The 57,671-nt window shown below is 39.9% G+C and carries 59 protein-coding genes, 1 other RNA gene and 1 pseudogene (1 of these 61 running past the window's edge); 25 read left to right on the top strand and 36 right to left on the bottom strand.

The window, feature by feature from the left end:
* Positions 1-311 precede the first annotated feature (311 nt).
* Positions 312-1,418, bottom strand: coding sequence for a signal recognition particle-docking protein FtsY (gene ftsY / locus FTV43_RS10485; protein WP_004976589.1), 1,107 nt, complete (start codon positions 1,416-1,418; stop codon positions 312-314).
* Between the two features lie 186 nt (positions 1,419-1,604).
* On the opposite strand from ftsY, the gene FTV43_RS10490 reads away from it, so the two are divergent.
* Positions 1,605-2,939, top strand: coding sequence for a pitrilysin family protein (locus tag FTV43_RS10490; protein WP_225530234.1), 1,335 nt, complete (start codon positions 1,605-1,607; stop codon positions 2,937-2,939).
* A 12-nt stretch (positions 2,940-2,951) separates the two neighbouring features.
* Positions 2,952-4,592, top strand: coding sequence for a pitrilysin family protein (locus FTV43_RS10495; RefSeq protein WP_179995436.1), 1,641 nt, complete (start codon positions 2,952-2,954; stop codon positions 4,590-4,592).
* On the opposite strand, the gene FTV43_RS10500 is transcribed toward FTV43_RS10495, so the two are convergent.
* Both FTV43_RS10500 and FTV43_RS10505 read right to left on the bottom strand, forming a co-directional pair.
* Positions 4,489-4,806 (bottom strand): hypothetical protein, encoded by a 318-nt coding sequence (locus FTV43_RS10500; RefSeq protein WP_179995437.1) that lies wholly within the window; start codon positions 4,804-4,806, stop codon positions 4,489-4,491. The genes FTV43_RS10495 and FTV43_RS10500 overlap by 104 nt on opposite strands.
* Positions 4,807-4,932: 126 nt before the next feature.
* Entirely contained in the window at positions 4,933-5,292 is a 360-nt protein-coding gene (locus tag FTV43_RS10505) for a hypothetical protein (RefSeq protein WP_004976597.1), read from the bottom strand.
* 219 nt (positions 5,293-5,511) lie between these two features.
* Between FTV43_RS10505 and FTV43_RS10510 the strand changes: the two genes are divergently transcribed.
* The 3 genes from FTV43_RS10510 to FTV43_RS10520 all read left to right on the top strand — a co-directional run bounded on the left by FTV43_RS10510 (position 5,512) and on the right by FTV43_RS10520 (position 6,824).
* On the top strand, positions 5,512-5,745 hold the full coding sequence (locus FTV43_RS10510; RefSeq protein ID WP_004976599.1) for a hypothetical protein: 234 nt from the start codon (positions 5,512-5,514) through the stop codon (positions 5,743-5,745).
* 150 nt (positions 5,746-5,895) lie between these two features.
* On the top strand, positions 5,896-6,270 hold the full coding sequence (locus FTV43_RS10515; RefSeq protein WP_004976601.1) for a DUF2750 domain-containing protein: 375 nt from the start codon (positions 5,896-5,898) through the stop codon (positions 6,268-6,270).
* 119 nt (positions 6,271-6,389) lie between these two features.
* The gene (locus FTV43_RS10520; protein WP_004976604.1) at positions 6,390-6,824 is read left to right on the top strand and encodes a CBS domain-containing protein; all 435 of its coding nucleotides are present in this window, start codon (positions 6,390-6,392) and stop codon (positions 6,822-6,824) included.
* Positions 6,825-6,916: 92 nt separating this feature from the next.
* Here FTV43_RS10520 and trpB read toward each other — a convergent pair whose 3' ends face one another.
* The 9 genes from trpB to FTV43_RS10565 form a co-directional block, all read right to left on the bottom strand.
* Positions 6,917-8,125 carry a tryptophan synthase subunit beta gene (gene trpB, locus FTV43_RS10525; RefSeq protein ID WP_179995438.1) on the bottom strand — a complete coding sequence of 403 codons (1,209 nt, stop codon included), beginning with the start codon at positions 8,123-8,125 and terminating at the stop codon, positions 6,917-6,919.
* 104 nt (positions 8,126-8,229) lie between these two features.
* The gene (locus FTV43_RS10530) at positions 8,230-9,417 is read right to left on the bottom strand and encodes a VWA domain-containing protein (protein ID WP_179995439.1); all 1,188 of its coding nucleotides are present in this window, start codon (positions 9,415-9,417) and stop codon (positions 8,230-8,232) included.
* A 14-nt stretch (positions 9,418-9,431) separates the two neighbouring features.
* On the bottom strand, positions 9,432-10,283 hold the full coding sequence (locus FTV43_RS10535) for a MoxR family ATPase (protein ID WP_179995440.1): 852 nt from the start codon (positions 10,281-10,283) through the stop codon (positions 9,432-9,434).
* 22 nt (positions 10,284-10,305) lie between these two features.
* Entirely contained in the window at positions 10,306-10,689 is a 384-nt protein-coding gene (locus FTV43_RS10540; protein ID WP_096901448.1) for a hypothetical protein, read from the bottom strand.
* A gap of 21 nt (positions 10,690-10,710) precedes the next feature.
* Entirely contained in the window at positions 10,711-11,019 is a 309-nt protein-coding gene (locus FTV43_RS10545) for a YcgL domain-containing protein (protein ID WP_004976615.1), read from the bottom strand.
* Between the two features lie 169 nt (positions 11,020-11,188).
* The gene (locus tag FTV43_RS10550; RefSeq protein WP_096901447.1) at positions 11,189-12,331 is read right to left on the bottom strand and encodes an HRDC domain-containing protein; all 1,143 of its coding nucleotides are present in this window, start codon (positions 12,329-12,331) and stop codon (positions 11,189-11,191) included.
* 273 nt (positions 12,332-12,604) lie between these two features.
* Complete coding sequence (gene recR / locus FTV43_RS10555) at positions 12,605-13,201, bottom strand: recombination mediator RecR (protein ID WP_019837914.1); 597 nt, start codon at positions 13,199-13,201, stop codon at positions 12,605-12,607.
* A 10-nt stretch (positions 13,202-13,211) separates the two neighbouring features.
* The gene (locus FTV43_RS10560; protein ID WP_004976621.1) at positions 13,212-13,541 is read right to left on the bottom strand and encodes a YbaB/EbfC family nucleoid-associated protein; all 330 of its coding nucleotides are present in this window, start codon (positions 13,539-13,541) and stop codon (positions 13,212-13,214) included.
* Between the two features lie 29 nt (positions 13,542-13,570).
* Positions 13,571-14,758 (bottom strand): O-succinylhomoserine sulfhydrylase, encoded by a 1,188-nt coding sequence (locus FTV43_RS10565; RefSeq protein ID WP_179995441.1) that lies wholly within the window; start codon positions 14,756-14,758, stop codon positions 13,571-13,573.
* 151 nt (positions 14,759-14,909) lie between these two features.
* On the opposite strand from FTV43_RS10565, the gene FTV43_RS10570 reads away from it, so the two are divergent.
* The 5 genes from FTV43_RS10570 to FTV43_RS10590 all read left to right on the top strand — a co-directional run bounded on the left by FTV43_RS10570 (position 14,910) and on the right by FTV43_RS10590 (position 19,178).
* Complete coding sequence (locus tag FTV43_RS10570) at positions 14,910-16,004, top strand: alpha/beta fold hydrolase (protein WP_131261453.1); 1,095 nt, start codon at positions 14,910-14,912, stop codon at positions 16,002-16,004.
* Positions 16,005-16,017: 13 nt separating this feature from the next.
* Positions 16,018-16,890: an NAD(P)-dependent oxidoreductase gene (locus tag FTV43_RS10575; RefSeq protein WP_096901444.1), complete on the top strand. Its 873-nt coding sequence runs from the start codon at positions 16,018-16,020 to the stop codon at positions 16,888-16,890.
* A gap of 85 nt (positions 16,891-16,975) precedes the next feature.
* Positions 16,976-17,245, top strand: coding sequence for a YARHG domain-containing protein (locus FTV43_RS10580; protein WP_179995442.1), 270 nt, complete (start codon positions 16,976-16,978; stop codon positions 17,243-17,245).
* A 38-nt stretch (positions 17,246-17,283) separates the two neighbouring features.
* Complete coding sequence (locus tag FTV43_RS10585; RefSeq protein WP_096901443.1) at positions 17,284-17,697, top strand: HIT family protein; 414 nt, start codon at positions 17,284-17,286, stop codon at positions 17,695-17,697.
* 350 nt (positions 17,698-18,047) lie between these two features.
* Positions 18,048-19,178 (top strand): porin, encoded by a 1,131-nt coding sequence (locus FTV43_RS10590; protein ID WP_179995443.1) that lies wholly within the window; start codon positions 18,048-18,050, stop codon positions 19,176-19,178.
* 152 nt (positions 19,179-19,330) lie between these two features.
* Here FTV43_RS10590 and FTV43_RS10595 read toward each other — a convergent pair whose 3' ends face one another.
* Positions 19,331-19,933, bottom strand: a complete 603-nt coding sequence (locus tag FTV43_RS10595; RefSeq protein WP_104851928.1) for a YidB family protein — start codon at positions 19,931-19,933, stop codon at positions 19,331-19,333.
* Between the two features lie 140 nt (positions 19,934-20,073).
* Positions 20,074-20,565, bottom strand: a complete 492-nt coding sequence (locus FTV43_RS10600) for a DUF6231 family protein (protein ID WP_179995444.1) — start codon at positions 20,563-20,565, stop codon at positions 20,074-20,076.
* Between the two features lie 34 nt (positions 20,566-20,599).
* Between FTV43_RS10600 and FTV43_RS10605 the strand changes: the two genes are divergently transcribed.
* Positions 20,600-21,472: a DUF2797 domain-containing protein gene (locus FTV43_RS10605; RefSeq protein WP_131261455.1), complete on the top strand. Its 873-nt coding sequence runs from the start codon at positions 20,600-20,602 to the stop codon at positions 21,470-21,472.
* An 81-nt stretch (positions 21,473-21,553) separates the two neighbouring features.
* On the opposite strand, the gene FTV43_RS10610 is transcribed toward FTV43_RS10605, so the two are convergent.
* From FTV43_RS10610 to FTV43_RS10620, 3 genes are all read right to left on the bottom strand, one after another.
* On the bottom strand, positions 21,554-23,425 hold the full coding sequence (locus FTV43_RS10610; RefSeq protein WP_131261456.1) for a SurA N-terminal domain-containing protein: 1,872 nt from the start codon (positions 23,423-23,425) through the stop codon (positions 21,554-21,556).
* 131 nt (positions 23,426-23,556) lie between these two features.
* Positions 23,557-23,829 carry an HU family DNA-binding protein gene (locus tag FTV43_RS10615; protein WP_004976639.1) on the bottom strand — a complete coding sequence of 91 codons (273 nt, stop codon included), beginning with the start codon at positions 23,827-23,829 and terminating at the stop codon, positions 23,557-23,559.
* 223 nt (positions 23,830-24,052) lie between these two features.
* Complete coding sequence (locus FTV43_RS10620; protein WP_004976642.1) at positions 24,053-24,520, bottom strand: phasin family protein; 468 nt, start codon at positions 24,518-24,520, stop codon at positions 24,053-24,055.
* A 195-nt stretch (positions 24,521-24,715) separates the two neighbouring features.
* On the opposite strand from FTV43_RS10620, the gene FTV43_RS10625 reads away from it, so the two are divergent.
* The 8 genes from FTV43_RS10625 to fdx all read left to right on the top strand — a co-directional run bounded on the left by FTV43_RS10625 (position 24,716) and on the right by fdx (position 30,901).
* Entirely contained in the window at positions 24,716-25,363 is a 648-nt protein-coding gene (locus tag FTV43_RS10625) for a hypothetical protein (RefSeq protein WP_104851923.1), read from the top strand.
* A 123-nt stretch (positions 25,364-25,486) separates the two neighbouring features.
* Complete coding sequence (locus tag FTV43_RS10630; RefSeq protein ID WP_004976645.1) at positions 25,487-25,960, top strand: Rrf2 family transcriptional regulator; 474 nt, start codon at positions 25,487-25,489, stop codon at positions 25,958-25,960.
* Between the two features lies 1 nt (position 25,961).
* Positions 25,962-27,179, top strand: coding sequence for an IscS subfamily cysteine desulfurase (locus FTV43_RS10635; protein ID WP_004976647.1), 1,218 nt, complete (start codon positions 25,962-25,964; stop codon positions 27,177-27,179).
* 104 nt (positions 27,180-27,283) lie between these two features.
* Complete coding sequence (gene iscU, locus FTV43_RS10640; RefSeq protein ID WP_004976649.1) at positions 27,284-27,670, top strand: Fe-S cluster assembly scaffold IscU; 387 nt, start codon at positions 27,284-27,286, stop codon at positions 27,668-27,670.
* Positions 27,671-27,706: 36 nt separating this feature from the next.
* Positions 27,707-28,027, top strand: coding sequence for an iron-sulfur cluster assembly protein IscA (gene iscA / locus FTV43_RS10645; RefSeq protein WP_004976650.1), 321 nt, complete (start codon positions 27,707-27,709; stop codon positions 28,025-28,027).
* Between the two features lie 99 nt (positions 28,028-28,126).
* A complete protein-coding gene (gene hscB, locus FTV43_RS10650) occupies positions 28,127-28,642 on the top strand; it encodes a Fe-S protein assembly co-chaperone HscB (protein WP_004976652.1) in 516 nt (171 codons plus the stop codon).
* A 45-nt stretch (positions 28,643-28,687) separates the two neighbouring features.
* Positions 28,688-30,547, top strand: a complete 1,860-nt coding sequence (gene hscA, locus FTV43_RS10655) for a Fe-S protein assembly chaperone HscA (protein ID WP_179995445.1) — start codon at positions 28,688-28,690, stop codon at positions 30,545-30,547.
* Positions 30,548-30,562: 15 nt separating this feature from the next.
* Entirely contained in the window at positions 30,563-30,901 is a 339-nt protein-coding gene (fdx, locus tag FTV43_RS10660; RefSeq protein WP_004976656.1) for an ISC system 2Fe-2S type ferredoxin, read from the top strand.
* A gap of 121 nt (positions 30,902-31,022) precedes the next feature.
* Here the strand turns inward: fdx and FTV43_RS10665 are convergent, their stop codons facing one another.
* From FTV43_RS10665 to FTV43_RS10695, 7 genes are all read right to left on the bottom strand, one after another.
* Positions 31,023-32,510, bottom strand: a complete 1,488-nt coding sequence (locus FTV43_RS10665) for an adenylate/guanylate cyclase domain-containing protein (protein ID WP_026438389.1) — start codon at positions 32,508-32,510, stop codon at positions 31,023-31,025.
* 60 nt (positions 32,511-32,570) lie between these two features.
* On the bottom strand, positions 32,571-33,005 hold the full coding sequence (locus FTV43_RS10670; RefSeq protein WP_004976660.1) for an HIT domain-containing protein: 435 nt from the start codon (positions 33,003-33,005) through the stop codon (positions 32,571-32,573).
* A gap of 208 nt (positions 33,006-33,213) precedes the next feature.
* Positions 33,214-36,675: a transcription-repair coupling factor gene (mfd, locus tag FTV43_RS10675; RefSeq protein ID WP_154320768.1), complete on the bottom strand. Its 3,462-nt coding sequence runs from the start codon at positions 36,673-36,675 to the stop codon at positions 33,214-33,216.
* Positions 36,676-36,825: 150 nt separating this feature from the next.
* Positions 36,826-37,185: a hypothetical protein gene (locus FTV43_RS10680; protein WP_179995446.1), complete on the bottom strand. Its 360-nt coding sequence runs from the start codon at positions 37,183-37,185 to the stop codon at positions 36,826-36,828.
* A gap of 226 nt (positions 37,186-37,411) precedes the next feature.
* Complete coding sequence (locus FTV43_RS10685; protein WP_179995447.1) at positions 37,412-38,191, bottom strand: glutathione S-transferase N-terminal domain-containing protein; 780 nt, start codon at positions 38,189-38,191, stop codon at positions 37,412-37,414.
* Between the two features lie 53 nt (positions 38,192-38,244).
* Positions 38,245-38,757 (bottom strand): ribonuclease E activity regulator RraA, encoded by a 513-nt coding sequence (gene rraA / locus FTV43_RS10690; RefSeq protein WP_004976667.1) that lies wholly within the window; start codon positions 38,755-38,757, stop codon positions 38,245-38,247.
* A gap of 12 nt (positions 38,758-38,769) precedes the next feature.
* Positions 38,770-39,435 carry an NAD(P)H-binding protein gene (locus tag FTV43_RS10695; protein ID WP_004976668.1) on the bottom strand — a complete coding sequence of 222 codons (666 nt, stop codon included), beginning with the start codon at positions 39,433-39,435 and terminating at the stop codon, positions 38,770-38,772.
* Positions 39,436-39,650: 215 nt separating this feature from the next.
* Here FTV43_RS10695 and rpsT point away from each other — a divergent pair, with 215 nt between their 5' ends.
* Positions 39,651-39,920, top strand: a complete 270-nt coding sequence (gene rpsT, locus FTV43_RS10700) for a 30S ribosomal protein S20 (protein WP_004976669.1) — start codon at positions 39,651-39,653, stop codon at positions 39,918-39,920.
* Between the two features lie 196 nt (positions 39,921-40,116).
* Here the strand turns inward: rpsT and FTV43_RS10705 are convergent, their stop codons facing one another.
* The 4 genes from FTV43_RS10705 to FTV43_RS10720 form a co-directional block, all read right to left on the bottom strand.
* Positions 40,117-42,816 carry a M66 family metalloprotease gene (locus tag FTV43_RS10705; RefSeq protein WP_179995448.1) on the bottom strand — a complete coding sequence of 900 codons (2,700 nt, stop codon included), beginning with the start codon at positions 42,814-42,816 and terminating at the stop codon, positions 40,117-40,119.
* Positions 42,817-43,165: 349 nt separating this feature from the next.
* Complete coding sequence (locus FTV43_RS10710) at positions 43,166-43,900, bottom strand: histidine phosphatase family protein (RefSeq protein WP_004976677.1); 735 nt, start codon at positions 43,898-43,900, stop codon at positions 43,166-43,168.
* 57 nt (positions 43,901-43,957) lie between these two features.
* Entirely contained in the window at positions 43,958-44,815 is an 858-nt protein-coding gene (locus tag FTV43_RS10715; protein ID WP_179995449.1) for a 3'(2'),5'-bisphosphate nucleotidase CysQ, read from the bottom strand.
* A 908-nt stretch (positions 44,816-45,723) separates the two neighbouring features.
* Positions 45,724-45,969 carry a hypothetical protein gene (locus FTV43_RS10720; protein ID WP_004976684.1) on the bottom strand — a complete coding sequence of 82 codons (246 nt, stop codon included), beginning with the start codon at positions 45,967-45,969 and terminating at the stop codon, positions 45,724-45,726.
* Between the two features lie 285 nt (positions 45,970-46,254).
* On the opposite strand from FTV43_RS10720, the gene FTV43_RS10725 reads away from it, so the two are divergent.
* From FTV43_RS10725 to FTV43_RS10740, 4 genes are all read left to right on the top strand, one after another.
* On the top strand, positions 46,255-46,929 hold the full coding sequence (locus FTV43_RS10725) for an HAD-IA family hydrolase (protein WP_179995450.1): 675 nt from the start codon (positions 46,255-46,257) through the stop codon (positions 46,927-46,929).
* A complete protein-coding gene (locus tag FTV43_RS10730; protein ID WP_019836488.1) occupies positions 46,922-47,362 on the top strand; it encodes an RNA-binding S4 domain-containing protein in 441 nt (146 codons plus the stop codon). The genes FTV43_RS10725 and FTV43_RS10730 overlap by 8 nt, the downstream gene beginning before the upstream one ends.
* Positions 47,363-47,506: 144 nt before the next feature.
* Complete coding sequence (recA, locus tag FTV43_RS10735) at positions 47,507-48,553, top strand: recombinase RecA (RefSeq protein ID WP_004976691.1); 1,047 nt, start codon at positions 47,507-47,509, stop codon at positions 48,551-48,553.
* A gap of 81 nt (positions 48,554-48,634) precedes the next feature.
* Positions 48,635-49,324: a regulatory protein RecX gene (locus FTV43_RS10740; RefSeq protein WP_167845975.1), complete on the top strand. Its 690-nt coding sequence runs from the start codon at positions 48,635-48,637 to the stop codon at positions 49,322-49,324.
* A 66-nt stretch (positions 49,325-49,390) separates the two neighbouring features.
* On the opposite strand, the gene ffs is transcribed toward FTV43_RS10740, so the two are convergent.
* An RNA gene (gene ffs, locus FTV43_RS10745) (signal recognition particle sRNA small type) lies at positions 49,391-49,487 on the bottom strand.
* Positions 49,488-49,828: 341 nt separating this feature from the next.
* Here ffs and FTV43_RS10750 point away from each other — a divergent pair.
* Positions 49,829-50,675: pseudogene (locus FTV43_RS10750) on the top strand (YbgF trimerization domain-containing protein).
* A 70-nt stretch (positions 50,676-50,745) separates the two neighbouring features.
* Here the strand turns inward: FTV43_RS10750 and lpxA are convergent.
* The 7 genes in view from lpxA to ispC are tightly spaced (at most 42 nt apart) and all read right to left on the bottom strand, a layout consistent with a single transcriptional unit that may run on beyond the window.
* Positions 50,746-51,534, bottom strand: a complete 789-nt coding sequence (gene lpxA / locus FTV43_RS10755) for an acyl-ACP--UDP-N-acetylglucosamine O-acyltransferase (protein ID WP_004976696.1) — start codon at positions 51,532-51,534, stop codon at positions 50,746-50,748.
* The gene (gene fabZ / locus FTV43_RS10760) at positions 51,531-52,016 is read right to left on the bottom strand and encodes a 3-hydroxyacyl-ACP dehydratase FabZ (protein WP_026438029.1); all 486 of its coding nucleotides are present in this window, start codon (positions 52,014-52,016) and stop codon (positions 51,531-51,533) included. Before fabZ ends, lpxA begins: the two co-directional genes overlap by 4 nt.
* A gap of 5 nt (positions 52,017-52,021) precedes the next feature.
* Positions 52,022-53,092 (bottom strand): UDP-3-O-(3-hydroxymyristoyl)glucosamine N-acyltransferase, encoded by a 1,071-nt coding sequence (lpxD, locus tag FTV43_RS10765; RefSeq protein ID WP_179995451.1) that lies wholly within the window; start codon positions 53,090-53,092, stop codon positions 52,022-52,024.
* Between the two features lie 3 nt (positions 53,093-53,095).
* Entirely contained in the window at positions 53,096-53,596 is a 501-nt protein-coding gene (locus tag FTV43_RS10770; RefSeq protein WP_104851908.1) for an OmpH family outer membrane protein, read from the bottom strand.
* Positions 53,597-53,637: 41 nt separating this feature from the next.
* Entirely contained in the window at positions 53,638-56,082 is a 2,445-nt protein-coding gene (gene bamA, locus FTV43_RS10775) for an outer membrane protein assembly factor BamA (RefSeq protein WP_179995452.1), read from the bottom strand.
* Positions 56,083-56,124: 42 nt separating this feature from the next.
* Positions 56,125-57,480 carry an RIP metalloprotease RseP gene (gene rseP / locus FTV43_RS10780; RefSeq protein WP_179995453.1) on the bottom strand — a complete coding sequence of 452 codons (1,356 nt, stop codon included), beginning with the start codon at positions 57,478-57,480 and terminating at the stop codon, positions 56,125-56,127.
* Between the two features lie 3 nt (positions 57,481-57,483).
* On the bottom strand, positions 57,484-57,671 hold the 3' end of the coding sequence (gene ispC, locus FTV43_RS10785) for a 1-deoxy-D-xylulose-5-phosphate reductoisomerase (protein WP_096901423.1). The gene runs 1,009 nt beyond the window's last position; only the last 188 of its 1,197 coding nucleotides appear in the window; the start codon falls outside the window, past its right edge; its stop codon occupies positions 57,484-57,486.

The raw sequence follows: 57,671 nt of genomic DNA on the forward strand, positions 1-57,671 counted from the left end.
CAATAGATGGGTTCAAATTTTTTGAAAAAATCATCAACAATACAAAAAATTTCTGTAAAATCGTACATGGTAGTTAGAGCCTTTGGGTTGTGTCGTAACTTTCTAAATGGCTCTAACTACCTTTTTTTCAAGGGCTTTTCTTATCCGTAATTCGGGTTATATAGACGAATGTGCTTTTATTCACATTCGTATTTTTAGCTGCTGCTTTTTACAACACTCAAACCCGCTAAAAACCACAAACTCCGCATTTTGCGGAGTTTGTGTGAAACTTACAGCATTTTTACATTTTAGCTTTAAACTTATTTTAAAACTTATTTTTCAGTTTCAAACAGTGCTGCAACAAATGCTTTGGCTGAGAATGGACGTAAATCGTCAATTTTTTCACCCACACCAATAAAGCGAATTGGCACATGGCTACGGCTTGCAATGTTAAATAACACGCCACCTTTTGCCGTACCATCCAGTTTAGTGATGGTGATGCCTGTTAAGCCCACAGCCTCATCAAACATTTCCACTTGGTTAATGGCATTTTGACCTGTGCCTGCATCTACGACCAACATCACTTCATGCGGAGCAGTCGCATCAATTTTTTGCATCACACGCTTAACTTTAGTCAATTCTTGCATCAGGTTGCTTTTGTTATGCAAACGTCCAGCAGTATCTGCAATTAACACATCAATGCCTTTGGCACGCGCACTTTCAAACGCATCGAAAATAACAGAAGCACTGTCTGCACCGTGACCTTGTGCAACAACGGCAACATCGTTACGCTCACCCCAAATCTGCAATTGTTCTGTCGCTGCAGCACGGAAAGTATCCCCTGCGGCCAACATGACTTTTTTACCTTCGCCTTGTAAGCGTTTCGCTAACTTGCCAATGGTTGTGGTTTTACCTACACCATTCACACCCACGACTAAAATCACATAAGGGGTTTTATTGGCATCAATATGTAAAGGTTTTACCCGTGGCGCAAGCAAAGCCACTAATTCTTCTTGCAAAGCCTTATATAAAGAATGTGAATAAATTAAGTCGCCACGCGCAGTACGCTCGGTCAAATTGGCAATAATGGTTTTCGTTGCATCTACACCAATATCTGCAACCAACAGTTGTTCTTCGACTTCTTCTAATAATTCATCATCAATTTCTTTACCGCCAATCAGAATATTCACCATGCCATCGGCAAAGTTTTTACGGGTTTTGGTTAACCCTTCTTTCATGCGACTAAAGAAACCACCTTTCGCAGGCGCATCCGTGTCTGATGATGTTTCTGCAGCATGTTCAGAGGTTTCTGCTTGTTGTAGAGGTGTTGTTTCAACAATCGGAATATTTACCGCTGGTAAATTCGGTAATGTGACATCATCATCTCCGATATCAGCATCAATCAAAAATTTATTTTGCCCATTAGATTGCTGTTGCATGCCGAATCCTTGAAAAGCATTGCGTTAAAAAATCGGATTCTAACATAAACCAATTGCTTTTACCTCGTATTCCAACCACATAGCCGCATACAAAAAATACCTACAGCAATCCTTGCCTTTCCGCTTTAATTTCTGAAAGATAAGCCGATAACGATTGATCTCCACTTGCTTATGTTCCAATTTTCGATGAAGTCTGTTTGTGCGTTGCTTTGGGGTTTAACAGCTTCGATTAGCCATGCTGAAGTTTTAGCTGCGAATAACACTTTTGAAACCACACTCAACAATGGTTTAAAAGTCATTATCCGTGAAGACCATCGTTCTCCCATGGTGATGACTCAAATTTGGTACAAAGTGGGCAGTAGCGATGAGTCGGGAAATACACTTGGGATTTCGCACGTACTTGAACACATGATGTTTAAAGGTACAGCCAAGGTGCCGAATGATGAATTTACCCGTTTAAGTCGTATTTATGGTGGCAGTGTCAATGCAGCAACCTTTACCAATTACACGAATTATTATCAGCTCTATCCCAAAACTTATTTCCCACTGGCTTTAGAGTTGGAAGCCGACAGAATGAGTAATTTGTTACTTCGCCAACAAGACTTTGAGCCTGAAATTAAGGTGGTAATGGAAGAACGGCGGCAACGTACCGATGATAATCCACGGGCTTTGGCTTTTGAACGCTTTAAATGGATTGCCTACCCAACCAGTCATTATCGCCAACCCATTATTGGGCACATGAAAAACTTGCAAAGCATTCAGCTGCAAGATGTACAGGCGTGGTACAAAAAATGGTATCGCCCCAATAATGCTATTCTAGTGATTGTGGGCGATGTAGATCATCAAGCCGCATTGTTGCAAGTCCAAAAGTATTTTGGAGATATTCCGAAAGCACCTACGCCACCGCGCAATGATGTGTTGGAGTTTGAACAATTAGGTTATCGGCACATGGAATTGTCTGCGACTGTGCAAGTTCCTAATTTATATATGGCTTGGAATGTCGGTTCATTGGCAACAGCTAAAAATCCTCAAGATGCCTTCGCGCTCACTATCATCAAACAACTGTTAGACAGTGGAATTACTTCACGTTTAGAACAGCGCTTGGTCAGAAACAATAAGATTCTTAGCTCAGTCAGTGTCAGTTATGACCCGTATCAACGTGGGGATAGTTTGTTTAGTATTTCAGCATTGCCTGCAGCAGGTGTAACGTTAAGCGAAGCACAGGTCGCGATTCAAAACGAAGTGGATACGCTAAAACAGGATTTGGTCAATTCAAGTGAAATTGAGCGCGTGGTGACTCAATTTGTGGCCAATTGGATTTATAGTCAGGATGATTTGGCAGGACAAGCCCGAACCATTGGCAATTTGGAAGTCAATGGATTCAGTCACCGTTTAATCGATGTTTTACCACAACACTTCCAAGCGATTACTGCCCAGGATCTGCAACGTGTTGCGCAAAGTTACTTTAACAAAGACAGACTTAGCACCTTGTATTTATTACCTCAAAGCACAACACCTTAAACTGTGATTTTCATGAAAAAACATCTATTCAGCACGCTTATTTTAAGCACTAGTTTTAGCCTATGTTCTGCTGGCTTTGCGATGGAAACTGCCACCACAGCAGCGCATGATTTTGCTGAAACAGATGTAAGTACGCCTTTACAATCTTTGAGCTTGCTGCACAGTTTAAATGCCGTAAATGAATTGGTCGATGTTCGCGCTCCACAGGTATATGAATTAAAAAATCATCGACACGTACGCACTTTATTTGTCGAAAATCCTGCTTTGCCAATGGTTGATATCCAACTGACTTTTAATGCAGGTTCTGCCCGCGATGCAGAAATTGAAAAAGGTTTATTTGGCGTTGCCAATATGGCAGCCCAACTGATTGATGAAGGCACCAAGCGTTATAAGGCAGAGGAAATTGCCGCAGCCTTTGAAACCACAGGCGCACGTTTTAGTACCACGGCGTACCGCGATATGTTTGTGGTACGGCTAAGAACACTGTCTGATCCGCAGAAAATGCAAACTGCCGTCAAAATGATGCTGGAAATACTGAAACATGCAACTTTTGAGCGTTCTAATATCCAGCGTGTGCAAAGCAATACACAAATTGGGCAAAAACAACTGCAAGAAAATCCAAGCCGTTTAATGAATATTCGCTTATATCGCGCAATTTACGGACAACATGCCTATTCAGAACCCATTACAGGCACCAATGGCAGCATCAAACGGATTCAACCAAAGCACTTACAACAATTTAGAGATCAGTTTCTGGTCGCGCAAAATATGAACATTGCCATTACAGGCAAATTAACCTTAAAAGAAGCAGAAAAACTTGCCAATACCATCAGCGCACATATTGCCCAAGGTGTTGCAGCAACAGCTTTGCCACAGCCTACACCTGCAACACGTTTCAACATCCAGCATATTCCCTACCGGTCACAACAGGCGCATGTCAGTATTGCACAACTTGCGACTACACGGGATGATCCTGACTATTTGGCTTTAGAAATTGCCAATAAAATGCTGGGCGGCAGCAGTTTCAATTCAATTTTGATGAAAGAATTACGAGTAAAACGTGGCTACACTTACGGTGTTAGCAGTTCGTTTCGTTTTACCCAAGCAGCGGGTTTGTTTAGCTTAGGCTATTCTACGCGCCAAGATCAGTTACTCGATAGTATTCAAGTCGCTCACCAGAGCTTAATTCAGTTTGTACAACAACCTATGAATTTAGAACAATTAAAAGAAACCAAAGCAGGTTTAATTCGTGCATTTCCGAATCAATACAGCAGCAATGCCAGTATTAATGCCCAGCTTGGGCACATCGGTTTTTATCGACTTCCTGCAAATTATTTAAGTGATTATGCAGAACGAGTGGAAAAAGTTACCGCTGAAGATGTGCAACGTGCAATTCGCAAACATTTGCATCCTGATCGTTTAACTTTGGTGATTGTAAGTGAACATTTAGATAAAGCCGTATTGGGAAAAATGCTGCAGGACAATTTAGTCGCACCAACATCTTTAACACCGACACAGTACAAGATAAATACGATGCCAACAGAAAAAATTACTCTTGCACCAAGGCAGGAAGTTGTTGAGCCCGATCTTGCTCCATTTGATGTGCCTGCATCAACTTTAAATAATGCACATAACGAATCGGACGTTGATTGAGTAAATGAACTGCTATGTCTTGGGTATTGGCATACATAGATTGTTGTGACAAACGCTCAACATTTTGAAATTGTTGCACCCCAACTGGGCGATAAAGCGCAACACTTGCTAAAGTTAAAATAATAAAAATGATACTCAGCACAACAATATTATAAATTTGCTCGAGTTTCAGTTGAGAAATAAATTGAATCGTTTTTTGAATTGCGTTGTGCATGACCTACCTCTAATCGCCTTAGTGTAGGATGCCCTTGTGAGATGTACAAGTTAAACAGCTCAATTTTACTGTATCGTCACAGTAAAAATTGAGCCTTTTTCTACAAATTCTACAAAGGATTTAGCTTTAGCCAATCGTGCCACGAATTACCGCAAAGTATAAAACCAATGCAATGACTGCAAGCACCAAGAAAATAGCAAATACACTGACACCGCCCTCTGCTTCGGCAGGATGCAGTTCATCTTCATCGGCAATACGGAGTAATTCACCATCATAATTACGATAAAACTCTATACGATCGCTTCGCTCTAAAGTTTTAGCAAAGTCAGCCACACGTTTACGTTGCGCCAAGCAGTATTCACCTAAATGAACATCTCGACGGAAAATTACCTCATCTAGTTTTTTACGGTGATGATGTGCCAACTCAATAATTTGAGAAGTCAATGGAGGTACATCAAAAGCACATCCGTCTACGGATCTTGTCATGTTGTTCTCCTTTTTTATCATGCTTAGAGCTTTAGTTTAATCAAAATTAAACTTGTTCAATGTTTAATCATGTAAACTTGAAATATGCTCATTAACCCCGATAATTATTTGACAATTCAATCAAATTGTAATATTAGTTTAACAATAAAGCGTTAAATTGATATGAAGCCTAAAAGGTAGGCTTAAATAAGTAATCATAATTACAATAAGGAGTTTAATATGATTCAAACGATCTCTCACCATGACTTAGAGCATGTTTATGCAAATGCAGTAAACACGATTCATTCACAAATGAACTTCCAAGACGCGGTAAAACAACTCGAAGAAGCTGCACGTGCAGGACATGGTAAAGCGGCAATGTTCTTAGCAGAACTGTATTATCAAGGTTTCCGCGTAGAACGTGATTCATTGAAAGCGCAATACTGGCAAAACATGGCCACCATGCAAGCATAATAAAACGTCACTTAGGTGGCGTTTTTTTTGACCTTTTTTTAGATGCTCCAACCATAAATACATATTTGTTTACGATTTTAAGCAAAGCTTAAACGGTATATTCATCAATTCTTTTTACAATATAGCCAAATTTTACAACCTTGCTTGATTATGAATCAGATTAACCAACTCCACCCTTTACCAAAGGATTTTCTGCTTAAAGTTACACTATTAAAATCAATGATGTACTGTGGTGTACTTTGGGGTTTATTCCATCAAGGTTGGGCAATGAGTTCAGATCACGATGATTATATTTTCCCTTTTTGGTTAAATGCGGTACAAGCGCATAAATATGCTGCCAAACACTGGCCACAATATAGTCCTCGTAAAATTTCCGCGCAGGATTTTGAGACTTTTTTATTACCAACGCTCACCCGTTTAAATGTCACGCCAACCTTGTTTGGTTCGTCAAGTCAAAAAATTAAACTGACCACTTCACAAATGAAGCATTTCTTTTTTAATGAACCTGCGTTAAATATTGCTTAAATAAAAACTGAATAGAATTGACGTAAAAATCAACAATCGTGACTCTAAAGTATTTGCAATTTTTACAATTCACGTTACTTTAAAAGTCAAACAATAAACAACAAATCAGGACACAGAATATGACCAAGGTAACTCACGTTTTACAAGATAAAGCACATCACGAAATTTACACAATTCGCCCAGAAGCAACGGTTTTAGAAGCAATTAGTTTAATGGCTGAAAAAGGCATTGGTGCGTTGGTGGTTACCGATCAAAACAATCATGTGGTTGGTATTCTGTCTGAGCGTGATTACACCCGTAAAGTTATTTTGATGGAACGAACTTCTAAAAGCACAACGGTTAGTGAAATTATGACTGCTAAAGTACTGACCGTGACCAAAAACACCAGTGTGAAAGAATGCTTAAACTTAATTACTGACCATCATTTACGTCACTTACCTGTACTTGAAGGTGAGCAGTTGGTAGGTTTAGTGTCGATTGGTGACTTGGTGAAAGCGACTATGGATGATCAGCGCAAACTGATCGAGCAGTTACAACAATATATTGCAAGCTAAGACACTGTTTTATAAAACCTGCCAAATATAAAGTAAAGATAAAAAAACCGCCTAAACTTACACATTTAGGCGGTTTTTCATATTCAGTAGAATTAATTCAAACCTAATTTTTCTGCTACATAGTCTGAATCTTTATCACCACGACCTGAAAGATTAACCACAATTTTCACGTTTTTTGCCATTTTTGGTGCTTCACGTAATGCCCACGCCACCGCATGTGAGCTTTCCAAAGCAGGTACAATACCCTCTACACGTGACAACGTCATAAAGGCATCTAAACATTCTTGGTCAGTTGCCGTTGAATACTCCACGCGACCAATGTCTTTTAAGAAGCTATGTTGCGGCCCCACACCTGGATAATCCAAACCAGAGGCAATAGAGTGCACTGGCAATGGCTCACCATGTTCATCTTCAAGCACATAACACGCCATACCGTGTAATTGACCCGGTTTACCCAAAGTTAAGGTTGCAGAGTGCTGATCTGTATCTAAACCATGACCTGCAGGTTCTACACCCACAAGCTTAACTTCTGGGTCATTTAAGAATGCGGTAAATGCACCCACTGCGTTTGAACCACCGCCCACACATGCCACGATATAATCTGGATTTACTCCAAAGCGTTCTTGGCTTTGCATTTTAATTTCATCGCCAATAATTGCTTGGAAATCACGTACCATTTTTGGAAATGGGTGTGGGCCAACCACCGAACCAATTGCATAAATATAATTTTTCGGGTCTTTTAAGTATTCTTCAAAAGCACTGTCTACAGCATCTTTTAAAGTCGCTGTACCACGTGTGACTGAAATCAGGTTAGCACCTAAAATTTTCATTTTCACGACGTTTGGATGTTCTTTTTCAATATCAACTTGTCCCATGTGAATTTCACATGGAATGCCCACAAGCGCACATGCTGTTGCCAACGCGACACCATGCTGTCCCGCACCTGTTTCTGCAATCACTTTGGTTTTACCCATATATTTGGCTAGCAATGCTTCACCTAAACAGTGATTGATTTTATGTGCACCTGTATGATTTAAATCTTCACGTTTCAAATAAATTTGCGCACCACCCAACTGTTCAGATAAACGCTTTGCATGAAACAAAGGACTCGGGCGCCCTACATAATTTGTAAATAAATCTTTTAATTCATTTTGAAATTCTGCTGTATGACGAATTTCTTCATAAGCAAGGTTAATTTCATCCATGGCTTCTTTTAAATGCGGTGGAATAAACTGCCCGCCATATTGTCCGAAAAAACCTTCTTCATTCGGTAATGCGATGCCATTAATTTGATGTTCCATCTCGATCCCCTCAAATTGAAATTCACGTTGCTTATCGTATTGCTATTTCATCAATATGCATGCAATAACTGATATTGATAAAAAATTAATGGAAAAAATGGCGCTTATCGCGCCAAATATTTCGTCATATCTTCAATGCCTTTTAAAGTCATTGGATACATATGATGTTCAAAAATTTGTTTAATTAAACCAATGGTATGTGTGTAATGCCAAAAGCCTTCCTGTTCAGGATTCAGCCATGCGGTTTTTTCAAAATGCTGACGCAGACGTTGTAACCAAACTTGCCCTGCCTCATCATTCATATATTCTACCGAACCACCAATCGAATTCAGCTCATAAGGTGCCATACTCGCATCACCGACCACAATTACCCGATAGTCGCGTCCATAGGTATTAAATAAATCCCACGTATTCATACGGGTACTGCTACGGCGTAAATTGTCTTTCCAAACATAGTCGTATAAACAGTTGTGGAAATAAAAATATTCGAGGGTTTTAAACTCAGTTTTGGCCGCACTAAACAGTTTTTCACATTGGGCGATGTGTGCATCCATCGAGCCACCCACATCAAACAACATCAACACTTTGACGCGATTACGACGTTCTGGCACCAATTGCACATCTAAAATGCCCTGTTTGGCAGTTTCTCGGATAGTGCCATCAATATCCAATTCTTCAGCTGCACCTTGACGGGCAAATTTACGCAAACGACGCAGTGCCAATTGCATTTGTCGTGTACCTAAAATCTGTTCATCGTCTAAATTTCGATACTGACGCTGCTCCCAGACTTTAACAGCTGAACGCTTACGTCCAGGCCCACCAATGCGTACACCTTCAGGATGATCACCAAAAGCACCAAACGGTGATGTACCGCCCGTACCAATCATACGGTTGCCACCCTGATGCTTTTTATGCTGCTCGCGTAAACGCTCTTCCAGCATTTTCATCAATTCTTCTAAAGAACCTGCTTTTTTCAGCTCTTCGCGTTGTTCTGGCGTGAGATGTTTTTCTAATAGTTCTAAGTCGAACCAGTCTTTAGGCAATTGATGAACTTGCTGCAGTAAATCATCTAAATCAAAAGTGGAAATGCCATCAAAATAATCTTTCATGGCACGGTCAAACTTGTCAAAAAAACGCTCATCTTTGACCATGACGGTTTTAACAAGTTGATAGAATTCATCTTGATCTGCAAAAACCAGACCCGATGCCACCGCCTGATTTAAGTCAATCAATTCACGTGTGGTGACAGGTACACCGTAACGTCGCAAGGTATAAAACAAGCGCACGAACATGGCGTTGTCCTCCCTTAACGGCGCGACATAAAGGCTAAACGCTCAAGCAATTGCACATCTTGTTCATTTTTGATTAATGCACCGTATAAAGGCGGAATGGCTTTGCTTTTATCGCTATTACGCAAAATATCTTCCGGCATGTCATCTGCCATCAATAGGCTTAACCAATCAATTAATTCAGACGTAGATGGTGGTTTTTTTAAGCCCGGAACTTGGCGCAATTTAAAGAAAACTTGTAAAGCTTCTGAAACCAATGTGCTTGAAATATTCGGGAAATGCACATCGATAATATCGCGCATGGTCGCTTCATCTGGGAAATCAATATAATGGAAGAAACAACGACGTAAAAAAGCGTCTGGCAGCTCTTTTTCATTATTTGATGTGATGATCACGATTGGACGTTGTGTTGCCGTAATGGTTTCGCCTGTTTCATAAACATAAAACGACATTTTATCGAGTTCATGTAGCAGGTCATTTGGGAATTCAATATCTGCCTTGTCAATTTCATCAATCAACAACACACAGCGTTCTTCGCTGGTAAATGCTTCCCACAATTTCCCGGGTTTAATATAGTTTTTAATGTCATACACACGGTCATCGCCCAATTGGCTGTCACGCAAACGCGACACTGCATCATATTCGTATAAACCTTGCTGCGCTTTGGTGGTCGATTTAATGTGCCATGTAATCAGTTTCAAACCTAAACTTTGAGCCACCTGCTCAGCCAATAAGGTTTTACCAGTACCCGGCTCACCTTTCACCAAAAGTGGTTTTTGCAAAGCACGTGCGGCTTTCACCGCAAGTTTTAAACTATCAGTCGCAATGTACTGATCTGTACCCGAAAATTGTTGCGCATCAACAGACATGATTTTACCTTAATTGTTTTAGTTACAGTGGTGAGGTATTTTTCTTGGCTTTATAAGTCGTTTGTTTAAGACAGTATCTTGACCAGAAATAACCGATCAATAAGCCAAGACCGATCACAAATAAAATGGCAGATAAATTAGACCAAACCAATGGGGTTTCTTTGGTTAAAACACCAAAAAGAAGTCCAAAGATGGCTGGGGCAAGTGCTGCATTGCTGCCTTCTGATACTGTTGGGGTAAGTAAAATTGCAAACAGCACAATCCAAGTGATACCACCTAACGGATTGGGCAAGCGTTTGGCAATTTCGTACCAGCACCATAAAATAATGGCACTCCCCAACAAATAAACAGAAACAGCAATTGCAGTTTCAGGAATTGAATCCAATCCAGTCATCACACTATTCATTTCTCAACTCCTGAATAAAGCTTAAGCACCACGTAAACCTTCTGGTTCAACGGCATTTGGGTTAATTAAGCCTTCTGGTGGCACTTGAATAAAGAAGCCACGTGTTTGAATAGAATCCATGACATGCAAAACATTCACACGTGCCAACTTACGGCTTTCAGACAGTTGCAAATCCATTACAAATGTCGCACGACCAAATGCAACTCGCATTGGCTCAGGTAAAACCTCTAGCGGGTTAAACGCTTCTGCTTGATCTTCAGTTTGCTCAGGACGGGCGATGTATAAATACATCTCATCTTTTTTGCTCGATTTATAAATTGAACAGTGCATAAACAACAAAACTCTAAAAACTCAGGCAAAGGATACAACAAAAAAAACCGAGATACATTAACCATTATTAACGCATTGGTCTATGTTTACACTCAAACAAAGAATGGCGTGAAAATTCATCCATTTTCAGGTGAAAAACGGCTTTATTTAAAATGTGGATCGGTTTGATTTATTCAGCAACTTTCATCTGACCAGACAAATAACGCTCGTCGGCATGTAAAACTTCAATTAAAGGCTTGGTGAGTAATTCATAACGCCAACCTAACAAATAGTTAGGCAAATCTTGCTCATCGTTATGAAATACCACATGCTGATAAAGCGCATTGAGCCATTTTTTACGCAGCAAAACTTCTTTTGGAATTTGAGTTTCCTGTACGGCACGTTGAATCACCTGTTCTACATTTTCGCCCACTTCTTTTGAAGAATGACGAATTGGTCGCGCCATACGTAATGGCCATTGTGATTGATCAGGCAAATATTTAATTAAATCTAAAATAGTTTTGCCATGTTCACGCACAATATGCGCACGTAAATCTTTAATAGTACTGAGCTGGAACTGATTTTTAGGATTTTTCTCGACCAAGTCCAGCATAGTAGAATTACGCAAAATAAAACTACGTGGTTGGTTTAAGGCTTTTACCATTTGCTCACGCCAAACGGCCAATTGTTGCAATTGCATGAGTTGACGGCGTGAATGACGATAGTTGCCCACATCCTGATACAACAACTCTAAAGGTGTTTCTTCACCAATTTCCTGAGTTAAATTGCGGCAATCTTCTTGTGCAAAATCCAGTAAATAATTTTGTTTTAAGTCAGTTTGTACCTTATCTGCCAATTGCATTAGATACAACACATCATTGGCAGCATAATTTAACTGCTCATCGGACAACGGACGTGCAAGCCAGTCTGAGCGAGTTTGCCCTTTATCAATATCGACATTGAGCATGGTTTTTAAAGCGTTTTGATAACTGACTTGTAAACCATGCCCTAAAAATGACATGCCAACTTGGGTATCAAACACGTTATCTAAGTTTTTTTGCTGTGCATAATGATAAATTAAATCAATATCTTCACCGCAGGCATGAAAAATATTTTGCTGCGCTTGAAACAGTTTTTCCCAAAACGCACTTAAATTTAAAGAAGTCCCATCTAACAAATAGACCTGATCATTAACATTAATTTGGAATACACCCAATTTTGGCCATAAAGTATCAACCTTAATAAATTCGGTGTCTAAACCATAAATGCTGTTTTGGCTCATTAATGCCAAAACATTTTCAAAGTCTTTTTGTTGATGAATAAATTGGAACATAGCGAGCAGGTAAAACAGGATTCTCTAGGGGTTCATTTTAAACATTAAATAGCATTTAGCTATAAAAATATGCCCAGTATTTTCAATTTTTATCTTATTTCTAAATCGATACAGTGAAAATTTAAATTTTTTATCGTTTTTTTATCTTAATTTGATTTTTTATTGGCTTTAAAGGCAAGTAGTCCTTTTCATGGATGATTTATCAATTGATTATTCATATAAAATAGCCACACATGCGAAATAAACATCCACATGAAATAAGCACCTAAATGCTTATTTCATTCGCATCCGATTATGCACCGCCTGACTTAAAGTATGGCTATCGACATATTCAAGTTCGCCACCTTGCGGCACACCTTGCGCAATACGGGTCATCTGCACAGGCAAATGTTTGGTCGCTTCTACCAAATAGTGCGCTGTCGCCTGACCTTCTACGGTTGCATTGGTCGCCAAAATGACTTCGGTAATGTTGCCATCACTTAAACGCTGAACCAAATACGGAATACCAATTTCGTCAGGCCCAATACCATCTAATGGCGATAAATGCCCACCTAAAACATGGTATTTGCCACGAAAACTGCCACTTTGCTCAATCGCCATGACATCGGCCGGAGATTCCACCACGCAAAGTAAGTGTGCATCACGATCATGTGAGGCGCAAATATTGCAGACTTCATCTTCCGTTAATGAATGACAAATCGAGCATTCATGAATATAGCTAGTGGCTTCGTTCAAAGCATGAGCCAAACCAACGGCACCTTCTCTATTTTTCATAATCAGGTGTAATGCCATGCGTTGAGCCGATTTAGGCCCAACACTTGGCAAAATGCGTAGCGCTTGTACCAGTTGATCAAAACGATCACTAAACATACGCCGTTCCTTAGAATAAACCTGCCAAGCCTGGTGGCAAGCCCATACCAGAGTTTGCAGACTTCATTTTCTCTTCAGAAATTGCTTCAGCCTGACGTGCAGCATCATTCATTGCAGCTGCAATCAAATCTTCAATCATGTCTGCATCGTCTTGCAACAATTCTGGATTAATTTCGATACGTTTCACTACATTACGGCAAGTCATAGTCACTTTCACTAAACCACCACCCGCTTCTGCATGCACTTCAGTTTGCGCAAGTTCTTCTTTGGCTTTTTTAATGTTGTTTTCCACTTCTTTCTGCATGCGCTGAGCTTGCTGCATCAACATATTAATGTTCATAAAAATCTCCGAACAAATGATCTATCGTTTTAAATGAGGTCTAAACCGCGCTCGATGTCGCGAATAATATCATCAATATCTTCCAAGCCAACAGAAACACGAATTAAACCTTCGCTGATGCCTGCTGCTTGTTTGGCTTCTGGGGTCATTCTGCCATGCGATGTTGTTGCAGGATGGGTAATGGTTGATTTTACATCGCCCAAATTACTGGTGATAGATAGGAAGCGTGTGTTGTCAATCACAGTCCACGCGCCTTCACGCTCGCCTTTCACCACAAAAGATACAACACCACCAAAGCCAGACTGTTGTTTTTTCGCCAACTCATGCCCCGCATGATGCGGCAGACCTGCATAATACACTTTTTCAACTTTTGGATGTGCATCTAGCCACTCGGCAAGTTTTTGTGCGCTAACGCAATGTGCTTTCATCCGCAGGCTTAAAGTTTCTAAACCTTTTAAGAAAATCCATGCGTTAAATGGACTTAATGAGTTACCCAAAGTACGAATCACACCGTTGATTTCTTCAACCAGTTTATCTTTGCCCACCACAGCGCCGCCTAAAGCACGTCCCTGCCCATCAATATATTTGGTCGATGAGTAGATAATTAGGTCAGCACCAAATTTAATTGGTTGTTGTAAAACTGGGGTACAGAAGGTGTTATCAACTGCAAATAAAGCATTATTTGCATGTGCAATATCGGCAATGGCTTGTAAATCGCCTACTTGTGCCAATGGATTCGATGGCGTTTCAATAAATAAAAGACGTGTGTTTGGACGAATGGCTTGTTTCCAGCTGTCTAAATCTTCTAAATCAACAAAAGTGACATCGACACCAAACTTCATCACGTATTTTTCAAATAGTGAAATGATCGAGCCAAAGACAGCACGTGAACAGACTACATGATCACCCGCTTTAAGATAAGCCAAAGTGATCGCATGAACGGCCGCCATACCCGAACTTGTCGCAACCGCACGTTCTGCACCATCTAATACTGCCAAGCGTTTTTCAAAAGCCTGTACAGTTGGATTGGTATAACGTGAATAGGTATTGCCTTCAATTTCACCTGAGAATTTTGCAGCTGCATCGGCAGCATTTTCACAAACAAATGATGAAGTCAGGAAAATTGGCTCACTGTGTTCACTTTCAAATGTACGGTTATGCCCTGTACGAATCGCTAAAGTATCTAATTGATATTCAATGTCGTCGTGTTGACTCATCTTTACTGCTCAGCCCTAAACTTAGTCCTAAGACCTGTTTGTTAAATAATTGCCAACATTTTGAGCGCCAAGCGCATTTAAGGTCAAGGTAAAATGTATAAATATCGCTTAGACTTCATTCAAATCGGCGCCACGTGTGATGGAACACCTCATGAATCAGCTACAAAGAAAATTTAATCCGCACCGAAAAAAGCTTAAAAACCTCAGCACTCGCTTATTTAAAAGCCGTGATTTGATCTTATCTCAGACCACGCCATACGACATCGTGGCACGTTATAAGTATGCGCAGATTCGCTATTACGCTTCGCCAGATAAGCAATATAAAGAGCCGCTGGTTTTTGTTGCGCCTTTAGCAATTACCATGTCGATTTATGACTTATATCCTTATCGCTCTTTAGTGAAACATTTTCAGCATAGCGGTTTTGATGTGTATTTGGTTGATTGGGGACAATTGACCTATCAACATTGTCATTTAAATTTTATGGCTTTTATTCAGGATGCAATCCCTAATTGTATTCAACTCATTTTACAACACGCCAAAGTCGAACAAATTTCACTACATGGTTGGAGTATGGCGGGTATTTTTGCCATGCTTTATACCGCCGACCAACAAACAACTCATATTAAAAACTTGATGGTTTTGGGTAGCCCTGTAGATAGCTATGCTTCGGGGCGGGTTGGTAAACTCTTTCAACTGACCAATCAACTGATTTCTAAATATCCCAAATTGCAACATGCCTTTTATTCAGGAAAAATTCCAAAGCATTTAATTCATACACCGGGTTTAATCAATGCGATTGGTTTTAAGATTTTAGACCCTAGAGCATGGCTGGAAAGCAATAAACAGATGCTGTCGAATCTGCACGACTTACAAACCTTGCATGAAAACGCAACTTTAGCCAATTTTTTAAATAATATGATTGATTATCCGGGTGGGATTAATCAGGACATGGTATTGAATGTATGGCTGCAAAACCCACTCAAACAAGGTCATATTCAACTCAAACAACATCAGATAGACCTTAAAAATATTCATTGTTCACTTTTGGTCGGTGCGGGTGATAGCGATCAAATTGTCACTGCTGAAGCTGCTCAACCTTTATGTGAATTGACAAGTAGTACCGATGTCACGTTTACTCTTATTCCAGGTGGACATTTGGGTTTAATGTCCAGTCAAAAAAGTGCCAATGAATTCTGGCCTAAACTGACCACTTGGTTAGAACAACGATCTAGCAAAATTGCATAAAGAGAGCAAAAACATGATTCAATCTGTTGCATTTATTGGCTTAGGCGCAATGGGCTACCGCATGGCAGCCCATTTACCTAAACATTTTGATACGGTCTATGTCTGGAATCGTAACTTTGCCAAAGCCGAGCAACATGCTGCTGAATATGGCACACAAGCGGTTGAATTGGCTCAAGCGGTGCAAGCAGATATTATTTTTTCTTGCTTGCCCACCAGTACCGAAGTTGAAAACCTGATTGCACAAGTTCAACTTAAAGCAGGTTCAGTCTGGGTCGATTGCACCAGTGGCGTACCCGAAAGTGCTAAAAAATTGGTACAACAACTTGAAGCACAACAGATCGACTTTTTAGATGCACCTGTAAGCGGACAAACCATTGGTGCAGAAAATGCCACATTAACAGTCATGATTGGCGGTAAAGCTGCTGCTTTTGAAAAAGCCCTACCTGCAATTCAGGCTTTTGGTAAAGTGATTCAGCATGTGGGTGAACCTGGTGCTGGCTTTGCCGTAAAAGCAGTGAATAATATGTTAATGGCAGTGAGTTTGTGTGCTGCAGCTGAAGGTTTTACCACCTTAAAAGCACATGGCGTAAACTTAAATCAGGCCTTGCAATGCATAAATGCTTCAAGTGGTAAAAGCGCAGTAACGGAAATGATTTTGCCGCAGCGAGTACTGAATCGCGCTTTTCCAAATACTTTTGCCCTGCCTTTACTGGCTAAAGACACAGGTATCGCATTAGATTTAGTCCATGAAGCAGCTTTGCCTGCACCTGTATTGGCTTTAACCCAAAGCCTGATTCAAGCAGCGAATTTAACCGCAGAAAAAGACAGTGATTTTTCCACTGCTGTGAAAATGTATGAATTATGGAGTAATATTACCCTAGAGTAAGAACTCGCCATTGAATATACAGCCATAAACCCAATAATGTGTATTAAGTGGCTAGTCACACCATCATTAAATAGAGGAAACTCTTATGAACAAGTTTAGCATTGCCTTATTTGCAAGCCTTGCAACTTTAATTGGGGCAAGTTCAACTACTTTTGCATCTGAACAAGAATGTCAGAAACTGAAAAATGACCACGATGTTATTTATGCATCTAAAGGGTTCTGCTTCAAAGACCCAGAAGCTAAAGCACGTTTTGGTAATGACAACTGCTATACAACCAAACCTAAGTTTTCTGAAAAAGAACAACAACGTCTTGACGCAATCAAAGAACGTCAAAAAGAACTGAACTGTAAATAACCGTTCTGAAATATCAAAGCTGAATTTAAGGAATCATAATGGCTTACGATGATCAAAATATTTTTGCAAGAATTCTACGTGGCGAACTTCCTGCAATTAAAGTGTATGAAGATGACCAAGTGCTTGCTTTTATGGACATCATGCCGCAAGCCGATGGTCACACTCTCGTGATTCCTAAAACGCCTGCAGTGACTTTATTGGATTTACCCGCAGATGCAGCAGCCTATACTATTCAAATTGTGCAAAAAATTGCGAAAGCAATGGAGCAAGCTTTAGGTGTAGATGGTATCGTGTTAATGCAATTGTCAGGTACAAGCGCAGGTCAAACTGTCCCCCACGTGCATTTTCACTTAATTCCGACTTCGGTTCATCAACTTGGGAAACATGCTGCACAAATGGGTGACCAAGAGAAAATTAAAGCTCAAGCGGAAAAAATTAAAGCAGCGCTTTAAATATTTCAAAAATGTCATACAAAAAAATGGAGCAGCTGCTCCATTTTTTTTGCATTCAGCTTTCTTCATTCATTTATACCACCATTTATGACACTAAGATGTCTTTCCCTTTGCAATTAAGTTATTTATTTCACATATTTTTCTATAAATAGAAATATAATCATTAAAAAAATGCGAATAAAAGTAAGTTTTTGATCTAACTTGTACTTTTTAATAATTTTGAAATATTTCCTTAATATTACTGTCGCATTTGTAAGGAATACTTAGCACCAATAGAGAACAGCAGTAGATCTACCCTACTTCTGAACAATGTTTAGGACTAAAAACAATAGTCTGTATTGGAGCTACACATGAAAAAAACGCTTTGCGCATTAGCAGTTGGGGCAACCTTCTTAACACCAGCATTAGCGATGGCTGCTGATGTTAAAGTTTATGGTCGTGCACACGTATCTTTAGACTATCTTGATGATGGTAAAGACTATAACGAAGTTGGTCTTTCTTCTAACTCATCACGTTTAGGCTTCAAAGCTGAACAAAAATTAGAAAACGGCATGACTGTTTTTGGTCAAATCGAACAAGAAATTAACTTTGCTAGCGGCTCTGCAAATGATGATTTAGAGTTTGCTACTCGTGATACCTTTGTAGGTTTAAAAGGTGACTTCGGTCAAGCGCGTGTAGGTCGTTTTGACAGCCCATTTAAAGCTGCACGTGGTCCAGTCAACTTCTTTGGTGACCAAGTTGGTGACATCCGTAACGTAACTCGTGCTGGTAACTTACGTTTTGATGAGCGTAATGCTAACTCAATTGAATATAAATCACCTAAATTTGGTGGCGGTTTTAATGTTCTAGCTGCACTTTCTTTACATGAAGGTAATAGTGCTGGTTTCACATCTACAACCTCACAAAAAACTACAGTCATTAATACTGCAGACGGTCCAGTTACAGTTGTTGTTCCAGGCACTACAACAAATACTAAAGCTGATCGTGATGATAAAGCTTATGACTTAGCTTTAACTTATAAAGAAGGCAAAGTCGATTTTGCTGCTGCTTATGAGCACTATGAAGAAGATGCTGGTCGTGGTGAGCGTGATGGCTTCCGTATTGCCGCTGCATACAAAATCACACCTGAGTTAAACGTTGGTGCTTTATATCAATTGTTAACACATGATAATGAAACTGCAAACCCAGATGCACAGGTATTTGGTGTAGCGGCTGACTATAAAGTTGCGCCGAAGACTTATGTACGCGGTCAAGTATTCCACCGTGACGTAGATGCTGATGATGCAAATGCAACATTATTGGCTGTGGGTGTAGAGCACCGTTTAGACAAGGTCGTACGTGTATACGCAAACCTTGCAACTATGCTTAATGACAAAAAATCTAACTTAACACCATGGTCACAAGGTCGCTCAAACAACGTTGGTGGCGTGAATGACGAAGATGCTTTAGGTCTTTCTTTGGGTTTCCGTTACGACTTCTAAGTCTAACCAAACTTAAAAAACCAAAAAACACGCTTCGGCGTGTTTTTTTATGCTCTACTGTTTTAGCTATATTTAGAAACAGGTAAAAAAGCCAGCAAATGTGCTGGCTTAGTTTTTATGGCTCAAGTTTTAACAACAAAGCCTTTCTTTCATTAACGCTTTAAAAACCCAGACACTAAATTCATTACTTGCTGAATATCGTCATTGGCTTCTTGCTTACTCGTTTGCTCACCTTGTGGTGTCAATGAATCAATAATTTGCGGCAATACTGCAGAAATCGCATTATAAATATCTTGCTTTGGCGCCTGAGTTTGCTGTGCAACCTGCTCTACATCGGCATCATCAAATAAACTTTGTACTTGTTCAGCACCTACATGTGCATTTTCACCTGGGTCTGTAGACACCCAATCAGCCACCTGACTGGTTAAGCCCTGTCCTTTGAGTTTATCCAAAGCACCTTGCAAGCCACCCTGTTTTTGAATCCATGCCAATACCAAAGGCAAGACTGCAATCAATAAACTTTGTGCACCTGAAGCACCTGTAGCAGAACGCTGTTGTTGCCCACCTAACTGACCAAGTACTGAACCCAAAATACCACCCAAGCCCCCTTGTGCAGATTGTTGGTTATTAGCACCAAGTTGCCCCAAAACTGAGCCTAAAATACCGCCCAATCCACCTTGAGATTGATTAGATTGCTGTTTCGCGCCCAATGCCTGCTTTGCTAAAATTTCAACAATATTGCTTAAATTAGTCATTTTATGTTCCTCAATATGCCCTTATGACAGCATACGAAGTTTTGACTGAATTTCGCGCTTGAAATTGTTAAATTTTGCAATATCCTAAATTTATGTTAAACATTTAACATTATTAGGTTTTTATGAGTTTAATGCAGCACTTACCAACGGAATTTATCCCAATTTTCAGGATTTGCCCAAAACTTAGAGTTAAACCAATCAGGCACGTGCTTATAAGTCAAAATATTAAATTGCCATAAGCACAAATGATGCTGCTCAAAGCGATGTTCAATCAATTGAGTAAAACCAAGCGCTCTAAGCAATTGCTCATCTTGACGCGCAGCAATCACCACAATACGTTTTGCCAATAAATCACGTAGCTTCACCAAAATTTGCGAAGTGTGTTGTGGTGTCTGCGCAGCAAAATCTGCAGCATCTAAAAATACAACTGCCAAATCAAAACGTTGGGTAAAAGGCAGATTTAAAAATGCCAATGCGCTAAAATACTGCCATTGGATAGCTGACTGATCATCCGCTTGATTGTTATGCTTCGGGCTTGCTTCAATATTTTGCCCTATACACAATGCAGTAGAAATTGGCTGTTGTTGAGATAAATCATCAATTAATGCTTGAATTAAACGCATTTCAGCCATCACTGCATTCCTTCATTTTTGAGAGAGTATTCTTATGGAACTACAAGGCATTTGCCATAAAATGCACGCAGGTCTTAAGGACCATAGTGTAACTGATGAACAGGTACACAAGGCAAATGTTGAATATAAATTTATTCTAGACCGTGCAGAAATTGACCTGCCTTTTCAGCTTGGGCAAGAACTTGAACTGGAATGGACGGGCAATATTTATTGTGTTTCTTGTGGTGTGAAAACACCAAAATCTTATTCGCAAGGACATTGTTTCAAGTGTTTTAAAACCAAAGCATCTTGCGATATGTGCATCATGAAGCCTGAAACCTGTCACTATCATTTAGGTACCTGTCGTGAAGATAGTTTTGCTCAAGAAGTCTGCTTTCAACCGCACATCGTATATTTAGCCAATTCAAGTGCTTTAAAAGTGGGAATCACCCGTTTAGGTCAAATGCCAACACGTTGGCTAGATCAGGGCGCAACTCAAGCCTTGCCAATTATGAAAGTCGGCTCACGCCGTTTATCTGGGCAATTGGAAGTTATGTTTGGTACACAAGTCGCAGATAAAACCGACTGGCGCAAACTACTCAAAGGCGAAGCAGAGCCGCTAAACCTAATTGAAGTGCGTGAACAACTGATTGAAGAGTTTGCGCCTAAAATTCAGACCATTCGTGATGAGTTTAGTCAAAACCTTGAATTCAACGAAACGGTAGAGCTTTTAGATCAGGAACTTCCGCGTGAATTTGTGTACCCTGTAGAACAGTATCCTGAGAAAATTAAATCGCATAACTTAGATAAAACCCCAATTATTCGCGGCAAACTGCAAGGAATTAAAGGGCAATATTTAATCTTGGATACAGGTGTCATCAACATTCGTAAATACACAGGTTATGAGCTAAAAATTCGCGCTGAATAAGTCTTTCAGATGCTTGCCTAATCATTATTAGATGCACAAAAAACCAGCAAATTTGCTGGTTTTTTTGTTGATGTTCATCACTTATTTGATTTTCGCTTTCGATTTCAAATATTGCGTATAGTCATCTAGCTCTTGTTGAGCACGTAATTGTTGATACAACTGCGCTAACTCTTTCAGTTGCTCAGGCGTTAAAGCATTCGATGTAGTATCGTTTACATTTGATACAGCTACCACCACCAATTCATTTGGTATAGATGCTGTTGTTACTGACCACATACCATCTTTAGGCGCAAGCACACTAAATGCAGCACGTTCAATTTCACGCTTTAACAAACCATCTGCACGGGTGAATGTGCCTGCATTTTCAAAACGGATTTGGTTTTTCGCCAAAACGGTCGCTGCAGGTTGAGTTTTAAAGGCATCCAACGCAGCTTGAATATCTTTTTTCGCTGCATCAAAGGCTTTTTTCTCAATCAGTTTAGCTTTTACGCGGGGTGTTGCTTCTTCTAAAGTTTGCACACCTGCGGCATGGTAATTACGCACTTTCACCCATACCACATCGCCATTGGCTAAAGTAATGTTACTCGATGCGTTGCGATCGCCATTTTTCACATCATCATTAAACAATTTAACTTTGACAGATGGCTGGCTTAAAACAGGATGCTGCGCCGCCAAAGTTAAACCATTAACAGATTCGACTTTGGCCGTTTTCACTTCTTCTGCCACAACATCTAAAGCATCACTACTCACCACCAATTCATTTAAGCTGTTGATGGTATCGGTATACGCATTTTCAGTTTTGGCTTTTTGCAACTCTGCCATTAAACGTGCTTTTTGAGTTTCAAACGCAGGGACTTGAACTGTAGCACCTTCTGTTTGAATCACATGATAGCCATATTGAGTTTTAATCGGCTGTGATACTTCACCAGATTTTAAGCTACCCACGGCTTTGTCAAAGGCATCGCCAAATACGCCTGCTTCATAACCTGCAACCTCACCACCTTTGGCTTTAGACTCAGGATCATCCGAATACTTTTGTGCAGCTGCAGTAAAGCTTGTACCTTGCTTAATTTCAGCTGCGGCTTGCTCTGCAAGTTTTTTAGCTGCGGCATCATCACGCGCATCGGTGGTGATTAAAATATGTTTCACTGTCGGTACAGCAGCACCTTTTTGAGTTTCGACAAACTTTTGATAAGCCTGTTGTAACTCTGCGTCAGTGACAGCCGTATTTGCAGGTGCAATATTGGCTGGAGTCACCACAATGTAATCGACATCAACGCTAGCAACCTGTTTAAAGGCATTGGCATGCTGTTCATAATACGCAGCAATCTCTTGTGCATTTGTGGTGATGTTTTTCTTGTAGTCATCTAACTTAATGCTAGATAAATGCAAAGTACGTTGCTGGGTTTGTAAATTGGCAATTTGCTGAATATCAGACGGGCTAACTAAAGCATAATCGGTAAAGCTAGCACTCAGCATTTTTAACGCATGGTCTTGGCGTAAATTTGCCACAAGCGCCTGATTGGTCATGCCTACAGATTGCAGATAGTTCGCATACAAGCTTTCAGAAAACTTGCCATCTTGTTGGAAATTCGGTTGCTGTGCAATCATTTGTTCAATTTGTGCATCGCTCAAAGAAATCCCTAATTTCTCAGCTTGTTGTAATAACAAGGTACGTGCAACCAACGTATCTTTGGCTTTGTTTTGAATATAATTTTGATTCAATAGTGTTTCATCACCATTGGTATAGGCCAAGTATTGTTCTTTCAAGGAATTGGTCAGATTATCTAATTCTCGTTTTGAAATTTGCTGACCATTGACTGTTTGTGCAGTGTCTTCAGACTGACCTCCACTAAAATATCCTTCAATACCTACAAGTGCTAAAGGGGTCAAGAACAAGACGAGCAAAACTTTGCCCAACCAACCCTTAATAACTTTACGAAAAGATTCCATAAGTATTCCAATATTTTATTTGTGCGAGATTTTAACTGAAAACCCTCAACGAATGAATGCGTTGAAGCCGTTTATTGACATTATTAATAAAAAACGCGCCAATTGGCGCGCTTTCTTGGCATTTTAAAAGATTATGCTACTGAATCTTTTAAACCTTTACCCGCTTTAAAGCTTGGTACTTTGCTTGCTTTAATTTCAAGTGTAGCACCTGTTTGTGGGTTACGACCTGTGCGAGCAGCACGCTCTTTCACATTAAATGTACCAAAACCAACGAGGGTTACAGTATCACCCGCTTTAAGCGCTTCAGTAATAGAAGCAATTGTTGCGTCTAAGGCCTTACCTGCATCAGTCTTAGACAATCCCCCTTTCTCTGCAATTGCATCGATTAATTCTGATTTATTCATGAAAATTACGTCCTCTTAATATCGTTTATTTAAGGTCCAGAGATTTAATTTAAATTACCGTAACGCCTTTATAGCAATGCTTTGAGGGTAAAAGCAATACTCCCTGCACGCTTTTATGCAAAATAAATGGTAAAACGATGGAACTATTAGCCTCTATTCAGTTTTGCCCTAAAATACCCGATGTATAATAAAGCAACATACTTTAAGCCCCCTTTGCACAGAATTACTTTTTCGCAACATCTTCTTTTAATTGTTTATTTTCTTCAATCAACGCATCGACTTTGGCATGTAATTGCAGTACCAATTGCTCCAAATGTTGTAGGTCTTTTGCTGTCACCAAGCCAATTCTATTTAAAGAATGATTGACGCTATGGTCAATTAAACGCTCAACTTTATCTTTAGTATCAATGACCGACTCTTTGGCTTTTTCAGACACTTTTTCAACTGTTTGATCGGCAATTTCTGTAGTTTTAGATTCTAATTCCTCACCCACCTTGACCAGAGAGTCAAACAATTTATTGCCTTCTTCTTCTGCGCGTGAAAATGCACCTAAACCTGCTAGCCAAATTTGCTTGGTATATTTACGAAAATCGAGTGATGATTTACGTCCTGAGCGTAATTTATCTTTATTTTTCAATGTGGTTTCTGATTCAAGCAAATGCTCTTCTACGCTATCCGTCGTTTTTTCCATGAACCTCTCTCCTGCTTATTTTATGCGCACATAAATGTAATAAACCTACAAAATGCTTTCATAATAGCAAATTAAATACTTGATCGTTTTGCTAAACTGTTCTACAAAGCAAGATTATTCGCTGCGCTTCTTAGAATGTATTCTCAACGAAGCGCAAAACAAGGAATTCAACTTTAGATTTAGGGACTTGATTTTATGAGTGATTCGCAACAAAGACAAAGTAATCCACATTTGTTGCTGACCATGCTCATGATTGTGCTGGAAACAATTTTTAGCTTTATTCTAAAACATGATCGTGTGGTCGCTTTGCAGGCTAAAAAGTTTGTCGACCAGAAAATCACCATTAAAATTAATAGCTATATTCCTTATTTCGACATTTACGTGGAATTCAATCCAAACGGCATCTTATTTGACAGCAAAGCACCTGAACAAGCTGTCGATTTAGATGTGCGCACCACCCTCATAGATTTATTTAAAATCTTTATTTTAGGTAATCGTCGCAGTATTAAACACATGCGTATAGATGGTGACATTACCCTTAAAGATGAGTTTCGTGATCTAATTTTGCATTTTAGTGCACCCAAAGTTTTAGCTGACTGGAAACAATGGCTGAAAGAAGCACCGCAAGAACAAGAAGTGATTGGTTCTAAAAAGCGCATTGCCCCACTTTTAGACAAAATTGATGAACAACGCTCTAAGATCAATACCTTACAAGTTGAGCTTAAACAGCATAAAAACCGTATTCGTCGGATTGAACGTCGTCAAAAGCGCATTAACATCGCCTTTGGAGTAATAACAGTATTATTAATTACGTTATTAGTGTATAATTTATGGATCGTTTAAACGCATTAAAATATCAATAAAAACAGCGTAAATCCTCGCGCACGATATCATAATAAAATACTTGACTAATTTAGTCGGGATTCATACAATACCCATATCTAGTCTAATCATGTGTATCGAATCATGCGCTTAACAACTCGCGGTCGCTACGCAGTGACTGCTCTACTTGATTTAGCTTTGCAGCCAACTGAACAAACGATCACGCTTGCTGAAATTGCAGCCCGTCAAACTATTTCTGTTGCTTATCTTGAGCAGTTATTCGCAAAACTTAAGCGCCACGGCTTAGTGTCTAGTGTTCGCGGTGCTAACGGTGGTTACCATTTAGCACGTAGTGCAAATGAAATCACTGTGCTAGAAATCATTGAAGCCGTAAACGAAACTGTTGATGCAACGCGTTGCGACCATAAAGGCAACTGTCAAAATGGTGCAATGTGCTTGACTCACGACTTATGGCAGGAACTCTCCCATCATATTGCCGACTATCTCGCTAAAATCTCACTTGCTGATTTAGTTGCGCGTGACAACGTACAAACTGTTGCCATTCGCCAGAACACAGCGCCGTTTGATTCAGCTCTGTTATCGGTTACAGGTATTTGACATGAAACGTCCAATTTATCTTGACTACGCAGCAACCACTCCTGTAGATCCTCAAGTTGCAGAACGCATGATGGAGTGCCTGACTTTTGATGGGACTTTCGGTAATGCCGCTTCTCGTTCGCACGCTTATGGCTGGCAAGCAGAAGAAAAAGTTGAATATGCACGTGAACAAGTTGCGAACTTGATCAAAGCAGACCCACGTGAAATCGTGTGGACTTCTGGTGCAACAGAATCAGATAACCTTGCACTAAAAGGCGTAGCACAATTCTATTCGTCTAAAGGCAAACACATTATTACGTCTAAAATTGAACACAAAGCCATTTTAGATACCTGCCGTGAGCTTGAATCTGAAGGTTTTGAAATCACGTACTTAGAGCCACAACCACAAACAGGTTTAATTACACCTGAAATGGTTGAAGCGGCAATTCGTCCAGACACAATTTTAGTGTCGTTGATGATGGTCAATAACGAAATTGGTACGATTACCGATGTCGCTGCAATTGGCGAAATCACCCGTGCCAAAAAAATCTTCTTCCACGTTGATGCTGCGCAAGCTGCAGGTAAGGTAGAAATTGATTTATCTACCTTAAAAGTAGACTTAATGAGCTTCTCTGCACACAAAATCTATGGCCCTAAAGGTATTGGTGCGCTATTTGTACGCCGCAGTCCACGCGTACGCTTAAAAGCACAAATGCATGGTGGCGGTCATGAGCGTGGCATGCGTTCAGGCACACTTGCAACCCACCAAATTGTAGGTATGGGCGAAGCATTTGAACTTGCAGGCAAAAACTTAGCTTCTGAACAAGCCCGTTTACGCGTATTGCGCGACAAACTTTGGAATGGCTTGAACACCATGGAACAAGTTTTCCTGAATGGTCACCCAACACTAAACGTAGCCAACTATTTAAACGTCAGCTTCAACTTTGTTGAAGGTGAATCTTTAATGATGTCTCTTAAAGATGCTGCGGTATCTTCAGGTTCTGCGTGTACTTCAGCGACTTTAGAGCCATCTTATGTATTACGTGCACTAGGTCTTTCAGACGAACTTGCACACAGCTCAATTCGTTTCAGTTTTGGTAAATACACCACTGAAGAAGATATTGATCATGTCCTAACTGTGACTAAAGCTGCTGTTGAAAAGTTACGTGAACTTTCACCGCTTTGGGATATGTATAAAGAAGGGATTGACCTTTCTAAAGTAGAATGGACTGAACACTAATTCATCCCAAATCTAATGGCTTTGACAGGAAGCCATTAGATTGATAAAGGTAATTTCACCCCCATATTTATATTAAGGCTGACCCCGAGGTTTGGAGAAGCGACATGGCTTATAGCGATAAAGTAATTGATCATTACGAAAACCCTCGTAATGTTGGCGTTTTAGACAAAAATGCTGAAAACGTTGGTACAGGTATGGTGGGCGCACCTGCATGTGGCGATGTAATGCGTCTGCAAATTCAAGTGAATGACGAAGGCGTGATTGAAGAAGCACGTTTCAAAACTTATGGTTGTGGTTCTGCCATTGCTTCAAGTTCTTTGGTTACTGAGTGGCTTAAAGGTAAAACTTTAGATGAAGCACAAGCGATCAAGAACATTGATATTGCTACCGAACTTGCCCTTCCACCAGTGAAAGTACACTGCTCTGTATTGGCAGAAGATGCAATTAAAGCTGCTGTAGAAGACTATCGCAGCAAAAAGACCAAAGCTTAATTTGCTAAGTTTTGTGGAAAAACAAACGGAGTTTTCATGATCAATTTAACTGAAAATGCTGCAACTCATATCAGCAATTACTTAAAGAATCGCGGTAAGGGTCAAGGTATTCGCGTTGGTGTGAAAACTTCAGGCTGTTCTGGTTTGGCTTATGTACTCGAATTTGTAGATGAAGTCGATACGCACGACCAAATGTTTGAACAGTTTGGTGTTAAAGTTTTCGTTGATCCGAAAAGCCTAGTTTACCTAGATGGCATGGAAATGGACTATGTCAAAAATGGTTTAAACGAAGGTTTCGAGTTTAACAACCCCAATAAAAAAGGTGAATGTGGCTGCGGTGAATCGTTCACGGTATAACGCCACCTCCCTCTTTTTAGCTTAAAACAGTGTACAATACACTGTTTTAATTGCATTTATGCAGCCAATTTTGCACACTAATCGCGGATTCCATCTCCCATGAATCATTTTGAGTTGTTTAATCTTCCTGTTGCACTCGATATTGATTTCGCTACTTTAAAAGCTGAATTTTTAAAGCTACAGCAGCAATATCACCCCGACAAAGCCGAAGACAAAGATCAAGCCTTGATTAAATCTAGTAAAATTAATCAGGCGTTTAAACAACTCTCTGCGGTAGACAGTCGTGCTGCATATTTACTCTCATTGAAAAAGCAAGATTATCATCTCGATCAATCCATCCATGACTTTGAATTTTTACAAGATGCCTTGGAAATTCGTGAGCAATTGGATGATGCCAACTGTGCCGATGACTTACAGTCATTAAAGGTTGAAGTACAACAATGGGTTGATGGCTTAGTCCGTGAATTTAAAATTGACTATGCCGAAGAAGATTGGGCAGAAGCGCGTGACACTGTGCGTAAATTACGCTTTTTCATGAAAGTTATGGCTGACCTAGACAAAGCTGAAGATCGTTTCCTTGATGATGACAGTTTTGATTTAGACGATGATTTTTAATTTTAGTTTGTATTTTAATATTTAACGGGCAAAGGATTTTACATAATGGCGCTCTTGCAAATTGCAGAACCAGGTCAATCAAGTGCACCGCATGAACATCGCATTGCGATTGGCATTGACTTAGGCACCACTCATTCATTGGTTGCCACAGTTCTTTCTGGTAAAGCCAAAGTCTTGCATGATGAGCAAGGTCGCGTGCTACTGCCTTCTATCGTCCATTATGCAGAGCAAAATACACATTATGGCAATGCTGCTGCGCCATTTATTACTACAGACCCTAAAAACACGATTGTTTCAGTCAAGCGTTTTATGGGTCGTTCTAAAGCGGACATTAAATTTCAACATCCATACACGTTAGTGGGTGAAGACAATCAAATGCCTGCTTTTGAAACAGCTCAAGGCCGTAAAACACCTGTTGAAATTTCGGCAGAATTACTTAAACAACTCAAAGACCGCGCAGAAGCCAGCTTACAAAACCCTGTAAATGGTGCAGTGATTACTGTTCCTGCTTATTTTGATGAAGCTCAACGCCAAGCCACACGTGACGCTGCCGAGCTTGCAGGTTTAAAAGTATTGCGTTTATTGAATGAACCGACTGCAGCAGCGGTTGCCTACGGTTTAGATCAAGACACCAACTTGGCTCAAGACCGTAACTATGTGATTTACGACTTGGGCGGTGGTACGTTTGACGTTTCTATTTTACGTTTCTCTCAAGGTGTTTTTGAGGTTTTAGCCACAGGCGGCCACACTGCTTTAGGTGGTGATGACTTAGATCGTCTGATTGTAAAATGGGCAAAAAAACAGCTGAATATTGAAAGTTTAGATGATGCAGAATATGCACACTTTGTTGTGTCTGCACGTAAAGCCAAAGAAGCGCTCAGCAATGCAGAAAGTGTTGAATTAAAACTGTTAGAGCACACGCTGCAATTAGACCGCGCAAACTTTGAAAGTATTATTCAGGTTGCTTTAGATAAAACCATTAGTGTATGCAAACGTGTATTACGCGATGCCAAACTTGACCTAGATGACATTCAAAATGTAGTTTTAGTTGGTGGTTCAACACGTTCTTATGCCGTGCAAAAAGCTGTTCGTGAAGTATTTAATCAAGAACCATTATGCACAATTAACCCAGATGAAGTGGTTGCAATTGGTGCATCAATTACCGCCAATCAACTAATTGGTAACAGCAAAGATGGTTCGTTGCTATTAGACGTTACCCCACTGTCTTTGGGTTTAGAAACCATGGGCGGTTTGGTGGAACGCTTAATTTCACGCAATACTGCAATTCCTGTAGCACGTCGCCAAGAATTTACCACTTATCAAGATGGCCAAACTGCCATGTTGATTCATGTGGTACAAGGTGAGCGTGATTTGGTAGAACATTGTCGTAGCTTAGGTCGTTTTGTGCTATACGGTATTCCACCAATGACTGCGGGTCAGGCACGCATTGAAGTTACGTTCCAAGTCGATGCTGATGGCTTGCTCAGTGTTTCTGCTAAAGAAACCACTTCTGGTGTGACTGCAAATATCGACATCAAGCCATCTTATGGTTTATCTGAAGCAGATACCGAGCGTTTGCTGCTAGATGGTTTCAAATATGCAGAAGAAGACAAGCAATTGCGTCATTTGCATGAAACCAAAGTTGAAGCACAACGTGAACTTGAAGCTTTACAACAAGCCTTAAAAGTAGATGCACAACTATTAAGCCCAGAACAATTAGAAGCTTTAAATACTGCCAAAGCGCAGTTGGAAGCCGAATTGACTGGACAAGACATTAAAGCCATTGAACATGCTGTTGAACAGCTTAAAATACACAGTGATGCTTTTGCTGCAATTCGTATGAATCAACATATTGATGCAGCACTTAAAGGCACTAAACTCGACGACTGGTCAAACTCAAACTAATTTAAGGTAAAGATTATGCCACGTATTAAAGTACTTCCACATGCGCAATTCTGCCCAGAAGGTGCTGAGTTTGAAGTCGAACAAAATGCCAACTTATGCGAAAGCTTACTTGAAAATGGCATTAAAATTGAACATGCTTGCGATATGTCTTGTGCATGTACCACTTGCCACGTTGTTGTTCGTAAAGGCTTTGACAGCCTAGAAGAAATGGATGATGTTGAAGCTGACTTATTAGACCGTGCTTGGGGTTTAGAGCCTGATTCACGCTTATCTTGTCAGGTTAAAGTGGTCAATGAAGACTTGGAAGTCGAAATTCCAAAATACACCATTAACCATGCTTCAGAAAATCATTAATCATAAAATGATGCTAATTCTAAAAAACTGCGCTACGGCGCAGTTTTTTTATTGCACAACTTTAGATTTAAAATTTTTGAGGATTTAAAAGTTAAACGAGATCTACATTATAAGAAAAATTTTAGTGTTTTTCAGGAATATGAGTTTTGGCAATTTCTTCAACAGGTGGATGTTCAATCACTTCATCTTCAAGATTAAGTTTTACAATGCCCTGTGAGTTGGTCAGCTTTTGCTGCGTTTGAATTCTTTTAATCATTTTTTCTAATACGGTAATTAGCTCAGGATATTCAAAATTCTGCACTTCATCCAAATTAAGCAACAAATGAAAACCTTTATATTCGTAGTCAAACCAACGCTGATAATCCGACTTGCTGGCCGCATATTTTTCCATCACTTGCCAAGTTTTTACAGGACCTTGAATCCCCTTTAAAAAGATCGGTGCTTTCGGAGCACACAAATAATCATTTTTAATCAGTTTATAAGTGTCATCTGAAAGTAAAATTTCATCAACTTCGGCCGCACTTTGCAAACGCGCAGCTAAGTTAGCATCACGCCCAACAATGGTATATGCCATCCGATGTGCTGCACCGTAGTTCCCAACGTGGCAATATCCTGTACTGATACCCATACGAATATGTAAAGGCGGATAGCCCATTTTGACCCAACGTTCGCGTAACAATTTCATTTGCTGACGCATCGCAATAGCCATCTCTACACAAGTTTTAGCATCTTGTTCAACACCTTGCGTATTTGGATCACCAAAGAAAATTAAAATCGCATCACCCATAAACTTATCCACCGTCGCTTCATATTGCTTGGCAATTTCGGTCATGTGGCTTAAATAATCATTGAGCAGGAATGCTAAATCATCTGGAATTAGTGTTTCAGAAAGTTCAGTAAAGCCTTGAATATCAGAAAAGAAAATCGTCATTTTTTTACGTTTATATTCAATTTTCGCTTCCGACTCACCTTTCATAATCGATTGCCACAACTGCAAAGGTGCATAGCGACTAAGCTGATTCGCAAATTCCATATAGCGGTTCATTTGTGTGTAGTAATGGTCTTTCTTTGCCGTGGTATAGCGGATACGACGTGCCTGATAGGCACTGCCCATGCCAAAGTAAAAGATCATACATAAAAAGGCTAAAATCGTAAGTTCGGTACTGCTTTGTTCAAAATATTCGTTAAAACCAAAAATAAAAATATTACAAAAATAAAAAACTGTGACCGCCAATAAGGATGCCAATGCCACCAAAAAGAAAGAAACTTTAATATAAATGGCGGTATATAGCAGCGCAAATAAAGCGGCAAAAGTAAGTACCAAATTCAGATGTACCGCAGACAAACATACTGCGACTACCACAATATCAATAATAAACAGGATATTACGCTTGGCTTGATGACTATATTTATATTGCAGCCAACGCGAAAATTTAGGAATTATCAGTAATAAAAAAGTAAGAAAAAACGGAAGGTAAATTTGATAATTGGTATCGGCGTAGGTGTAGTGATAGACCACCATAATCAGGGATAAACTTGCATACCCGACTAAACGATGCAGAAATTCGAATTGTTTGGGATCTCTTTCCATCCAATTGTACATGAACACCGCGGCCTACTCCAATCTAGGATTAAAAAGCCACGCATCCTGCGTGGCAATTCATTTCAATTAATCCATTCGCCAGTCAAATGGCATATCGCCTTGACCACGCAGAGCAAGCATCAAGGTTTGACGCATGTGAGCCAAAACTTCATTGCTGTATGGTACAGCTGGCGTACCCCAAACTGGTTTAGGCCAAGCCACATCATTTTGATAACGCACGACGTGATGAAAATGCAATTGTGGAACCATATTACCTAAAGCCGCCACATTCATTTTATCGGCACGGAATACACGTGATAATTGGCTAGATAACCAGCTAGATTCACGTAAAAATTGTTCTTGGTCTGCCTGGCTTAATTCGTATAGTTCTGTAACCCCTGGCACACGTGGAATTAGAATTAACCAAGGGAATTGCATATCATTCATTAAACGACATGTTGACAGAGGAAAGTCGCCTACAAAAAAAGTATCTTGAGCAAGTTGTGGATGCAAACTAAACATATCTTTATAAATGACGCAAATTGTAATGATGGGTAATACTATCACATCCCTAGTGAACTGAGTATGATTCCCATCATGTTTCGATGTAAATAAAGTGCAATTTTAACCAAATTCATCATGAATAATATTCATTATAGAATCAGAGGTTTCTTAGCAAATATTCATAAATTTACCGATATGATATTTGGATCAATTTGCATTTTTAAACTCAGCTGTGCAAAGTTTTTAGCAGGCTGTTTAATAGATCGGCAATAAATTGAATCCGCTTTTCAGCTTCCTCCAACATCACCATCACTTTTAAACGCTGTCCACCATCCATACGGAAATAGGTCGGATGTTTTTGCATCATTTGAATGATGCTCATGGCTTGCACAGGTGTATCTGGTGAAAATTCGATATGACCGCCATTTGTACCAATATCAATTTTAGTGATGCCCAACTGCTCTGCTTTTAAACGCAGTTGATGTACAGCAAATAATTGTTTCACCGCTTGTGGTGGAATACCAAAACGGTCAATCAACTCCATACGGATATGATCAAGCTTTTCTTGAGTATCGGTATTACTAATGCGTTTGTAGAACAATAAGCGCTGATGCACATCGCCCAAATAATCATCTGGAATTAAAGCAGGCATGTGCAGGTTGATTTCTGCAGTTAAAGACAATGGTGCATCGAAGTTAGGGGTTTTACCTTTTTGAATGGCTTTGGTGGCTTTTTCCAGCATTTCCATATACAGGCTATAACCAATAGCTTGCATTGAACCGCTTTGTTGCTCACCCAGTAATTCGCCCGCACCACGAATTTCCAAGTCTTCGGTTGCCAGCATAAAACCTGCACCCAAAGTTGAGGCACGCTGAATCGCATCCAAGCGTTTTTCAGCATCGCCTTTTAAGCCCTTAATGGAAGGTACCAGCAAATACGCATAAGCTTGGTGATGCGAACGTCCAACACGACCACGTAGTTGGTGCAACTGCGCCAATCCGAGTTTATCTGCACGTTCAATTAAAATGGTATTGGCATTTGGAACATCAATCCCTGTTTCAATAATGGTTGAGCAAACCAACACGTTATATTCTTTATGATAAAACTGCTGCATGACTTGCTCTAATTCACGCTCGCGCATTTGCCCATGCGCAACTGCAACCCGCGCTTCTGGTACCAATTCACGAATGGTTTCAGCACTACGCTCAATGGTTTCCACTTCATTATGCAGGAAATACACCTGACCACCACGTAACAATTCACGTAAAATGGCTTCTTTCACCGTATCGCCTGTATGCTCTTGCACAAAGGTTTTGACCGCTAAACGGCGTGCAGGTGGTGTGGCAATAATGGATAAATCGCGCATACCGCTAAATGCCATATTTAAGGTACGTGGAATTGGCGTTGCGGTTAAAGTCAGCATATCCACATCGGCGCGCAGCGCTTTAATACGTTCTTTGTCACGCACCCCAAAACGATGTTCTTCATCGACAATCATTAAACCCAACTGCTTGAACTGAATATTTTCTTGCAGAATTTTGTGCGTCCCAATCACAATATCGACTTTGCCTTCAGCTAAATCTTCAATGGTTTTTTGATGAGATTTGCTTGAACCAAAACGCGATAAGACTTCAATACGCACAGGCCAGTCGGCAAAACGGTCTTTAAAAGATTCATAATGCTGTTGTGCCAACAATGTGGTCGGAACCAATACCGCGACTTGTTTATTATTCTGTACCGCGACAAATGCAGCCCGCATGGCGACTTCGGTTTTACCAAAACCAACATCACCACAGACCAAACGATCCATTGGTTTTGCCAGTTGCATGTCATGTAAAGTCGCTTCAATTGCATTGGCTTGGTCTAGGGTTTCTTCATAAGCAAAGCCACTGGCAAATTGCATATAAAGACTATGATCCAACTCAAAAGCAAAACCCGGTTTAGATTGACGACGTGCCTGAATATGCAGTAATTCTGCTGCCACATCGTGAATTTGTTCCAACGCTTTGCGTTTGGCTTTATTCCATGCATCTGTGCCTAATTTATGCAAAGGCGCAAGGTCTGGATCACCACCGCTATAACGGCTGATTAAATGCAAATTGGTAACAGGTACATACACTTTTGCAGCATCGGCATAATCAAGTTGTAAAAACTCATGCTCTTGCTCATCAATATTTAAAGTAATTAAACCTGCATAACGCCCTACGCCATAATCAATATGTACCACAGGTGCACCAATGCTTAACTCGGTCAAACTGCGAATTAAAAACTCTTCAGAAACTTCCTGCTGACGTTTACGACGGCGCTGCACCACACGATGTTCATACAACTGATTTTCTGAGATTACACTCAATTGATCTTGAATGACCAAGCCGCGATCTAAAGGTGCATTGGTAATCGCAATGGCTTGTAAAGACTGCTGAAATGCCTCAAAACTCTCCACTTGTGGAATTTCACCCAAAGCGGCACGCAACGCATCTTTTAAGGTTTCACGACGACCTGCACTTTCTGCCACCAATAAAACAGGATGATTGGCCGCATCAATATATTGCTTAACGGCATGAAAGGGTTGTTCTTGTTTAGGATCAACCGCCAAACGTGGTGGTACAAGTGTGCTTAAGTTCACTACACCTGCTTTTTGCTCAAAAGCTTCGGGCGATGCAATCACACGTCCAAATTGATTCAGTTGTTCTAATAATTGATTTGGTTGTAGGAATAATTGCTCAGGCGGCAAAATCGGCTGGTCGATGTTATGACGTCTGTCCTCATAACGATACAGCACATCTTTCCAAAATTGAGTTAAACAGTCATCCACCGCCTTATCTGTAATGACAATGCAATGCTTTGGTAAGTATGAAAGTAATGTATTTTGACCTTCAAGCTGTGCTTGAGTGAAGAATAACGGAAAATAAAACTCTAAACCAGGCGATGCAATGCCTTCTAACACATCCTGATACACAGGGTTCTTTTTCGGGTTTGCCGTTGGGAAACTTTCTGCATAGCGGTCACGGAAAATCGCACGACCTTCTTTTAATGGAAATTCTTTGGCGGGTAAAACCGTAAAATTCTGCAAACTTTGGGTGGTACGCTGCGTTTCTGGATCAAAAAACTTTAAGGTTTCAACTTCATCATCAAATAAATCAATACGGATGGGTGCTTCCTGTCCCGAAGCATAAATATCCATAATACTGCCACGCACAGCAAACTCACCATGATCATAGACTGTATCGACCAGATGATAGCCTGCTTGTACCAAACGCTGTTTTTGTTGTTCCAAAGCAAACTTTTGCCCAACACGAATATCGAAATGCTCGCCTAACACCCATGAGGTTGGTGCAACACGTTGTGCCAAAGTGGTTGCCGAAACCAACAATACACCTTGCTGCGGCATATTGGATAAAATCGCCAAACGCTCCGACACAATATCTTGATGCGGTGACAAGCGGTCATAAGGCAAAATTTCCCAATCGGGGAAAATAGTCGGTTTTACCCCGTAAAATTCTAATTCGCTTTCTAACTGCGCCAAATGTTGTTGATTGCGCGCGACAATCACAAATAAATGCTGATTCTGCTGACCAATTTCTTTAAATAATAATGCTGCGGCGGAACCTTGTAGATTACCAATCCAGCGTTTTTCGCCAGCTTTCAGTTGTGCTAAATTGAGTTGGGAAATTTCGTGTTGGAACATGTATATAGCTTTAGGGTCTAAACAACATGGGGCTTATACTAGCACGATGAATTGACGGTTTTACGTAATTTTTTTCATCCACCATTACAGCGTATTTAATTGCAAAATTTTATAAAACAGCGAGCTTTAAAGTTTGATACACACGCCTCTTTACTTTTGATCACGTAAAAACTGTCGATAATAATCATTCAATTTTTTAACAATCGCTTTAAATTCCAGTAAGTTTTCTTCGGTATTACCAAGCATTGTGTTAAAACGCTGTTGCACAATTTCCAGATCAATTTTTTCATTGATAATCATAGCTGTAGAATACAGCTGTGCCAAATCATCAAACTGCTGCATACGGCGGTTGGATAAATAATTTAAACGCTCTGCCAAAACATCGTTAAGCAAAATACCATCGACAATATAGCCTTGTTCCGCATCCCATTGAATATTCTGTGCTTCTAAATAGGCAATTTCTTCGAGATTGGCTTTATTTTTAAACAACCCTGTAAGTTTGCTGAACATTTTGAACCTATAAATTGGCGAAATCAAAGTGAATGCTGCAGAGTTTAAATGCTTCACTAAAATAGATGCAACTGATCAGGGTGATTTATATTTTCCCTGACGTGATAAGTCAGTGTTTTAACCCCACTTTGCTTAGGCTATTTATAATGATGCATATTTTGCATCCTGCCAAATGCAAAAAAGCATCTTGAAGATGCTTTTATAACAATCAAAAACCACTTAACGCTTATTTGCCATAAGTTTGCTGTAAATACTTCACCATCTTAGCTGATTCAAAAAGCTGAGTCTGGGTATTTGGATCGATTAAAAATGGGACTTGAATATTATCACCCATGACTTTTAATACCTGCTCACGCTTACCACCTGCCAGTGGCACATATTTACCCGGTTTTAAACGTAATTTTGCCAAGCCTTGATCTTGCCAACGCTCTTTGGCTACATTATGAAATTTGAATGGCAACTCCAGTTCAGTCAATACACCACGCACTACACGTGTATAAGGACTTCCCTCAAAACCCCACAGTTCAATCAGTTGTTCAGGTGCAGCGCGCTCTACAATTTGCTGATTAATCCACACACCACGTGCACCATTCAATAATGTGCCCGCAAGCGCAACATAAGGAATTTTAGGAAAATGCGCGTATTTTTTGGGCGTTTTTCCACTTTTGCCATAATGCTTGAATAAATGATAAATGATCTGCTGTGATTCATAGAGCTGATCACCTGTATTTTCATCAATTAAAAATGGAAACTGGGTTTTACCGCCTAATTGTTTCACCAAAGGTCGATATTTTGTGCCGCCTTTGGGGCATGGATAAACCTCATAATCCAAATTTAACAAGGTCATGACTTCGCGTACACGACGGCAAAATGGTGAACCTTCAAACTCATATAACTTTAAGGCTTTTTCGGGTTGCTTGGGAAATGCTGTCCCATTCACTCCACGTCCACCTTCGGTAAGCATAGATGCCACTGCCTGAATGACTTTAATTTGATGATGCACCATTTTGTTTTCCTTGTGATGTGCTCAGCAATTTGATGACTGCGCCATCAAACCGCTTATAAATCGACCAACTTTTCTTTTGCCACAATAATACCGTTGTTATCAGCATAGACATAATCGCCCGAATTAAAAGTGACTTGTCCGAAATGCAAACTCACATCCACTTCACCCACGCCTTTGCGGTTACTTTTTTGTGGAATTGAAGCCAAAGCATGTACGCCTAAATCAAGTGCTGCAATTGCATCGACATCACGTACACAGCCGTAAATGATCACGCCATTCCAGTGATTTTTCACTGCGGATTCAGCAATCAAGTCACCCATTAAGGCACAGCGCATAGATGCCCCACCATCTACCACCAAAACTTTGCCTGTACCATCGGTTGCCAATAACTCTTTTACACGTGAGTTATCTTCAAAGCATTTTACAGTCACAATTTGACCACCAAAAGTTTTACGTGCACCGTAACTTTTGAAAAATTTACCATCCAAAGATGGAATCACCACTTGAAGGTCATGTTCTGGATGGTCATCTAATAAGTCACAAGTTACGAATGGTACTGTAGACACGTTGTTCCCCTTTTACTTGGTTTTTTGTATTTGTAAATTATCATAAATTTGAAATTTATGAATTTGCGATTGCGCTGCCTCGACCATAGTATGAGCCACTTGCGTAGCACTTACTGGCTTATATGTAAAATGATCGGGAATAAATCGTGATATTTTAAGATACAGCTTTTGTCCTAAATCTTCTAAACGCCGTTGTTCGTTGCGCTCACCCAATAATAAAGATGGACGCAAAATTGATACTTTGTCTAAATCCAAACTTTCAATATATTGTTCTAGCTCACCTTTGACACGATTATAAAATACGGCTGATTTGGCTTCTGCTCCCAAAGCACTGACCAATATGTAATGCGTACCCTTCGCCTGCAATAATTCGGCAAAATGTGCATTGATGGTATAGTCCACAGCATAAAATCCCTGCTTTGAGCCTGCCTTTTTTAAGGTTGTGCCTAAACAACTGAATGCATGACTATAACCGCTCACATCTTCATCATTGAGCAATAAAAAGTCTTCGAGGAGTAACGTCTGGACTTTTTCTAAGCGATTTAATTCCGAGCAAGGTCTACGCAAAACAACGGTGATATTTTTACATTCAGGCAGCTGATTAAGCTGTTTGACCAATTGCTGCCCAACTAAACCATTCCCACCAATTACAATTGCATTTTGAATAGAATTTGTCATTTTTTAAACAATCTCTGAGGCTTAAAGCTAATCTACCTGTTTCTTTCTGATTTTTCTGCAGCTAAAATGTTGTCAAAGCATGTCAAGACTTGACTTAACTGTCTAGTTTCATCAAAATATGGCACTTGTTTACGGGCTGGTGATAATTCTTCTGATGTTGGTTTTCGGAAGTAATTGCAGCCCGCCCAGACCAATCTATTTCAAGGAGTGCACGAGTGGCAAACTCTGCTCAAGCTAGAAAACGTGCTCGTCAAAACGTTAAAGCACGTAAACACAACGCAAGCTTACGTTCTATGGTTCGTACTTATTTAAAACGCACAATCGCTGCTATTGCTGCAGGTGATTATGCGGTTGCTACTGAAGCTTACAAAAAAGCTGTTCCAGTAATTGACCGTATGGCTGATAAAGGCATCATCCATAAGAACAAAGCAGCTCGTCATAAGAGCCGTTTAAACGCTCAAGTTAAAGCTTTAGCTTCTAACTAAGTGTTAAACAAAAGAAGCCCGTTAAGGGCTTTTTTTGTGCCTGCTGTTTCGATAATTTATCAAATTAAGCAATCTTTAGTTTCTGCACGCCAATTACATCACTTCAAATACACCTGCCACCATAAAATAAAAAACACCTCCTGAACTGGTCAAAAGGTGTTTTAAATTAATGAAGATGAATAATTCAGACGAAGAATTATTTCAGCATCAGTCGTAAATTTTGTGGACTTAAATAAGCCAGTTGCAAACTGTTATTAGCCTTTAATTGCGTCCATTGCTGATTCGCACCACCTGTGCAACCATAACGAATTAAACGCGCGCGGTTTTCTTTTAGGTAGCCATGCTCTAAATCAAAACACTGACTCTCCTGACGAATCGTTCCCGAAGCTGTGTGCATTTCCCAGACCTGACTGTCTTTAGATGTACTGCAGCTTGCAAGTGAGACCACATTGCCGTTGTTGGTTAAGCACTGATCCATTTCTGCTTTGCTGTGAATACGCCCCAAACCATCATAAATCCACTGCTCAGTTGCATCGCCTGTACAGCCACTTGCTCCACTAATGTAAGCATTTTTCTGACCACTCGCCAAAGTTTCAACTTTCAAACAGTTATTTCTGTTTTTCATTAGTGTTGCTTCAGCCACAATATTTTCATTGCCTAAACCCAATCGCTCCACAAAATTGTGCAATGCTGTTTCCGCTTCAGGCTTAGTCTTTTCTAAATCGGCACGATAAACATTCATCCAGCGGTTTAAACGATAAATCGTATTTTGCTGTTGTTCATAACGCTGTAATTGTTGCTGTGCAGTTGCACTTAGCTCTTGACGATAATCTGCATAAGAATCATACAATAGTTGTGCAGCAGGTTTTAAAGCCACCACAGCTTGACTGGCTTGCGCTTCCAACTGCTTCTGAAAATCAGGCATTTCAACTTTTCTTAAAGCTTCATAGCCATGTGTACGACCAATTTTTACCGCAGGTTGAATACTATCGCTATATTGCGGAATATTCAGTGTCGATAATAACTTCTCGGCATGATTGGCTTTTTTACAGTATAAATTCACCTGTTTTGGCTGCTCAGCAAGTGCTAAATTGACATGCAGTTTATTGGCATTGCTGGTCATACGGTTAGGTGCCAATGCCACGTTCTGATTACGATTGGCATATTGAACATCTAACCAACATGCGGCATTTTCAGCAGCACGATTTACCCCAGGTAAATTATAAACATTACCCCAGTTACTGCGTGCAGCAGGATACAACACACCTTGCTGAGTTTCAGGATCATATCCGCCAATAATAGTAATTACAGGCACACCAAATAAGCGCGGTTTTAAATAGTAACCATCGGCACTGTTGTACCAAACCTGATTGGAGCTTGGTACTTTTGGATAAACCACTTCCATTTGGCGTGTGTCTTTATTCCAAATTTTATAACCACTTGGTGAGCTTTCATCCCAAACATGTCGCGCCCCAAAGTGGGGTTGAATCCGAATATGGGTACTGTAACCCGTGTAATGGGTATAACGCGAAATGCTACTGTTGGTTGCACCACCTGACATCGCATCCCAACTATAAGCATATTGTTTCAGGAAGTTAGGCACACCATTTTTGCCATCACCCAAGTTTCGAGTATGCCACGCTAAGTTACCGCGCATTTTATTACGATACGCAATATAGCCCCAACCGCTGTCTGCATGGTGTGCAGCCCAGAACATATTTTCACCTTGTGAACCCGGATAATGCCCTAGACCATAATGATGTCCAATTTCATGGCTGAACTCGTTACCCACAGAATCATACAGGGTCAACATACCATTACCGCCACTTAAACCATGCATTTGATCACCATTTGTATATTTACCTCGTGCATGATGGGCAATTACAGTTTGTGTAAGTTGTGGCTGTTGCTGACTTTGCATAGAGGCACTGGTCACACCCCAGTTGGCTAAGTTAATTCCCACACTAAAGGTCGATTTTGCAGTATTTTCCCGCATGTCCCCCGAATAGACACCACCTTCACCCGCACTTTGGGTATCATAAATCGTACCGTTGGCGACCATCACTCGATCTAGCTGAATGTCATCATATTTTGCCACGGTCATTTGTGCCGCAGGAATGGTTTGGAAATAATCGGTACCCGCTTTTTCAGGCTCTAATAACATATAATGCCCGCCCGATTTCGGTGGTGCAGTTAGTAGACCGATACGAATATTATTGAGTACCAATTCACCCGGTGCGGCAAAATCAATTTTTTCTGCTTCGAGTGCACCAGTACGGTTTTTAGAATCGACCAAACGCAGCTTTAAACCGGGACGTACTTCATCCCAATTTAATTTAGCCGACCACGCACGCTTACTATACAACACCTCAGCACGACCATCTTGATTGCTCTGGTCTGAAGCAGGAATCTGGGTTGGATCAAGTAAAGCAACACGACGTAACAAGCGTTCATTTTGATACACTTCAAGCTGCAAAGTGTCGATATTGTCCATGCCCTGATTTGGTGTAACCAATAATAATGCTTCTTTTTCTGCGGTCAAACGTGGCATTTTTTTCGCCTCGTTACCATTCGGATCAACCACATGCCCTTGAGCAAATTGAATCATTGCCTGAAAATCACCATCTAAATCATTACGCACTTCACGTGATTCAGAATTGGCGTTGTAATCATAAAACCCAAGTGCCGATTGATTGATGACATCTTGTTTAGGTTCAGGATAAGGATTAGCCACATTGCCCACAGGTGGTTGCTGAGGATTTTCCGGTGGTATTGGATTTTCTTGATTTGAATTCCCAGCGGCATCCCCATCGCCACCACCACCACATGCAGCAAGCATGGATGATAATATACATACGCTTAATAGACTAAGCGAAAACCGAGTCACACTTTTCATTATTTATTCCACCCCAATGTCAATTTATGACAAAAAATATAAAAATAAACACATATTTTTCAATGGCTTGTATTTTTATATTAAATAGATGTATAAAATTATGCAATTCTCAAGTTTCATATCGCTTTATATTTTCAACACAATTTTATTAATTTTTCTTTATAAAAATCAGCGAATTTTTAAAGCAGCACACAGATTGATAGACAATATTTGATCGAGTTTGCGCTCACAACTGCATAAAATGAAGGAAAAAAAGAGAATAAAATTTGAATTATTTTTTTTAATTTCTGACAGACGGTATTCTATCGTACTGAATGGATAGCACTAGAATATGCGTTCAATGTTCTGCTTAAACTTTCTGACGAAATTGCGAGATATCTAAAGTGTGAATCTGACCGCGCCAAATCCATTTTAGCTTGGATTCTAAAAACTCATCACCTTCAAACCAAACGAATAAACCTTCCATCATGTCTGGCCAATCGGCTTGCGTGACTTCATTACGTCCAGAAATCACCGCGATAATTGCAGCTAAAATCGTATCATGACTCACAGCCAAACTCAGTCCGTATTGGTTGGTTGGATGGGTGTTATAAATCAGCTCAAGGACATCCACGACACCATGAATCGGATGTTTCATGCCGGGCAAGGCATTATTCACAAAACTATTAATAAAGCCTAAAGCACCCTGTTTCTGAAAATATGGGCCTGCCTGTTTGATATCAAGTACAAAGCTTCCTGGTTCCACCAATAAACCTTGTTCTATAATTTCAATGTGATGGGTATTGGGTTCGAGGGTAATGCCATCTGCCCCACGAATCATTAAAGCAGCCGTATCGACACAACGCTGAATAGGACTTGAAATACAGTGTTGAATCACCCGATCTGTATTTCCAACCAAGTAGCCTCCCCATGCTTCGGCTAAATCGCGACCTTGTTCGGTCAATTGTAAATTATAGCCAGCCAAACCCTGACCAACGACAATTTCACGAATAGAATGACGGGTAAACAAAGTCACAGGCGTCTGAGCATCAGGCAATAAATCAATTGCTTTAAGCATACTTGCAGGGAGTAGTTCTAATGCCATGATCTAGCCAAAATTTTAACTTGGTTGCTTGACACTATACCATGTTCAGCACTTTGCTCAATCTGACTTCGCCATAAGTCCAAGTGCTTGTAAGGCAATCTGTTTCATCTGCGTATTTTTATAGGCGATAAAACCACCATTTAACAATGTATCGCGCTGATTATATAAAAATGCCCGCCCCTGAAAATCGACCAATCCACCACCTATTCGTTCCAATAAACATTGTCCTGCACTGGTGTCCCACTCAGAAGTCGGATGAAAACGTGGGTAAATATCGACACGATCTTCCAAAATCATGCAGAATTTATAAGCACTACCTGCTTTTAGTTCTTCAAAATTGGTCAACTGCGCCAAGCTTTTTAAATAGTCTGCATAGTGTGATTTTTTTTGACTACTGTGGCTTAATCCAATTTTTAGAACTGAAGATGTTACCGTGGGTTCAGACTGATAGAGATACCATTGCTGAGTTAAAATATGATATTTCAATGGCATACCCTGTTCAGGACAAAAATAAATAGTTTGCTCGCCTGGTACTGCAAGTACTGCAAAAGTTGTTTGCACACCACAAATTAAACTTAAATTAATGGTAAATTCAGGACGTTGATGTAAAAACTCTTTCGTGCCATCTAAAGGATCAAGCAACCAAAACTCCTGCCATTGCTGACGTTGGTCTTGCTCACCTTCTTCTGACAAGATAGGTAAATTGGAGATTTTTGCCAAAGCCTGCATTAAATAATAATTGACTCGATAATCGGCTTGCGTAACAGGAGAATCATCGGTTTTCTTTTCTACATCAAAAGCAGCACCTGAACAATAATCTTGAAATTCCTGATTTAAAATTTCACACGCCTGCTGCATGATTGGCAATAACTGTAAAATTAAAGTATGCGTTGGCGCCTTTGTTTTTATAAACATAACTATCCTTTTTAGACTGTATCTAAAGGTCTAATTTTTCATTACTTTCATAAAAACATTGTAATAAAATTTACGGCTGATGCGTAGATAAAATTTAGTGGCTAGATATGCTAAATCAAGACTTTATGTGTCAAGGCAATTCATTTTTACTTGAGTTTTTTATTTATTGAGTGCTTAGTTAATTAATCTTTAAATGGATTGGATAATCTTTTTTTAAACATCGATAAAGTGAGTGCACCACTAACCAATAATAAAATACCCACGATCACCAAATAAGTTTCACCACCAAAAAACCAATAATAATTGCAGCAATACCCAATAAACCCAAAATAGTGGTAATGGCAATTCCTAAAATAGACATCACAATTCCTTTTAAATTTATTTAATCATGAAAAATTGTCAATATTCTCAGGTATCGTTCTGTCATATTCATGCCTCTTTTGATAGTTAAAGCGTAACATTTGAGCGCACTTTGCCACATTTATATACAGAACTTATACTGAAATAGACTAAACACGACCTATTACATTTCACTGAGTTTGCTGAATAGCTTAAGTGCAGATTATGACAACTTGATGCATTTTATTTAAACAAACGAAATAACTGTACTTCCTCTGAAATAAGTTTTTTTCATACATGATTTTAAGCCTCTAATTCAGCACCCTCATCCTCTTGCGGAATATTCCTCATCTTGAGCCATACATGGCGCAAGAGAAGAAACTTTCAATACTAATTTTACTAATGATTTATGATCAAATTTTGACTTATAAAAGAATTCCAATTCATTCCAAACCATTCATAGAATTAAGGTATAAAAAAGCCCGATCTGCATCAATCGGGCTAGATTTAAAGGTACACAAATTTGTACACATAATAAAAATCAACCTAGATTTTAAATCAAAAATTAATCAATCCTTTTCCAAAAAAGTTAACTCCCCTTCATCTGAGGTAATTTTAATTTTCACTTTACGATAACTACGTTTATCTGGGTTTAATGCCGACTCTGAAACATGATGGGCGAATTTTTCATCGCCCATTAAATGCGCAAATAATTTATAGCCGATACGCATTTTCTTAATTTTTTTCTTCTTTTTCTCAAACTCATCGAGTTGTTTATCTAAGTGTTTTAAATCTAAATACTGTTGTTCAGCCATTACTAGCTCCCTAATTTAAAAAATTTACCACTCAATTTCTATGCTTATACAGACAAACAAATACAGAAATATGTCAAAAAAATTGTTTTTTGTGAACACTACAGTTACTTTTTACAACTGCCCCATCTCACCTATTTATATGCAACACCTGCACAGTGCTTATCTGTTTAGCCTAACACAATTTGGCGAATAATCAGACAGCATTTTGAGTTATGCCTCAAGCATGTTTAAATGAGCCAGTTTTATTTGCCTTTTGGCAATTGCTTTATGGTTTAGGATATCTAAATGCACAAAAATATCATCATGTTTGACATGGACGGAACGCTGTTAGATCTCGCTTATGATGATTTTATTTGGAATGAACAACTGCCTATTCGCTATGCAGAATTACACGCTTGCTCTTTAGAACGCAGCAAAGAAATTTTATACGATTTTTATCAAGCGCATAGCCATACCTTAGAGTGGTATTCCTCTCGTTTTTGGACGGCCAAAGTGGGTGTAGATATGCTTACTCTGCAACTTAAATATAAAGACCAAGTCATGCTGCGTCCACAAGCTATTGAATTACTGGAATATTTAAAAAATAATGGCTATCACATTTGGCTCACCACCAATGCCGATTGTGCAGGTTTAGACTTTAAATTAGCACATACAGGTTTAGCAAAGTATTTTGAAGTGATTGTTAGTTCTGAAAGTATTGGTTATGCCAAAGAGCGCGTTGAATTTTGGCAAACATTGCAACAACAACATGCATTTAATCCTGAAGATTGCTATTTTATAGATGACACCGAAAAGGTGCTTAATGGTGCTAAAGCCTTTGGGATTGGACACTTATATAGTATTGCCCAGCCATCCTCAGCAAAACCTGCGCGTCAGACTTGTAATTACCCTATGTTGCACCAATTAACTGATTTAATTCCTATCTTAGAACAATTTGAGGACACTCAAAAATATGCCTAAAACTTCGTCCCACGAAGCCATCGAAACGATCCGAATTGATAAATGGCTATGGGCTGCACGTTTTTTCAAGACTCGCTCTATTGCAAAAGCTGCCATTGAAGGCGGCAAAGTACACCACAATGGCGAGCGTGTTAAAGTTTCCAAAGAAATTCGTGTAGGAACTGAGCTGACCATTCAACAAGGTTTTGATAAGAAAACCGTATTGGTCAAGGCATTATCTGGCGTACGTGGCCCTGCGCCCATCGCTCAGCAACTTTATGAAGAAACTGAAGTGAGTATTGCACGCAGGGAATTGATTGCGACCCAAAGAAAGTTGCATAATCTAGCACGACCTGATCATCGACCAAGTAAAAAAGACCGTCGTGACATCAGCAAATTTAAACAAGAGAATGATCAGCAATTTGACCAATTTTGGTCATATAATGATGATTAAATAGAGCGTCACAGGCTGTCGCACAGCCCGTGATATAAATAGAACTACAGGACAAATTCTGTCACTATATTGCATGTGGAAAAGATTTAAGTAAATGCATCCACTTGAGTATATTGTTTCGTGACATCGTATTGAGGTTGTAAGATGGATGAGAATAAAAGCAAGGCGTTAAACGCTGCGTTAAGCCAGATTGAAAAACAATTTGGTAAGAACACAGTCATGCGTCTTGGTGACAACACTGTGCAAGCGGTAGAAGCCGTATCTACAGGCTCATTGACCCTAGATATTGCATTGGGTATTGGTGGCTTACCTAAAGGTCGTATCATTGAAATTTACGGCCCTGAATCATCAGGTAAAACGACTATGACCTTGCAAGCCATTGCAGAATGTCAAAAAGCTGGTGGAACTTGTGCCTTTATTGATGCCGAACACGCGCTTGATCCTCAATATGCACGTAAACTTGGTGTAGATATTGACAATCTTTTAGTATCGCAACCAGACAACGGTGAACAAGCTCTTGAAATTGCCGATATGTTGGTACGCTCTGGCGCTATCGACATGATTGTGGTCGACTCAGTAGCTGCCTTAACCCCTCGTGCCGAAATTGAAGGCGAAATGGGTGACTCACACATGGGCTTACAAGCACGCTTAATGAGCCAAGCCTTGCGTAAAATCACAGGTAATGCCAAACGCTCGAACTGTATGGTGATCTTCATTAACCAAATTCGTATGAAAATTGGTGTAATGTTTGGTAGCCCAGAAACCACAACTGGTGGTAACGCATTGAAGTTCTATGCTTCTGTTCGTTTAGATATTCGCCGTGTAGGTCAAGTGAAAGAAGGTGACGAGATTATTGGTTCTGAAACCAAAGTCAAAGTTGTGAAAAACAAAATGGCACCTCCATTTAAAGAAGCATTGTTCCAAATTCTTTACGGTAAAGGTGTTAACCATTTGGGCGAGCTGGTCGATTTAGCTGTTCAACAAAATATCGTGCAAAAAGCTGGTGCTTGGTATTCTTATCAAGGCGATAAAATTGGTCAAGGTAAAAACAACACCATTCGCCACCTTGAAGAACATCCAGAGCTTGCTAAAGGCATCGAAGCGATTATTCGTGAACAACTACTCACGACAGGTCAAGCTGCACCTGTAGAAGATAAAGACGAAGAAGAATTCGACTTACTTGATGTTTAAAGCATGCGCTAATATGAACACAACAAACTGAATTAAATAGAACGCTCTACGGAGCGTTTTATTGTATATGGAAGCATTACCATGCCTGAAGACAAATTCCCCAAACTGATTGATTACGCTGCGCTAAAACAACAATTTGGCGAAGATGAGCAATCATGTAGCCGAACTGAGCAGATATATTCCGAAACAACGTCTGCCCTGCATTTTGCCTCAAATTCTGCGCCTAACATTAATAAACAATACCCTGCTCATACGGAAGCCATTGATGATCAAGAACACAATCACAATGAAGACCAAGACGAACAGCAAAACAAACGCCCAGGACTAACAGGTTCTCGTCTACGCAGCTACGCCTTTGCTGTCTTAACGCGTAAAGAATATTCTAAAAATGACTTAATTGAAAAACTGGCTTTATATGCAGAAAACCGTGATGAAGTGATTGAGTTAGTCAATGAATTGGCACGTGAAAATTATCAGAGTGATCAACGCCTAGCAGAAATGTTACTAGCTAGCCAAAAGCGGCAAGGTAAAGGGCCAAATCGTATTAAAATGGCTCTTAAAAACAAAAAAGTGGATAGCAGTTTAATTTCAGAAGAACTTAAAGAAACTGATTGGACAGAACAAGCCTATCAACTGAAAGTGAAAAAATTCGGCACAGAAGTCGCAAACGAGCCAAAACTTAAAGCCAAACAAATTCGTTTTTTACAGTATCGGGGCTTTGATATGGATGCGATTATGAAAGCAATTCGTAGGAAAGAGCAGGATTTTTAAAATAGTGGATATAAGATCAAAATAAGTAGAAGATAAATAGAATTATTATTTCAAAACTGGTGGCAACCCTACCAGCAAGCCTTCGGCACATCATAGTTCCACTACCGCTGCTACCTTCCGGTCCTGACGGGGTTCGTAGAGTACAATTGCGAAGTAACCAGCAGGGCTACCATTGCAAAAACAGAGTATAGAGATTTTTAACAAACTTGCAAGCGTTGTTCTGTATTTCCTTTTATAATGCTATCCAATTGATTATTTTAAAAACAATTGAAGACATTTATAGAATAACGTCATTTAAAATTTAGTCTAACTAACCCATCATAAAATTATTTCGAGATTTAAATCCTAGATTTACCCATATTGCGCTGAGATTGATGATAAGTTTGTAAAAGCTTATTGCAATTCCACGCGTGGACGTTTTAAATGTGGAAAATGACCAAATCAACAGGTTGAGTCCAATATGCTTACAAGGACTCACCTACACAAGATTAAGATGGATGTTCAATTATGCTAAAAAAGCATGCACTTTGTGCTCTTGCCCTACTGTGCTCAACGCCTATATTTGCCAATATTCCAATTGAAAGCCACAATCTCAGCCAAAGCAGTGCTAGGTATGCCAATAGCCCTGCGATTGCAACGAGTAATATGGCAACTGCCAATGTACCCACCAATATCAATTGGCAGTTGATGCAAAAAAACCAGCAACTTGAAAATGACATCCGCCAGTTACGCGGCAAAATTGAAGAACAAGACAATGAAATTGCGCAGCTCAAACATGAATTGCAAAATCGCTATACCGATTTAGATCAACGTCTAGAACTGCTCCAGCAAAAAATAGACCCTGAATCTACTCCTACCGCTGAGGAGGATAACCAAAAGGATACTGCACCCAGTCACCAGCAACAACCAGTTAAATAGCAATGCCCCGCAATCTGCGCAAAATACAACGCATGTTAGCCCAACAGCTCAAGGTTTAAATACCAATATTGAGCTAGAAAAAGCAGCCTATACTGTTGCATTGGATGCCTATAAACAAGGTGGTGCTAAAAAAGCCATTGCACCCATGCAAAACTTTATTAAAAACCACCCAAACAGTGTGTATATCAGCAATGCTTATTTTTGGTTAGCTGAGTTTAATTTAGCGATTGAACCGACCAATTACAGCGAAGCCAAAAAGAATTTTGAAATTGTGGCAACCAAGTACCCTCAATCTGCAAAAGCATCAAGTGCCCTATATCGTTTATATAGTATTGCGCAAGATGTAGATCACAAACCTGCTTTGGCAGCGCAATACAAAAGTAAAATTCTGAGCCAATACCCAAAGTCTGAAGAAGCAAGATTCTTTAAATAAGCCAATAAAAAAGACATCCGAGGATGTCTTTTAATATTCTGAAGCTTGCCGCATTCGACAAACTCAAAGCTTAACGCACAATACCACGTTCAGATTGCTCTAAAGAATCAATTAAACGCTGCGCTTCTGCCACATTTGGCAAAATATCAATGCGAATTTGCTGAATGGCTTGCTCAGTGGTTAATCCAGATTTGTAAATGAGTTTAAAGGCTTCACGAAGACCTTGAATCACATCCTTCGACCAGCCTTTACGACGCATTCCTTCCACATTCATTGCAAATGCATGTGCAGGATTACCAGAAACCATGACATACGCAGGCACATCTTTAAGAATGAGCGATGCACCACCAATCATGCTATAAGAGTCAATTTTACAGAATTGGTGAATACCAGAGTTTCCACCGACAACCACATAATCCCCAACATGCACATGACCTGCCACACCCACGTTATTGGCAAAAATATTGTGATCACCCACCATACAGTCATGTGCGATATGCGTATTGACCATAAGTAAGTTGTGACTACCAATTTTGGTCAGGCTATTGTCTTGCACCGTACCACGATGCAAACTGCAGTGTTCACGAATTTTGTTGTGATCACCAATTTCTAGCCAAGTTTCCTCACCTGCATATTTTAAGTCCTGACAGACCTCACCTACGCTGGCGAACTGGAAAATTTCATTGTGCTGACCAATACGGGTGTAACCACCAATCACCACATGCGAATGAAGTTTTGTACCCTCACCAATCGTTACATTTGGGCCAATAATACAGTATGGACCAATCGTGACATCTGAAGCGATTACTGCAGATGAGTCAATAATAGCGGTTGGGTGAATGAGTGGGTTATTGCTCATGCTTGCTCTGTTTTCTGATGCGAAACCATAATTTCCGCGGTTGCTGCGACGACGCCATCAACGGTGGCGATACAATTATATTTGTAAATGCCTCGTTTTTGCATAACTAATTCAGATTTTAATACAAGTTGATCGCCTGCAACGACTTGTTTTTTAAATCGAACTTTTTCTGCGCCTGCAAAAAGGAACAAAGAACCTGCGCTCGGTTTCTCATTATTCATGATAAAACCTAAAATACCCGACACTTGTGCCATCGCTTCAACGATTAAAACACCCGGCATGATCGGATAATTCGGGAAGTGTCCTTGCAAGAATTCTTCATTGATAGATACGTTTTTATAACCCACGATACCGTTATCAGTGACTTCTACAATGCGGTCTACCAATAAAAACGGATAGCGATGGGGTAAATATTCACGAATGGTTTGAATGTGCATTGGCAATTCAGGTTTAGTGAAGGTGCTAGAATTCGACTCAGTCATCATAATTATTTACGCAATTTAAAAGTTGATTCAAGGGACTCAATTTGAGATTGCATATCATCAAGTCTTTTCACCAATTGGGTCAATGGCACATCTGCTAATTGTCTGAGGCGCACAACAGTACGTTTCCACTTTTGATTTTCAAACAAGCCTATACCTGACGAATATTTTCCTGATTCAGAAATATTATTTGTGACCATTGACATTCCTGTCAAAGTCACATTATCAGCAATATTTAAGTGCCCTGAAATTGCACTTCCACCACCAATGATACAGTTTTTGCCAATTGTCACACTTCCAGCCACGGCAGTTTTTGCTGCAATGGCCGTATGAGCACCTAATTTGACGTTATGTGCGATTTGCACAAGGTTATCAATAATGACACCATCTTCCAAAATTGTATCATTTAGTGCACCGCGATCTACGCTGCAATTCGAGCCAATACGAACGTCATTGCCAATAATCACCGAACCCAACTGTGCAATACGATGCCATTTGCCTTGATAAGGTGCAAAGCCAAAGCCTTCACTGCCAATTACAGTATTGGCGTGTATGCGCACACGATTTCCAAGCTTGGCTGCGCCTGTCAAAGTCACGTGTGAATCAATAAAACACTGTTGACCAATTTCGACAAAGTCATCAATTTTACAGTGCGATTGCACAATCGTATTGTCACCCACCACACAATTTTCACCAATTACGACGTAATGACCAATATAGGCACTATCGGCGATGATGGCTGATGGATGGATTTGGGCTGTGCTTTCTATACCACGTTGCGTATGCTTGCGCTCAAATACATGAGTCAAAATTGCAAAAGCCAGATATGGATTATCGACCACAATAAAGTTGTGATGATTGTCTAACTCGGCTTGTAGTGAAGCGGTCACAATTAAAGCTCCCGCTTGGGAGCTACGTGCTTGCGCTAAATATTTATCGCCATTCACGAATGCAAGTTGATGCGCCTGAGCAGACTCAAGGCTTGCCAAACCTTGCAAACGTAAATCGGCTTGTCCAATGTATTGACCTTGAACTAAACCAGCAATTTCTTCTAAGCGATAATGTTGGGAACTCATTGATTATTTAAGTGCGTTGACCTTTTGGATCATTTTATCAGTTAAATCATACTTCGGGTCATAGGCAAGTGCCGAGTTTTTATTCAAAACTACATCTAAACCATTTTCTTTACGCAATTGTTCAGCAACTTGCTTTAAACGAGTTTCAAAACCATCGTTAATTTTGTGCAATTCTGACTGAACACGGGTTTGTACCACTTGTTGCAAACCATTAAATTCTTTCAATTTCGCTTGAAACTGTGTATTCATTTTTTGCTTTTCAGTATCTGACAAATTCGTAGCCTGCTGCGCTCGCTGCTGCATGGCTTCCAACTCTTTTGTCAGCTGTTCAAGCTTAGTGGTTTGTGGTTTGACCGACTGCTGCAAAGCTAAATTTTGCTGTTTGAGATAACTGCTATTTTCTACAACACGCTCTAAACTTACTACACCATAGCCTGCAGCATGTGCTACTGCTGCCATTGTAGATAAACCCAACAATGCCAAACTCAATATTGTTTTTTTCATATGCTACATCCTGTGTTTAAACAATCCAACACGAGTCGTACTTAGAAAGTACGACCAATTTCGAATTGAATATTTTTAGTATCATCGCCTTGTTTATCATTCAACGGATACGCATAGCTGAGTGACAATGGACCAATCATGGTAATCCAAGTAAAGCCTACACCCACGCTATAACGCATTTCACCGAAGTCAAAGCCGTAGTTGTCTTTACAGTACTTTCTCAAATCAGCAGATGAAGAAACATCACACTGGGTATCAAAGACTTGGGCACCTTCTGCGAAAACCACTGGACGGACTTGACGTGTCCAATCTCCTTTAAATGGCACTGGTAAAGCCAATTCTGTACCAAATTGGACTAAAGCATTACCACCCACTTCTTCCAAATCGAAATTTTCCAATGAATTATGTTCCGCATAGACACTGTCATATTTAGGACCAAGCGTGCTGTTATCATAACCACGTACCGAACCATAACCACCTGCATAGAAGTTCTTATAGAATGGTAAATCATTACCAAAACCTAACTTACTATAGCCACGTAAGACAAAATCATGACCTAATGGGAAATAAGCCTGTGCATCATAAGTCACTTTTTGGAATTCCACATCACTGCCAGGCAAAGCAATTTCAGCATTAACGCGATGCGACATACCATTGGTTGGGAAAATTGGACGGTTTAAGGTATTATACGACCACCCTAAGTTCAGATTGTAAGTTAAGTAATCACCAGAGAAGCGATCAGCTTTAAGCTTTGTTCCACAAGGATCATTATTATCTATACAATAATTTGATGAACCAATTTCTTTACCGCCATTTTCCAATAAATAGTCACGAATATATGTTGAGACTCGATTACCCGTTGTAACTTCAGTCTGGTCAATGTTTAAACCTGCACTAATGCTTTGGTTTTCATCAATTGGGTAACCAAAGTTAATTCCGCCACCAAAACTGTCTGTCACATAGTTGTTTACGTTATAGTTATCATCTAGCTTGGTTTTACGGTAGTACATGTTGTAACCACGACGCACACCATCAATCGTGAAGTATGGGTCGGTCACACTCAGATTATAATAGTCTTGTGTTTCAGAACGCGACAAATCAATCGAAACCGAATTACCCGTACCTAAGAAGTTAGTTTGGCTTAAACCAGCTTGGAACGTCACACCACCGCTTTGCGAGAAACCTACCGCTAAAGTACTTGTACCTGAGTGCTGTTCTTCTACATTTACATTTAAGTCAATTTGGTCTGGCACATTTGGAATACGCACAGGCTTGACATCAACGGTTTTAAAGAAACCTGTACGCTCTAAACGGACTTTAGACAAATCAATTTTTTCATTGCTTGCCAATGCGCCTTCCATTTGACGCATTTCACGACGCAGTACTTCATCGGCGGTTTTACTGTTACCAGCGAAGTTAATACGACGCACTGTAACTTGCTGACCTGGGTTGATGTAGTAGTTTAAATCGACCAGTTTAGTTTCTTTGTCAATTTGCGGAACAATATTCACTTCGGCATAGTAATAGCCTGCATTACCATATTTACGCAGCAACAATTGTTTCACCGCATTCACTTTTTCTTGTGAATAGGTTTCACCATCTTTATAAATTTTCAGTGCCGTAAGTTCTTCTGGTTTGTATAAAGCATCGCCCAAGAACTTGCTTTCGCCAAACTTGAATTGCTCACCTTCATCCACCGAAACTTCAACAAAAATATGCTTTTTGTCTTCGCTCAAATTCAAGCTAGAGTTAGTGATATTGAAGTTGATATAACCTTTATTCAGATATAACGCACGTAATGCTTCCAAGCTTGCTGCCATTTTTTCGCGTGCATAGCGGTCATTACGGGTAACAATCGAACTCCAGCTACTTTCTTTAACTGCAAACGCCTGCTTAATGTCGCTTTCTTTAAATACCGTATTACCAATGATGTTGATATCTACCACTTTGGCAGCTTTGCCTTCAACAAACTCTACAGTTAAATCTACACGGTTATTTGGACGTGCTGTGGTAATGACACGTACATCCGCATCATAACGACCTTGCTGCATATACTGCTGTTCAAGTTCAGATTCTAAAGTTTGTAGTGCTGACTTTTTCAGTACTTCACCTTCAGCCACACCCATTTTCTTTAAACCATCTTCCAACGCTTCTTTTGGAATCAGTTTATTGCCTTTAAATTCAACCTTAGAAATGATTGGGCGCTCAACCACTTTAAACACTAAAGTGTCGGCTTCACGACTGGCCTGAATGTCATCAAACAAACTTGTGGCATAGAGTGAACGAATCGCATTGGCCAACACTGCTTCATTGACACGATCACCACTATTCACTGGAATCATTCCATAGACATTGGCTGGCGTTAAACGAACAAGACCATCTATTTTTATATCTCGCGCAATAAATTCATCTGCTGCATATACTTGTTGTGTTGCCGCCATTGCACTAACCAGTGCCAAGGGCATAAATAAATGTGTGTGCTGCATGCCAGTCTTTTCCAGTGTTAAATTTATTTCGTATCTACGTTGTTATAAACGCATAATGTCATTAAATAATGCAAGGAGCATCATACTTCCAAGCAGTACCATACCAATTTTTAAACCAACTAATTGTATTTGTTCAGAAACAGGTTTTCCACGAATCAGCTCGATAAAATAATAAACTAAATGCCCGCCATCCAACATTGGAATTGGCAATAAATTTAGAATTCCTAAGCTTACGCTCATGAGTGCCATAAAGGAAATAAAAGTTTGCCACCCCATTTCCGCACTTTGTCCTGCAACTTTAGCAATGGTAATTGGGCCAGATAAGTTATCGAAACCAATTAAACCACGTACCATTTTGACAATAGAATTCAGAATCATGCTAGACAGCTGACCTGTTTTATCTACCGCCATCAATAAAGCTTCACTCGGGCTATATTGAATCGTTTGCTTATAATCTTCTGGAATGACAATTTTTCCAGGATCACTTTGCACACCCAATACACCCGAAACATTGCCCATATTGTCACGTTTACCTTGCGGCATTACTTCCAATTTCTGTACTTGATTGTTACGCAGCACATCTACTTTCAGTAATTTTTCTGGCGATGCTTGAACAACTTGTACCACATCGTACCAGTCATTCATTTTTACGCCATCAATCGCAACAATTTGATCGCCTTCTTGCATGCCTTGACGAATGGCCGCACCATCTTCACTTAACTTGCTGACAATTGCAGGAATTTGTGGACGATATGGTGTAAAACCCAAAACATCTAAAGGCGATTGAGATTGATCATTTAAGAAATTTTGAATGGGTAAGCTAAACGTTTTGATTTCACCTGCGCGTTCAGCCTGTACCTGAATCTTGCCTGTTTCACCTACACGATCTACCAAGGCAAAGTTCAACTTTTCCCATGTCGTCACAGGCGTACCATCAATGGCAGTAATCTTATCGCCTACTTGCATTTGTGCTGCTGCCGCGGGGGTATCTGCCAGCACTTTACCCACACGGGTATTCAACTGTTCTTGAGCGGGTAAAAATAAAACCCAGAACAATAAAATGGCAAAAATTAAGTTAATCAACGGCCCTGCTGCCACAATCGCAATACGTTTCCACGGATGCTGACGATTAAAGGCATAAGGTAGGTCTGCTTCTGCAACGTTTTCTTCGCGTTCATCAAGCATTTTGACATAGCCACCCAAAGGCAGTGCCGAAAGCTGATATTGAATCCCCGATTTTTTAGACGTCCATTTTAAAATGGTTGGCCCAAAGCCTATGGAATACACCAAAACTTTGACACCTAATTTACGTGCAACAAAGTAGTGCCCAAACTCATGAATTGCAATTAAAGGTCCTAGCAAAAGAATCGCTGCAACCACAATAAATAAGGCACTCATGCTTTAGCTTCCTTTATTCAACACAAAATACTGTGCAATAGCACGAGCATTTTGGTCTGCCTGCAAAATCAGTTCAATGCTTTCTGCGGCTGAATTTTGTATTTGGTTCAAGGTATGCTCAACCACTGTCGCAATTTCAGTAAAACGAATTTTTTGCTGCAAGAATGCTGCAACTGCAATTTCATTTGCTG

It is taken from the genome of Acinetobacter sp. YH16053 (genome assembly GCF_013417035.1).
Taxonomy (GTDB): domain Bacteria; phylum Pseudomonadota; class Gammaproteobacteria; order Pseudomonadales; family Moraxellaceae; genus Acinetobacter; species Acinetobacter towneri.

Bases quoted from the DNA above. Each gene is read 5' to 3' on its own strand.
- ftsY (WP_004976589.1), bottom strand. From the start codon at position 1,418: ATGCAACAGCAATCTAATGGGCAAAATAAATTTTTGATTGATGCTGAT.
- FTV43_RS10490 (WP_225530234.1), top strand. From the start codon at position 1,605: ATGAAGTCTGTTTGTGCGTTGCTTTGGGGTTTAACAGCTTCGATTAGC.
- FTV43_RS10495 (WP_179995436.1), top strand. From the start codon at position 2,952: ATGAAAAAACATCTATTCAGCACGCTTATTTTAAGCACTAGTTTTAGC.
- FTV43_RS10500 (WP_179995437.1), bottom strand. From the start codon at position 4,806: ATGCACAACGCAATTCAAAAAACGATTCAATTTATTTCTCAACTGAAA.
- FTV43_RS10505 (WP_004976597.1), bottom strand. From the start codon at position 5,292: ATGACAAGATCCGTAGACGGATGTGCTTTTGATGTACCTCCATTGACT.
- FTV43_RS10510 (WP_004976599.1), top strand. From the start codon at position 5,512: ATGATTCAAACGATCTCTCACCATGACTTAGAGCATGTTTATGCAAAT.
- FTV43_RS10515 (WP_004976601.1), top strand. From the start codon at position 5,896: ATGAATCAGATTAACCAACTCCACCCTTTACCAAAGGATTTTCTGCTT.
- FTV43_RS10520 (WP_004976604.1), top strand. From the start codon at position 6,390: ATGACCAAGGTAACTCACGTTTTACAAGATAAAGCACATCACGAAATT.
- trpB (WP_179995438.1), bottom strand. From the start codon at position 8,125: ATGGAACATCAAATTAATGGCATCGCATTACCGAATGAAGAAGGTTTT.
- FTV43_RS10530 (WP_179995439.1), bottom strand. From the start codon at position 9,417: ATGTTCGTGCGCTTGTTTTATACCTTGCGACGTTACGGTGTACCTGTC.
- FTV43_RS10535 (WP_179995440.1), bottom strand. From the start codon at position 10,283: ATGTCTGTTGATGCGCAACAATTTTCGGGTACAGATCAGTACATTGCG.
- FTV43_RS10540 (WP_096901448.1), bottom strand. From the start codon at position 10,689: ATGAATAGTGTGATGACTGGATTGGATTCAATTCCTGAAACTGCAATT.
- FTV43_RS10545 (WP_004976615.1), bottom strand. From the start codon at position 11,019: ATGCACTGTTCAATTTATAAATCGAGCAAAAAAGATGAGATGTATTTA.
- FTV43_RS10550 (WP_096901447.1), bottom strand. From the start codon at position 12,331: ATGTTCCAATTTATTCATCAACAAAAAGACTTTGAAAATGTTTTGGCA.
- recR (WP_019837914.1), bottom strand. From the start codon at position 13,201: ATGTTTAGTGATCGTTTTGATCAACTGGTACAAGCGCTACGCATTTTG.
- FTV43_RS10560 (WP_004976621.1), bottom strand. From the start codon at position 13,541: ATGAACATTAATATGTTGATGCAGCAAGCTCAGCGCATGCAGAAAGAA.
- FTV43_RS10565 (WP_179995441.1), bottom strand. From the start codon at position 14,758: ATGAGTCAACACGACGACATTGAATATCAATTAGATACTTTAGCGATT.
- FTV43_RS10570 (WP_131261453.1), top strand. From the start codon at position 14,910: ATGAATCAGCTACAAAGAAAATTTAATCCGCACCGAAAAAAGCTTAAA.
- FTV43_RS10575 (WP_096901444.1), top strand. From the start codon at position 16,018: ATGATTCAATCTGTTGCATTTATTGGCTTAGGCGCAATGGGCTACCGC.
- FTV43_RS10580 (WP_179995442.1), top strand. From the start codon at position 16,976: ATGAACAAGTTTAGCATTGCCTTATTTGCAAGCCTTGCAACTTTAATT.
- FTV43_RS10585 (WP_096901443.1), top strand. From the start codon at position 17,284: ATGGCTTACGATGATCAAAATATTTTTGCAAGAATTCTACGTGGCGAA.
- FTV43_RS10590 (WP_179995443.1), top strand. From the start codon at position 18,048: ATGAAAAAAACGCTTTGCGCATTAGCAGTTGGGGCAACCTTCTTAACA.
- FTV43_RS10595 (WP_104851928.1), bottom strand. From the start codon at position 19,933: ATGACTAATTTAAGCAATATTGTTGAAATTTTAGCAAAGCAGGCATTG.
- FTV43_RS10600 (WP_179995444.1), bottom strand. From the start codon at position 20,565: ATGGCTGAAATGCGTTTAATTCAAGCATTAATTGATGATTTATCTCAA.
- FTV43_RS10605 (WP_131261455.1), top strand. From the start codon at position 20,600: ATGGAACTACAAGGCATTTGCCATAAAATGCACGCAGGTCTTAAGGAC.
- FTV43_RS10610 (WP_131261456.1), bottom strand. From the start codon at position 23,425: ATGGAATCTTTTCGTAAAGTTATTAAGGGTTGGTTGGGCAAAGTTTTG.
- FTV43_RS10615 (WP_004976639.1), bottom strand. From the start codon at position 23,829: ATGAATAAATCAGAATTAATCGATGCAATTGCAGAGAAAGGGGGATTG.
- FTV43_RS10620 (WP_004976642.1), bottom strand. From the start codon at position 24,520: ATGGAAAAAACGACGGATAGCGTAGAAGAGCATTTGCTTGAATCAGAA.
- FTV43_RS10625 (WP_104851923.1), top strand. From the start codon at position 24,716: ATGAGTGATTCGCAACAAAGACAAAGTAATCCACATTTGTTGCTGACC.
- FTV43_RS10630 (WP_004976645.1), top strand. From the start codon at position 25,487: ATGCGCTTAACAACTCGCGGTCGCTACGCAGTGACTGCTCTACTTGAT.
- FTV43_RS10635 (WP_004976647.1), top strand. From the start codon at position 25,962: ATGAAACGTCCAATTTATCTTGACTACGCAGCAACCACTCCTGTAGAT.
- iscU (WP_004976649.1), top strand. From the start codon at position 27,284: ATGGCTTATAGCGATAAAGTAATTGATCATTACGAAAACCCTCGTAAT.
- iscA (WP_004976650.1), top strand. From the start codon at position 27,707: ATGATCAATTTAACTGAAAATGCTGCAACTCATATCAGCAATTACTTA.
- hscB (WP_004976652.1), top strand. From the start codon at position 28,127: ATGAATCATTTTGAGTTGTTTAATCTTCCTGTTGCACTCGATATTGAT.
- hscA (WP_179995445.1), top strand. From the start codon at position 28,688: ATGGCGCTCTTGCAAATTGCAGAACCAGGTCAATCAAGTGCACCGCAT.
- fdx (WP_004976656.1), top strand. From the start codon at position 30,563: ATGCCACGTATTAAAGTACTTCCACATGCGCAATTCTGCCCAGAAGGT.
- FTV43_RS10670 (WP_004976660.1), bottom strand. From the start codon at position 33,005: ATGTTTAGTTTGCATCCACAACTTGCTCAAGATACTTTTTTTGTAGGC.
- mfd (WP_154320768.1), bottom strand. From the start codon at position 36,675: ATGTTCCAACACGAAATTTCCCAACTCAATTTAGCACAACTGAAAGCT.
- FTV43_RS10680 (WP_179995446.1), bottom strand. From the start codon at position 37,185: ATGTTCAGCAAACTTACAGGGTTGTTTAAAAATAAAGCCAATCTCGAA.
- FTV43_RS10685 (WP_179995447.1), bottom strand. From the start codon at position 38,191: ATGGTGCATCATCAAATTAAAGTCATTCAGGCAGTGGCATCTATGCTT.
- FTV43_RS10695 (WP_004976668.1), bottom strand. From the start codon at position 39,435: ATGACAAATTCTATTCAAAATGCAATTGTAATTGGTGGGAATGGTTTA.
- FTV43_RS10705 (WP_179995448.1), bottom strand. From the start codon at position 42,816: ATGAAAAGTGTGACTCGGTTTTCGCTTAGTCTATTAAGCGTATGTATA.
- FTV43_RS10710 (WP_004976677.1), bottom strand. From the start codon at position 43,900: ATGGCATTAGAACTACTCCCTGCAAGTATGCTTAAAGCAATTGATTTA.
- FTV43_RS10715 (WP_179995449.1), bottom strand. From the start codon at position 44,815: ATGTTTATAAAAACAAAGGCGCCAACGCATACTTTAATTTTACAGTTA.
- FTV43_RS10720 (WP_004976684.1), bottom strand. From the start codon at position 45,969: ATGGCTGAACAACAGTATTTAGATTTAAAACACTTAGATAAACAACTC.
- FTV43_RS10725 (WP_179995450.1), top strand. From the start codon at position 46,255: ATGCACAAAAATATCATCATGTTTGACATGGACGGAACGCTGTTAGAT.
- FTV43_RS10730 (WP_019836488.1), top strand. From the start codon at position 46,922: ATGCCTAAAACTTCGTCCCACGAAGCCATCGAAACGATCCGAATTGAT.
- recA (WP_004976691.1), top strand. From the start codon at position 47,507: ATGGATGAGAATAAAAGCAAGGCGTTAAACGCTGCGTTAAGCCAGATT.
- FTV43_RS10740 (WP_167845975.1), top strand. From the start codon at position 48,635: ATGCCTGAAGACAAATTCCCCAAACTGATTGATTACGCTGCGCTAAAA.
- lpxA (WP_004976696.1), bottom strand. From the start codon at position 51,534: ATGAGCAATAACCCACTCATTCACCCAACCGCTATTATTGACTCATCT.
- fabZ (WP_026438029.1), bottom strand. From the start codon at position 52,016: ATGACTGAGTCGAATTCTAGCACCTTCACTAAACCTGAATTGCCAATG.
- lpxD (WP_179995451.1), bottom strand. From the start codon at position 53,092: ATGAGTTCCCAACATTATCGCTTAGAAGAAATTGCTGGTTTAGTTCAA.
- FTV43_RS10770 (WP_104851908.1), bottom strand. From the start codon at position 53,596: ATGAAAAAAACAATATTGAGTTTGGCATTGTTGGGTTTATCTACAATG.
- bamA (WP_179995452.1), bottom strand. From the start codon at position 56,082: ATGCAGCACACACATTTATTTATGCCCTTGGCACTGGTTAGTGCAATG.
- rseP (WP_179995453.1), bottom strand. From the start codon at position 57,480: ATGAGTGCCTTATTTATTGTGGTTGCAGCGATTCTTTTGCTAGGACCT.